Raw genomic sequence first — 46046 nt, 5'->3', positions numbered from 1 at the left:
AGTGACACGCTTTACAGCCAGTTATATTAAATGCTTTTTTCTAGCTGCGAAAGTTGAGTAAATTACTAATAACAGGTGATCTTATTATTGATCATCTGTTATGTTTTTTCCGACAAAAAAGACAGAGAATGATTATCCCGGAGCAACCGTCCGTAAGACTCCCACTTCAAAACAACGAGATACTAAGTTGTTTAAGTGGGAGTAACGGACGCCAGCACCCCGAATGGTTCAACTAACAATCAGTGGGGGAATACCTAAAAACCCCCACTGATTGAAGTTTCACTTTATTAGTCGGTTGATTTCCTTTAGTTATTGATCAATTGATTCCCTTTTAGACTTATATAATTTACCTTTGACAGCGATAGTTTGACTCGTTATAATCAATAAAGTCAGAATAAATTAAAAATTTACAACATTACCGTTTTTACAGCATAGAATAGCAAAAAATACATAGTAGTACGTATTCTTGGTGTTAGGTTTTTTGTAAGTGAAAGGGGAGTTTTTTGATGGAAGATCGTTCACAATGGGGAACAAGGTTAGGTTTCCTTCTTGCAGCGATGGGTTCAGCAATCGGTTTAGGAAACATTTGGCGTTTTCCTGCAACGGCTTATGCAAATGGAGGGGGGGCATTTTTTATCCCATATTTGTTTGCGTTAATAACGGCAGGTATCCCAATGTTAATTATGGAATATACAATTGGACACAAGTACCGTAGTTCTGCTCCACGTTCGTTTAAACGAATTAGCAAGGGTATGGAGTGGCTGGGATGGTGGCAAGTTGCGATCTCTTTTATTATTTCGACTTATTATCCAGTCATTGTTGCTTGGGCAGTAATGTATGCTTACTTTTCAATTGGACAAACATGGGGAAATGATCCAGAAGGATTTTTCGCGGTAGATTTCTTACAAGTTTCGGAAGCCGGAGTATTTGGATCCATGGTACCAACTGTTCTCTATCCTTTATTGGCTATTTGGATTATTGTCTTTATTATTTTATTCCGTGGTGTGAAAAAAGGTATTGAGCTTGCGAATAAAATCTTTATTCCTTTATTAATTCTTAGTTTCTTATTAATTGTTATTCGTGCGGTTACTTTACCAGGAGCGTTAGCGGGATTAGACGCTTTCTTTGCACCAGATTGGTCAACAATTCGAGATGGCTCAGTTTGGGTAGCAGCTTATGGACAAATTTTCTTTAGTCTATCGATTGCGTTTGCAATCATGATTACTTTTTCTTCTTATTTACCAAAAAAATCTGATATTACTAACAATGCGTTTATTACTGGTTTTGCCAATTCATCATTTGAATTGTTAGCAGGTATTGGTGTTTTTGCTGCGTTAGGATTCATGTCTTCTCAAATAGGGGAACCAATCTCTGATGTAGTAAGAAGTGGGGTAGGTTTAGCGTTTATGGTCTTTCCAGCGATTATTAGTGAAATGCCCGCTTCTGGATTCTTTGGTGTATTATTCTTTGGGTCACTTGTTTTAGCTGGTCTGTCCTCTATGGTGTCTATTTCCGAAACGTATATTGCAGGGATTCAGGAGAAATTTAATTTTTCTCGAAGAACGTCTGTAATTATAGGTACTGGGGCAGCAGCTATTCTATCTTTATTTTTTGCGAATCAAGGTGGACTAAATTTATTAGATACAGTTGATTATTTTATAAATAACTATGGTGTTGCTTTAGTAGGATTATTTGAAGTTCTTGCTATCGGCTGGTTTGCTCGGGAATTAAAAGCATTACAATCACATGCGAATGGTGTGTCTGATATTATGATTGGTACTTGGTGGAGGTTTTCTATAGCTGTTATTACCCCGGCAGTATTGGGTTATATGATGTTACAAAATCTTCGTACAGATATGATGAGCAATTATGAAGGATATCCAATGGAATTTCTATTTAATTTTGGTTGGATGGTCGCGTTAGGGGCTATGTTCTTTGGTGCTTTAATGACCATGAAAAAATGGCCGAATGAAAAATAAAGTCAGAAAGGAGTAAATTCGATGTCAGGTCCTGCAATTGTTATGATGATTATCGGTATTTTAATTATATGGGGAGGATTAGCTGTGAGTATTACTCATGCAGTAAAATCTTCAAAATAAGATAAACGGGGAAAACCACCTGGTTCTTTAAAAACAATTAGAAGCTATGTTTGTAAGGCGTTGATGGTGACAAGCTAACCCGTGTCACATCAATAAAAAACGTATGCTTTCCTATCTTATAAAAAAATGCTCCACATCCGTAGCGGGTGTGGAGCATTTTTTCTAATTAACGATTTCTTGATTCTTTCTCCCAAGCACGTAAGGATGGATAAGGATCGTGTGCCCATTCGTTTGTTCCATTGTCTTTGTACATGCCATAATGTAGATGGGGTGGGAATTTTCCCGATGTACCTGGAGGGCCATATCCTGAGGAACCAACCGATCCGATAATATCACCTGGTTGTACTACATCTCCAACGGACAGATCATCAGAAAATCCGTGTAAGTGTGCGTAATAATGATACGTATTATTTATATCACGTATCCCGATTCTCCAGCCACCGTATCTATTCCATCCCTTGATTTCAACCACTCCATATGATGTAGCTCTGACTGGTGTTCCGTAACCCGCAAAAATGTCTGTGCCTTCATGAATTCTTCGACCACCAAAACCTCGTGCATCTCCCCACGTATTTTTATAGCTATAATTATAATTTAAGGGAACGGGGAATTCATGCTCGGTAAGCTCAGTCGTGTTGAATGTGCGATAAACTTTTGCTGTTTGCACGATCGTTTTTACCGTTAAGGATCGTTGGTAATACTCCCATAACGCGATCTTAATATCTGGTTCAGTAATGCCATATTGTCGGATATACATGGCTAATGTATAAAGAGCGTCTTCATCGTTCATTGGATCTGCTTGATTATTTCCGGTACCATCTTGACCAATTCCTTGGAATAATCCAATAATTCGACTGTCTGTTATATGATCAATATTTTCAAGTCCAAACCATAATGAGTCTGGAAAAGTAATCGATGTAATCCTCTCTTCTGACTTTTCTGAAGTGTTTCTTTCATATTGATCGATAGCGGCCAAATAGTACCAAGGCACTTGAGTTAAGGCCTCTGTCTTTTGATATAGTGCCATTCTTTCATCAAATGTTGATGAATCAGCAGCTACTACCAACAATTCTGCAGAAAGAAACAAAAAACAAGTGAGAATGAGAATTGTATAATATCTTTTCACGATGGCGATTCACTCCTAGTGTCCGTGATAATCTTATTGTGTACAAATGAACGGAAATAATAGAAGGTAATGATCACCATATTTTTGTTTCACCACAAGACACTAGTCCTAGACACAACTCCTGTGTTAAAATATAGCTATTCTGAACGAAAGTTAGTTTTTTTAGGAGAAGGAGAAAGTCAAATGATTGAAATAGAAGGACAATGCTATGAAGTAATTGAAGAAGCGAAAGATGGTTTTGATCAAAAAGCTTTTACAGAGCGTTATAGTGATATTTTGGCAAAATATGATTTTATTGTTGGAGATTGGGGCTACGAACAATTGCGTTTAAAAGGCTTTTATGATGATCAAAATACAAAAGCTAGCTTTGATACAAAGGTGAGTACTGTCGATGATTATCTTTACGAGTATTGCAATTTTGGTTGTGCTTATTTTATTGTAAAGCGCATCGATAAGTAAAAAATAGCTGATCATAATGGTTTCCCTTTGATCAGCTATTTCGAACAATTAGTCTAGATCTTCATCATGTGCAACGCTATGCGCTAGCCTGCTTGAAGCGGATGCTGCGATCGCACCAACAATGTCATCTAAAAACGTATGACATTTACCGGTTGATTTATCGTTTAGTTTTTTTAATATGCCGGGTTTTTCTTTGTCTATGTATCCATAGTTGGTGAACCCGATGGAACCATAAACGTTGACGATGGAAAGCGCAACAATTTCATCTACACCATACAAACTTTCATCAGTATCAATAATCTCTTGTAGGGGTGAGCTTAGTTTGTTTTGCTCGGCCAATACATCGAGTTGAATACCAGTAATAACAGCGTTTTGAACTTCACGTTTTCGAAGTACTTTGTCAACATTTGCTATGCAATCTTCCATTTTCAGTTCATCATGATATTGTGCTTGTAAAAAATAGACGAGCTCTCCTATATCTTGTAACGTTACCCCGCGTTCCGTTAACCATTCACGGGCTTTTTTTTCAAGTTCTGTTTTCGGTTGTCTTTCTGTCATGATATCCCATCCAATCCATGTATTTTCACTGTCTTTATAGTATACCCTTTGCCTAAATTTCTCAAACGATTTATCCCGGATCAATCGCCCGTAAGGTCTCCCACTGATTGAAGTTTCACATTATTTTCCTGCTTCTTGATAAGTAATACGAATTATAAGGTTCTAAAAAAGCAAATTTACCCTACTCTAATCCTATGTAAAATATCTTGAGAAATTAAAGCAATGTATTTTTTCAGAAATTTAAGTCAATTAGTGCTTGAATAAGCCGAGATTGAAAGGTATAATGTCCACTATAGATAAACATATGTACTTTTTGAAAATACAGGGGGAGGCGTAAAGATGGATAAAATTCGTGTAGGTTTATGTGGTTTAGGTACAGTAGGGACTGGTGTAGTAAAAGTTTTGGAAAGTCACCAAGAGCAAATTAAACACAAATTAGGGTGTGAGATTGAAATCAATAAAATCCTCGTTAATGATTTAGATAAACCGCGTGATATTGTAATTGATCGAAGCTGGTTAACGAATGATCCAGGTGAGCTTGTTGAAAATGAAGCGATTGATGTAATAATTGAAGTAATGGGTGGTATTGAAGATACCAATCAATTAATGGAACGAGCAATCCAAAATAAAAAACACATTGTAACAGCCAACAAAGATTTGATGGCTGTTCATGGACAGAAATTACTACGTCTAGCAAAGGCAAATCATTGTGATATTCTTTATGATGCTAGTATTGCTGGTGGTATTCCAATCGTTCGTACCTTAGCAGACGGTCTTGCTTCCGATCATATTGAAAAAATCATGGGAATCGTTAATGGTACAACGAATTATATTATGACAAAAATGACGGATGAAGGACTTCCTTTTGATCAAGTCTTGAAAGAAGCACAAGATCTAGGATTTGCGGAGGCTGATCCGACTTCTGATGTCGACGGACTAGATGCTGCGAGAAAAATGACGTTATTAGCGAATTTAGCTTTTAAAATGGAGCTGAATTTAGACGATGTTGATGTTACCGGAATTCGTAATGTCACGCAAGACGATATTAATTTTGCAGAGAGCTTAGGTTATACGATCAAACTAATCGGAATCGCGTCGATGGATAACTCAAAAGCAGAAGTAAGTGTGGAGCCAACATTATTGCCGAAAGACCATCCGCTTGCATTAGTTAAAAATGAATTTAATGCTGTATATGTACACGGTGAGGCTGTAGGAGAAACGATGTTTTACGGACCAGGTGCAGGTAGTTTACCAACTGCAACAGCTGTAGTATCTGATTTAATGGAAGTGGTTCGGAATATTCGTCTAGGCATTAGTGGAAACACGTATATTGATCCACAGTTTGAACGACAGTTAAAGGATTACAATGAAAAATTTTCTCGTCATTTTATTCGTTTAGAAGTAAATGACCAAGCAGGGGCATTCCAAGAAATTACGAATGTTTTCTCTGATCAAGCAGTTAGTTTTGCGAAGATTTTGCAACTACCAGCAGAAAAAGAAGGTACAGCAGAAATCGTTATGGTTACACATAAAATCAGTCAAGAACAGTTATTAAAGAGTTTAGCAGAATTAGAAAAATTAACAGTTGTTATACGGATGATTAGTCATTACCGTGTGGATGGGGAGGAATAAGTATGGCTTGGCAAGGACTATTACAAGAATATAAAGAATATTTACCTGTGGGAGAGAAAACGCCATTAATTAGTTTACATGAGGGAAATACTCCACTAATAAAATTAGAAAATTTATCAAAAAAATATCAAGTCGAGGCATATGCCAAAGTCGAGGGAATTAATCCTACTGGTTCTTTTAAAGATCGTGGTATGGTGATGGCAATGGCAAAAGCGATTGAATCTGGTTCAAAGACAGTTATTTGTGCATCGACTGGTAACACTTCCGCTTCTGCAGCAGCTTTTGCAGCTCGTGCGGGATTACGCTGTATTGTTGTTATTCCTGAAGGTAAAATTGCTCAAGGGAAGTTAGCGCAGGCTGTTATGTATGGTGCAGAGATCTATTCAATTCAAGGAAATTTCGATGATGCATTACGTATCGTTCGAAAATTAGGCGAACACGAGGATATTACGTTAGTAAACTCGGTGAATCCATATCGGATTGAAGGACAGAAGACGGCAGCATTTGAGGTTTGTGATGTGTTAGGAAAAGCACCTGACTACTTATTTATTCCAGTTGGGAATGCAGGGAATATCACTGCGTACTGGAAAGGTTTTAAAGAATATAATGAGCAAAAGCAAACGGGTTTACCCAAAATGATGGGGTATGAAGCAAGTGGTGCAGCAGCAATTGTTCACGATCGTATCTTTGAAAATCCTGAGACTGTCGGTACGGCAATCCGTATTGGTAATCCAGCAAGTTGGAAACAAGCAGTAGCTGCGCGCGAAGAATCGAATGGTACAATCGATGAAATTACAGATGAGCAAATGATTGAGGCTTATCAATGGATGGCAGCAAATGAAGGGATTTTTGCTGAACCAGCATCGAACGCTTCAGTAGCAGGATTATTTAAAGCGTTAGAAGAAGGGAAAGTAGAGAAAGGTGCTCAAGTGGTTTGTGTATTAACCGGTAATGGGTTAAAAGATCCGAACACTGCTATTGAGTATAGCGACGTAAAACCTCGTGTACTACCAAACGATGAAGAAGTAGTGATGAAGGAAATCGTCGGTAGTGTTACGCTATGAGTTGGCAAATTAAAGTTCCAGCAACAACGGCAAATCTAGGGGCTGGCTTTGATTCGATTGGCGTAGCGCTAAATCTTTATTTGATTTTGGATATAAAACAAGCAGATCAATGGGAATTTGTCCCACGATCTGCTTGTCTTGAAGGTATTCCAGAAGATGAATCGAATTTAATTTATCAAATTGCGGATCAAACAGCAAAGCAATTTTCAAACAAATTATTACCAACTTGTCGTGTTGAAATGACAAGCGATATTCCGTTAGCACGTGGATTAGGTAGTAGCGCAACCGCCATTGTAGCAGGCATTGAATTAGCAAACCAACTTCTAAAATTGGAGTTAACCAATCATGATAAATTGCAGTTTGCAACCGAAATTGAGGGACATCCAGATAATGTTGCCCCATCGATTCTCGGTGGATGTGTCATTGGACACTTCGATCAAACACTAGCTTCGATTCGCGTTCCGATTGATGATTTAATTTTTCTTGCTGCGGTTCCGGAATTTGAATTGAAGACATCAGATGCGAGATCTGTATTACCTGCATCATTTGCCTATCCAGAAAGTGTCCAGGCGAGCAGTGTGGCAAATGTTAGTGTCGCTGCAATTTGTCAACAGAACTGGTCGTTGCTTGGAAAAATGATGAAAAAGGATAGGTTTCATCAACCATATCGTAAGGAACTTATTCCGCATTATGATGCGTTAGTTTCCCTCCTTGAAAAGGATGCCTACGGGATCTTTTTAAGTGGAGCGGGTCCGACAATGATTGCATTAACAACACAAGCGAAAGTGGATGAGCATTTAGCTGATTGGAAAGTAAAATTTCCAGAGTTAACGTGGTTACCTCTGGAAGTTGAAAATCATGGAGTAAGGGTAATTCAATAAGCGAAAACACTCAGCAAACTTTTGCTGAGTGTTTTTAATGGGAGTTCTATAAGTTTGTTTCAAGATAAGAAAGTGCGTCGCATGACAAGCGCTTGCTTGTCATCACCACGCCCACCTAATTTTTCTATATCTAAATTATTTCAAAAGGACCGAGTGGTGTTTGCTCGGTTGTAATTAAAATACTTGTTCGATTTCCTGTACACCAGGAACTTCTGCTACAAGTGCGCGTTCGATCCCCGCTTTTAACGTAATGGTTGAGCTAGGACAGTTTCCACACGCTCCCATTAAGCGAAGACGTACGATGCCATCTTCTACTTCTACAAGTTCTACGTCGCCACCGTCGCGTAGTAAGAATGGACGTAATTTATTTAAAACTTCTTGTACTTGTTCTTGCATCATCCATCTGCCCCTTTCTATATTCCTTTTGTTAGTATAACATTTTTTTCGAAAAAATCTAACTAAAGAATTGATGAGATCCGCTATTTTCAATATTTCCCCCAAAGCAAACATCTGTTAGACTCCCACTTTAAAATAATAAGAATGTTGGCATCATGCTTAATAGTTTTCAGTTAGGTCTATTTATACTATAATAAATGAATATGTACGCAAAAATGCATGAATGAAGTGAGTCTGGAGGAGATAATGTTGAGAAGAATTCCTTTTACGAAGATGCATGGGCTTGGTAATAGTTATATTTATATTAATCAGTTTGAAGTAGACATAGATGAAAAAGAACTAACGCAATTAGCAATCGATGTGGCAAATAAAAACACAGGGATTGGTTCAGATGGACTTATTCTAATCCATCCAAGTGATCAAGCACCGTTAGGAATGAGAATTTTCAATAAAGATGGTTCTGAGGGCAAAACTTGTGGTAATGGATTACGATGTGTCGCTAAATATGCGTATGAACACAAATTAGTGGACCAAAGAGTGTTTATGATTGAAACGAAAGCTGGTAATGTTACTGCTGAGGTTCATGGTTCGGAAGATTTTATTACACAGGTAACCGTAGACATGGGGGAACCTATCTTGAATCGATCAAAAATTCCTATGCTTGGTTCTGACGACGGTCAAGTTATTGAGGAGAAATTTGAGGTCGTTGATCATCAGCTAGAACTTACTGCTGTCTCGATGGGAAATCCACATGCGATTTTCTTTGTGCCAGATATAGAGCAAGCTCCATTACAGGAATTAGGTCCTGTAATTACAGATGATCAACGGTTTCCTGAATCGGTTAATGTTGAATTTGTAGAGGCAGTGACTGAAAAAGAGTTGCATTTTCGTGTTTGGGAACGTGGATCTGGAATTACAGAAGCTTGTGGAACGGGTGCTTGTGCTGCAGTTGTTGCTGCAATTTTAACCAATAGAGCTGCACGCGATCAAGAAGTGACTGTTCATTTAAGCGGAGGAGATTTACTGATTCGATGGGCAAATGACGGTCGTGTTTGGATGAGTGGGGCAGCGGATACGATTTGCGATGGTGAATTTATTTGGGATAAGTAGTTTCAAGCTATTTATTTGATACGATAAATAATTGCGAGTATACTTGGTAATAATGAATCGTAAGGAGGAGTTATTGTGGTTTTAACAATTACGGATAATGCGCGTTTACAAATAGAAGAAATGATGAAGGAAGAAGACCAAGAAAATGTACGGTTGCGATTCGGTGTAAAAGGCGGCGGTTGTAGTGGTCTTTCTTATTCGTTAGGTTTTGACTATAGTGTAAATGAAGATGTAGATCTTACAGAAGAAATTAACGGGGTACCTGTTATCATCTCAAAACAAGACATTCCTGTTATTAATGGCACAACGATTGATTTCAAACAAAATATGATGGGTGGCGGATTCACCATTGACAATCCCAATGCGATTGTCTCTTGTGGCTGTGGTTCATCTTTTAAAGCGAAAGAACGAGAAGGTTCACCAGAGAATTGCTAGAAGTGCTAACCCGTTTCAGCCCGATGACAGCTGAAGCGGGTTATTTTGTTATGTGAAAATCAGTTATTTCTAAATAAAGGGAAACTTTAATCGATGGCGGTTCGTTTCCTCTATTGTGTTAGCTTTAAAGGTTGTCATAAAGACCTTTGAAGCTTCAGGTGTTAGTGCCCGTTGCTCCGGGATAACTGATTATAAGAAGGGGATAATACGCTAGAAACGAGTTAATCGTAATTAAATCAAAAGGAGGAGAGTAACTATGAGTGAAAATAAAGAGATGGGTTGGAATTTTGGAAATACGTATATACACTTGCCTGAAACTTTTTATGCTCACGTTAAACCAACCCCTGTTCGTTCCCCACAATTAATTTTGTTTAATGAACGATTAGCTGAAAGTTTGGGGTTGAACTCTCAAATGACCCAGTCAAACAATGCAGTGGAGATATTTGCAGGAAATCACTTACCGCCTAATGCTTCGCCACTTGCTCAAGCTTACGCGGGTCATCAATTCGGACATTTTACTATGTTAGGTGATGGTAGAGCAATATTACTTGGTGAACAGATTACGCCTCAACAAGAGAGGTATGATATACAATTGAAAGGTTCTGGGCGAACTCCTTATTCTCGTGGCGGAGATGGTCGGGCAACCCTAGGGTCAATGATAAGAGAATATATTATTAGTGAGGCGATGCATGGATTGGGCATCCCAACAACAAGAAGTCTTGCAGTTGTTACAACTGGAGAAGATGTATTTCGTGAAACGGCACTTCCTGGTGCGGTGTTGACGAGAGTATCTGCTAGTCATCTTCGTGTTGGAACGTTTGAATACGCGGCTAAGTGGGGGGAGAAAAACGAGTTACAGCAAATTGCTGACTATACAATAGAACGACATTTCCCTCACCTAAAAGAAACAGAAAACAAATACCTTTCCTTACTAAAAGAAGTCATTCATCAGCAGGCAAAGTTAATTGCTAAATGGCAATTGGTTGGTTTTATTCATGGTGTGATGAATACCGATAACATGGCGATCAGTGGAGAGACAATTGATTATGGCCCTTGTGCGTTTATGGATCAATATGCTCCGGATACCGTGTTTAGCTCGATTGATCGCCAAGGTCGCTATGCTTATAAAAATCAACCGGTTATCGGAGGCTGGAATCTTGCCCGATTTGCAGAAGCGTTGTTACCTCTATTGGATCAAAACGAAGAGAAAGCCCTAAAGATGGCACAAGATGCAGTATCTAAATTTCCATCCTTGTATCATACCGCTTGGCTAGCAGGTATGAGAAAGAAATTCGGGCTGTTTAATGAGGAAGACGAAGACGAGTTCTTAATCAAATCTTTCCTTCAATTGATGCAAGAGAATAATGCTGATTTTACCAACACATTTGTTGGTTTAACCGTTGGCGATGATTTTATTTCAGAGAATAGCATTGATTTTTTTCATACTGATGAATGTAAAACATGGACCAAGAAGTGGGAAGAGAGACTTGATCGACAACAGTTATCAAAACAAGAGATTCATCAACGAATGAAACAACATAACCCAGCGGTTATTCCGCGTAATCACCGAGTAGAAGAGGCGATAGAAGCTGCAGTGGAAAAAGAAGATCATAAGGTGATGGAGAACTTACTTCGATCACTATCCAAACCATATGCTTACTTACCTGAGCAAAAGGAATATACGAAATTGCCCCCAGCTACGAATTGTCGTTATCAAACATATTGTGGCACATGATTGCTTCAAGAATAGAGAATGTTAATTGATTAGGTGCTTTCTCAAGAATATACGAGAAGAAAGTACCTTTGTTAATAAAGTGAAACTTCAATCAGTGGGGGTTTTTAGATATGTCCCTGCTGATTGTTAGCCCTAAAGGATGCCGTGAAAGCCTTTGAAGCCTTCAAAGTGCTAGCGTTTGTTACTCCCACTTGAACAACTGTAATTTTCTTGTTGTTTTGAAGTGGGAGTCTTACGGACGGTTGCTACAGGATAAAATGGGATATGGTATCGGCTATTATTCTTAAAAGGTAACAACCCCCAATCAAACCGCTTCAATCGAACATAAACTGCGAAAGAAGTAGTTAACACCTGCCCATATGGATATAAATTTCACTACTGATTTAAAAAAATTTGAAATTCTCAACAATGGATAAGCCAATTAGTTATTTTATTGATTATAAAAGAATAGATTAAATCATCGGTGATGGATCATCCGCTTATCTTTTCACGAAAGAAGGTAGATAAATGCTCTATCCAGCTGTACTTGTAACATCGTATGTTTTCTTTCTTTCTTTAGTCGTTGTTTTATTACGAACATTACTTAATAAAACCTGAATCACAACAAAAACCCTACCTTTTACTTCAGGCAGGGATTTTTCATTTTATAAAAGATAAGAAAGTATAGAATTTTTGGTTCTATGCCGGTGTTTTTAGGTGTTTTATCTTTAAAATAGATGCAACACATATCTCAGAGAGCATGGTGGTTTGCTTTCCCGGTTTTTCTTAAAATTATCATCTAATTTCACTTTAGTTAGCAAAAATACTTATTTGTTTTACTCAAACATACTTGTCGAATGCTTTGGTTGAACCTTAGCATCTGGCTTTAAATAGGCAATCGCATTATTAATAGCAGTTGGTCCTTCACCGAACCCAGTTGCGATTAAGTTGATTTTTCCTGGATAGCTACAAATGTCACCAGCGGCATAGATACCTTCTACCGTCGTTTCCATTTTCGAGTTGACTTCGATGCTGTTTTTATTAATCGATCGCAAAAAGCAAGTGCTTGACTTTACGCGTTGAGGTGAAGAGAGTTTATTTAATGAAATTTATTAATAAAACCTTTACTTTGTAAAATAATGGTATTATAATATATTCATAGGTATTTTTTAGGTTATTTTTTAAGTGATTCCAAAAAAATATAAAAAAGAGTGTTGAGATGAAAATACTTAAACGTATTAAACTATCAATATTGCTATTTGTTTTATTACTATTTGTTGTCCCCTCTAGTATTTTTGCAGCCGGCACGGGTGATGATCCAAAACCAACAAAAAATATTCCTACAACAGAAGATTTAAGGGAACTTGAAAGGAAATCTACTTTAGTTGAAAATCATTTATCAAACCAATATACAATCAGTGCAAATGGAGAAATGAAAACTCTTGGGGTTACAGCCTTTAAACAATCTACAGGATATTGGTGTGGACCTGCAACAGTAAAGCAAGTAATACATTTCTTTAGAAATATTTCTGGCACACAACAATTCTATGCTGATAGGCTAGGAACAACAACAGCAGGTACAGATTTTTCAAAGATACCAGGTGTATTAAATTCCTACCAAACTGAGAATAGATATATTTATCAATCATATAATTCAAATGAATTTTTGTCATGGAGATCAGCCCTAATTTTATCCCGGAGCAACCGTCCGTAAGACTCCCACTTCAAAACAACGAGATACCAAGTTGTTTAAGTGGGAGTAACGGACGCTAGCACCCCGAATGGTTCAACTAACAATCAGTGGGGGAATACCTAAAAACCCCCACTGATTGAAGTTTCACTTTATAAGATAGGAAAATTTTTGTTGATATGCCATGAATTAGGAGTTTTATTTTTAAATAGATGCAAAAGATTTTCTCGTATAACAGTAGGGTCTGATGGTTGCTTTCCCATAAGTAAAACGACAGATAACCATTCATGGTCATCTGTCGTTTTACTTATGGGAAAGTGTCACGCTATAGCGTGACATGACAAGCGTTCGCTTGTCACCATCAGCCCCTTACAAAATATAGCTTCTTATTGTTTTTTAAAAGGACCGAGTGATATTCCCGGTTTTTCTTAAAATTATCATCTAATTTCACTTTTTAGCTAGTATAAATACTTATTTGTTTTACTCAAACATACTTGTCGAATGCTTTGGTTGAACCCTAGCATCTGGCTTTAAATAAGCAATTGCATTATTAATAGCAGTTGGTCCTTCACCGAACCCAGTTGCGATTAAGTTGATTTTTCCTGGATAGCTACAAATGTCACCAGCGGCATAGATACCTTCTACCGTCGTTTCCATTTTCGAGTTGACTTCGATGCTGTTTTTATTAATCTCTAGTCCCCAATTTTTGATTGGACCTAAAGAAGAAATAAAGCCATAATTTACAATTACATCATCGACATCAATTGTTACTTTTCGTTCTCCCTTTACTTCGCTGACTTTTACTTGTTCTATTCCATCTGTACCAAGAAGTGCTTCTGGAACAAAAGGTGTTAAAATATTTACATTAGACTGCTGTAATTTCTCAACAGTGTGCTCATGGGCACGAAAATTTTCCCGACGGTGAATAATTGTTACTTCCTTCGCGATAGGTTCAAGCATTAGAGCCCAATCAACGGCAGAATCTCCGCCACCAAACAAGACAACGCGCTTGTCTTTAAACTGCATCATATTATCGACAAAATAATGAAGGTTACGACTTTCATATGCCTCAGCTTCTTTTAGTCCAAGCTTTCTTGGCTGAAAAGCACCATTTCCTGCTGTTATAATAATCGTTCTTGAATAGTGTTCACCTGTAGTTGTTACAAGTTTAAATGTACCGTCACTTAATCGTTCTACCTCTTCTACCTCTTCATTTAAACAGATACTAGGTTCAAACTTATGTAACTGGTCATGCAAATTATTGATTAAGTCTTGTGCCCGAACTTTAGGAAATCCAGCAATATCATAAATATATTTCTCTGGATATAAAGCACTCAACTGACCACCAATGTGTGGTAAGCTTTCGATAATCTTCACACTAGCCTGTCTTAATCCCCCGTAAAAAGCGGTGAATAACCCAACAGGGCCAGCACCGATGATCGTTACATCATATATCTTTTGTTCTTCCATCCTGTAATCCTCCTAAATCTACATTAACAATGTAATCCATATTCTATCATAAATGATCAGAAAGAAGTAACCTTGGTGCTTTTTGAGTTGAAATATTGTGAAAAACGGTCTAAGATTAAAATATTACAAATTTGTGACTTTTTTAAAAAGGATGGGTGTGATTACTTGAGAAAACCCAAAATTGTAATTCTAGGTGCAGGTTATGCAGGGATAACTACAACTGTAAGACTGCAAAAGAAACTCCATCCAAAAGATGCTGAAATTATTTTGGTGAATAAGCATGACTATCATTATCAAACAACATGGTTGCATAAGAATGCTGTCGGTAAATTAAATAACGAACAGACAAAGTTTTCTCTTCATCAATTGATCGATCAGAAAAAAGTACAATTCATTAAGGATACTGTTCAGTCCATAGACGTTAAAGAGAAGAAAGTTTACGGAAAAGATCAGATCTTTACCTATGATTATCTTGTTGTTGCTTTAGGATCAGAGATTGATACTTATCAAATTCCTGGATTAAAAGAACATGCTTTTTCTATTAACACATTAGTTTCTGCTACGCGATTATCTGCGCATTTAGAAACTGAGTTTCTTCAATTTAGTCAAACAAATCAAGAAACCTTTCCAATTGTTGTCGGAGGTGGTGGTTTTACCGGTGTAGAATTGTTGGGAGAGTTAACGGAGCGCTTGTCTTCTTTATGTGAAAAATACCAGATTGACCCGAAAAAAATAAAATTGCAATGTGTAGAGTCAGAATCTACCGTGTTACCAGAGTTTGATTTAGAACTAGGGGAATATGCGATGCAAAAATTGGAGGCACGCGGTGTTGAATTTAGACTAGGTATCACGATAAAGTCTGTCGCTACCGATCAAATTAAAATCGAACAAGCTGGTTTAATTGAAGATATTCCTGCAAGGATCTTTATTTGGACTGCAGGTGTAAGAGGAAATCGAATTATCGAAGAATCGGATCTTCCTACTAATGAAAGTAAAGTGGAAGTTGATGCTCACTTGACTGCGCCTGGATATCCGAATGTTTTTGTTATTGGTGATGTTGCTAGTGTTCGTGATTCAGAAGGTAAACCATACCTTCCTAATGCCAATATCGCTATGCAAAAAGCTATCATTTGCGCTCGTAATATTGTTGCATTACTAAAAGGAAAACAGGAAATGCAAGATTTCACCTTCCGTAATTTTGGCACGATCGCCTCTTTAGGAAAGAGAGATGCTATCGGTGTTGTCTTTCGCAATAAAAAAATATTTGGTTGGACTGCTTCCTGTTTAAAAACACTAGTGAACTATTTTGTTCTTTATGAAATTGGTGGATTAAAACTTCTCTTCACAAAGCGATGATTTGTAGTGGTAATGTTTAGATAACTAGTATCATGTATAATTCCTAACCATTTTGGAAATGCTGACCCAATAGAAAGGGTTGATAAAAAATGGTTAGGTTAAAACATTGTTGTCGCTTCATTGCCGTCACAGTTCTCTTTGTGTTTGCCTGCTATACCACTTTTACAGCAATTACGAACGTTTCTGCTAATGAAGTGTTTCAGACTGTCATGAGTCTATCAGATGAACAACCGATAGTTGCAGAACCACTAAAACAAGTTTCATTAGTTGAAAAAAATATTACCATGAAGACAATAAAAGAAAATTATTTTTCATTAGAAAAAATAGAAGAACCAAAATCGGAACGAGAGTTAGAACCAGAAGTAGATTTGGTAACCACATTAGAAGCAGAACATATTGAACCAGATATGAAATTAGATGAAGAATCAGAAATAGAATTGAATATAAATCCAGATTCAGAAATAGAACAAGAATTTGAAGAAGTGCTAGAACAGTCAGAACGAGAGGAAGACTCAGAACCACGAATTGAAGATGTGGTTGATTTTTCGGAATATCCAACAGTAACTGTTATTGCAACAGGTTACACAGCTGGTTATGAATCAACAGGGAAAAACCCTGATCATCCAGCTTATGGTATTACTTTTTCTGGAGTGGAAGTTATCCGTGATTTATATTCAACTATTGCTGCCGATCTATCCCTTTATCCACTAGGAACGATTTTTTATATTCCTGGTTATGGGTATGGGGTTGTCGCAGACAAAGGTAGTGCGATCAAAGGCCATAAATTGGATTTGTACTATCCAACAGTTGAAGAGGTCTATGAAAACTGGGGAAAAAGAGAAGTCGAAGTTTACCTGATTGAGCGCGGGTCAGGAGAAATAACGATAGATGCATTAAAAAGGTTGAACGAAACAGAAGCTTTACAAGTGTTTCGTCAGCAAATAGAATAAAGAACAAAACGCAGAGCGCGGTTAATAAAGTAGTTTTGTAACTGGATTGAATCAATGGAGATGAGAGAACGGTAAATTATGACATGACGTTGACTGCTTCGAGAAGTTAACCAAAAATTTCATCCCGCATCAACCGTCCGTAATACCCCCACTTCCAAACAACGGGAATATCAAGTTGTTTAAGTGGGAATAACGGACGCTAGAACCCTGAAGGCTTTAAGAGCCTCTAGGGCTAACAATCAGTGGGGAATGCCTAAAAACTCCCACTGATTGAAGTTTCACTTTCTCCCTTAGTAACTAAAAAAGAGCCTTCGTGAGGCTCTTTTTGCATGTTAGGATAATTATTATAGATAACGATTATCTTTCCTTAAAATAAAGGATAACTAATAAGCGCTAAAACGATCCCTGTTAGTCCACCAAAGAATACTTCAATAGGTTGATGGCCCAATAATTCTTTAAGCTCTTGTTTTTTTTCATATTCCTCTTTTTTAGACCAAACTTTTGCCTCTTCAATAAAATATTGAAAGTCTTTCACCAACATATTTAGTAAAATTGCTTGTTCTCCAGCTTGTCTTCTAATTCCCGTTGCATCGAACATAATAATAATGCTGAAAATACAAGAAGCTGCAAATAACCCAGATGAAAGTCCATGCTCCATCCCAATTGCGGTTGTTACAGCAGCCACTGCCGCTGAGTGACTACTAGGCATTCCACCCGTACTAAAGGCTAACCCTGGCTTGAATTCTTTTGTGGCAATAAAATGGATAGGGACTTTGACCCCTTGTGCAAAAAATATAGCAAATAATGCTACAATTAAAGGGAAGTTTTCAAACAAAGCCAACCTTCATTCATCCTCTCTGTTTGTAACCTACATTAGATGTCAGGCATTGATTTGTGTTCTTTTACCCATTATAGCATAGTATTTGACCGAGTGTAATGTATCCGCATTGGTAAAGAAAGACTCTACACGGTGTGAAAAGCTAAATCGACCTGTCCTTTGAAGTTAATGAGTGTTTAAGCGAATTTGCTTTGGAATTCTATTGACGATCTTACACATGAGAACGGCAGCAATCAATGCAACGAAAATATCTTTAATAAAGAATGGAGTCATACTGATCCAAGTAGTCGAATAGGAGATCGTTAACCCTAACCACGTATTCATCGCAATAAACATATAATGAACACCGATCAAATAGTTGACCAGCACGCCAACAGTTGCAATAAAAAATCCTTTGCTAAGCGTGAATGGAATAAGACGTTCACTTAACCAACCAGTAACATAAGCAACGACAAGAAATGACAATAGAAATCCACCCGTATAGTCAAACAAAACAAATAATCCAGCTTGCATCTGGGCGAAAACAGGTACACCAGCTAATCCAGTCAATAGATAGGCTGTCATAGAAAGTAAGCCTAACTTCTTTCCAAGCATAAGCCCAGCTAAAATGGCAAAAAACGTTTGTAAAGATAACGGAACAGATACTCCGCCAATAGGTATTGCTAAAAACGGAAACCATATAACAATATTTGCCCCAATCGCCATTAAACAAACAAATATTGCTCCATAACTTAGTTGCAATGCAGATATTTTCCCCATATTTCTCCTCCTCATACTTACCTAACCATTGTTAACCATTATTTTTATAGGTTAACAATGGTTAGATGAAAAAGCAAGCATAGCTTGCTTTTTTTGTTTATCCCGAAGCAACCGTCGGCAAGACTCCCATTTCAAAACAACGAGAACACCAAGTTGTTTAAGAGGGAGTAAACGGACGTTAGCACCCCTAAGGCTTCAAGTGCCTTGAGGTCAGCTTTTAGGACTAACAATCAGTGTGAAATACCTAAAAACGCTCACTGATTTAAGTTTCATTTTACTGCTGATTCTAAGGCAACTTCGATCATGTCATTGAAAGTCGTTTGTCTTTCTTCGGCTGTTGTTTCTTCTCCAGTAATAATGTGATCAGACACGGTTAATATGGCCAATGCTTGACGGTTAAATTTAGCAGCTAATGTATATAGGGCTGTTGCTTCCATTTCTACAGCTAATACTTGATATTTAGCAAGCAAGGCAAACAATTCACTTCCGTTATCTCGATAGAAGCTATCACTTGTAAAGACGTTGCCGACACGCAATGCTAATCCTTTGTCGATGCCAGTATCATACGCTTTCTTTAATAGTTCGAAGTTTGCTGTTGGGGCATAGTCAATACCACCAAATACCATGCGGTTCATTTGAGAATCTGATGTTGAACTTTGAGCAAGTATAACGTCTCTTACCTTTACGTCTTTTTGTAAGGCACCACACGTACCGACACGGATTAATTTTTTTACATCATAACTCTGAATCAATTCGTTAACATAAATAGAGATCGAAGGAACCCCCATTCCCGTTCCTTGCACAGAGATTCGCTCTCCTTTGTATGTACCGGTATAACCATACATGCCGCGTACCTCATTATAAAGAACAGGATCGTCAAGAAAAGTTTCTGCAATATATTTTGCTCGTAACGGGTCACCTGGTAATAAAATAGTATCGGCAATTTCCCCTTTTTTTGCACCAATATGAACGCTCATATGTTATAACCTCCTATGTAAACATTTGTACAGATAAATTTATCATAATGAAAAATAGAATACAAATGTTTCTCAACTTATGTGAAATGGAAAAAACTATGAAAACGCTCTAATTATTATCGCTTATCTATTTATTCCGTTAAACATTTCGTATATAATAGGTGTAAGTTAGTTATTTCGCCTACTTTTTTATAATATTATAGGAAAGAAAGTGAAAAAGACTAAATAAATACTGAAAATCAGTCGGGAGGAAATCGGATGAAAGAGCAAAAATTCACCATTACAGATGATACTGGAATTCACGCGCGACCAGCAACATTGTTAGTAAATAAAGCAGGGCAATATGAATCTCATATTGAAATGCACTATAATGGAAAGACTGTTAACTTAAAATCAATTATGGGTGTTATGTCACTAGGTGTGCCAAAAGGTGCAAACATTACCATTACTGCTGAAGGCGCAGATGAAGAACAAGCTATTGCAGGAATTGCTGAATCTATTCGTGAACAATTAGGAGAATAAATAAAAAAAGCTAGAATATTCTAGCTTTTTTTGTTTGAGTATTTTTATCCTGAAAAAACTTCCGTAAGACTTCTGCATCAAAATAACAAGAAAAATCAAAGTTTCTGCGGGAGCAACGTACGCCAGCGCAACAAATGGTCAAGAACGTTATAAAAAAGCTAACAAAAGTATGCCTAAATTCCAGTTAATTTGGTTCACTCACCTTTCATGCAAAATATCGGTTATTAAATATTTACCATTCGTACATACTAAGTTACATATACTTAAAACAACACTTTCCTCTCGGTACCCCTCTCATTGAATGGTGTGATCAACGGAGGTGTAAAGAAGCGAATCGTCCAGAAACGAATCAGTAGAAAACCATCCAGATTGATTTTTGTCACTTTCTTGAAGTAAGTGTCCGAGTTAAGGGCCTTTAGGTCAATCTAGGAAAATCCCCACTGATTGATTGAAGTTTCAATTTATGAAAGGTGTGTAGGTATGCGTAAATATCTTTTTTTTGTTTTTGTTCTATTGTTGTTTAGTGGCTGTGCTACAGAAAATGTATCTCCGCTAACAGTTACTATTTATAATGATGCTAGTGACGCGATCGGAACGGCGGTACTAACAGAAGAAGGTGGAGATGTTACGATAGAATTATCGGTTGAAGGCTTATCTCCAGGTTATCATGGTATCCATATTCATGAATATGGAGCTTGTGATCCTCCTGATTTTGAAACAGCCGGGAGCCACTATAATCCTGAGGATAAAAAACATGGTCTTCTTCATCCGGAAGGTGCTCATATGGGTGATTTACCGAATATTCTCGTAGATGATGATGGTAGTGCAGAAGCGGAGTTAGTTGTTAGAGGTGCAAGTTTAACGGATGGAAAGTATTCTTTATTAGAAGGAGACGGAACATCGATTGTTATTCATGAAGATCCAGATGACGGGTTAAGTCAACCGGCAGGTGATGCGGGAAGAAGAATTGCTTGCGGAAAAATCACACTTTCTAATCAAGAAAATGATGAAGCGGAGGAAGAACCGACCGACCCATCAGAGACCGAAGACGAAGAAGAAGAGGAAGACTAATTATTCCTCTTCTTTACGTTTTTAATCGACGTTCTTCGCTATTGTCTAATGCTTCTAGAATTTTGTTGACTCCTTGTTGCACGTAGCTCGTTGGGCTAGCAATATTTATTCTCATAAAACCTTTGCCCTCGGTTCCGAATGTCATACCATCGTTTAAACCAACTTTAGCTTCTTCTTGCATAAATCGCTTGATTTCATTATGTGTGCGATTCATTCCTCTGCAGTCTAACCAGATTAGATACGTCCCTTCTGGTTTGGTTGCTTTGATTTGTTTGCAATCTTTAAAGGCATCGATAACGAAATCGCGATTCACTGTCAAGAGGTCTAGTAATTCATTTAACCATTCTTTGCCCTCATGATAAGCAGCTTCTAAGGCAGTGATTCCAAGTGTGTTAAGCATATGAAGACCATATTTGTGTAGCATTTGCGTCATTGCTCTTCGCATAGCTTTATTAGGAACGATTGCGTAAGAAATTTGTAATCCTGCTAAATTAAATGTTTTTGTTGGTGACATACATGTAATTGTTCGATTGTTTGTTGATTCGTTTAGCGAACTAATTGGAATATGTTTTGCTTCATCAAAAGTAAGATCTGCATGGATTTCATCAGAAAATAAGAGAACATCATATTGATCGCACAACAAAGCTATTTTTTTTAATTCTTTTTCTGTCCAAACCCGCCCAACTGGATTATGTGGGTTACATAAAATAAATGCTTTTACTCCTTGTCTGAATTTTTCTTCAAGATCTTCAAAGTCCATCGTATAGTAACCATCTTGCTCGATTAAAGAATTGGTCACTAGTTTGCGATCATGGTTGTTAATGACATCATAAAATGGTGGGTAGACAGGCGTTTGGATTAATACTTTATCACCTGGATTGGTTTGTGTTAAAACAGCCATATGTAGTGTGGGGATTACTCCTGGACTATAGATGATCCAATCCGTGTCAATCTCCCAATCATGTTGTGTAGAAAGCCATTGTTGAATAACTTGATTTACGTGTGCATCTGTAAAGGTATAACCAAAAATGGCATGATCAACCCGCTCATGGAGAGCTTGCTTAATTGGGGAAGCAATTGGAAGATCCATATCGGCAACCCACATTGGTTGGATATCCTGTGAACCATATAATTTCTCAACCATATCCCATTTGTAAGATCGTGTCTTTTTACGATTTGGCAAAGCTTCAAACAATGTCATTACATGTGCCCCCTTTGTGCAGTATATTTCTATATTGCTAAGCATTATAACATATCAAAACAGAAAATACAGGGATAATTTTCTGAAGGGATAAACTCTCTTGTTTTACTTGTATACAGATAAGTATGTATGCTAAAATTAATAATTGCGTATAAAAGAAATCGGTAAATCAATCATACGTTAGATCATTTCAAATGATGAGAAAAAATAATAGGAGTTGTTAGCATGTCAGAAAAATTTACAGAAGGTCAAGTGTTAGAAGGAAAAGTTACAGGAGTTCAGCCCTACGGAGCGTTTGTCGCTTTGGATGACAATGTTCAAGGGTTAGTGCATATTTCAGAAGTTACTCATGGTTTTGTAAAAGATATTCACGAATTTATCTCTGTTGGAGACGAAGTGAAAGTAAAAATCTTATCGATTGATGAAGAAAAAAATAAATATTCCTTATCTATTCGTGCTACAGAAGAAGCGCCAAAAGAACAACCAAAAGCAAAACAAAGCCAAAGCCAGCCAAAAGTACAGCAAGAAGAACAAGGTTTCAACACGTTAAAAGATAAATTAAGTGAGTGGCTAAAACAGTCAGAAGAAGATAAAAAATAATGATGAAAAGAGCTCTCGGCATAAAGTCGGAAGCTCTTTTTTGTAAGAATAAGCTGTTTTTAGGTGTTTTATCCTTAAATAGATGCAAAAGATTTTCTAGTATAACAGTAGGGTCTGATGATTGCTTTCCCATAAGCAAAACGACAGATGACCATGAATAGTCATCTGTCGTTTTACTTATGGGATGGGAAAGTGTCACGCTCTAGCGTGACATGACAAGCATTCGCTTGTCACCATCAGCCTCTTACAAATATAGCTTATTATTATTTTTTAAAAAGAACTTCCCCGGTTTTTCTTTATCCCGGTGCAACCGTCCCCGGACGCTAGCGCCCCGAATGGTTCAAAGGCCTTTAGGTCATCATTTAGGGCTAACAATCAGTGGGGGAATACCTAAAAACTCCCCCTGATTGAAGTTTCACTTTATGATTCGGTTTGATAACTACGTGTTTCTTTCGCCTCTGGCTCTGTTTTAAACAGTAAAGATAAACAAACTAAACCACTAATTCCTACTAATATATAGATGATACGGGCAAACATCGCTGATTGATCTCCGCCACCAAATACCGTAGCAACTAAATCAAATTGGAAAAAACCAATTAGCCCCCAGTTTATAGCACCAATGATGATTAACGTTAGTGCAGTTCTATTTAATCCATTCATTGTAAGTCCTCCTTTAATGGTATTTCGTTTATAGTTTAACGCTTTTTCGAAAAATTATACGATACCTTTTTTTGTATTATCAACAGACACCCTATCGCCCTACAAAAAGGAATTTTCTGTTAAAATAAGATAAAGACTATTCTAAATTTTTCTACACATTGATAAATTATTGTGTAACATACTTGATTTACATGGAATGATTCGTTACATTAAGAAAGGAACAATAATTTTCAAATGGAGGTTATCAAAATGACACACATACGTTTTGAGTATGATAAAGCATTGACGTTTTTTGGAGAACATGAATTAGATTATTTAAAAGAACCTGTTAAACTTGCGCACGAAATGATACATAATAAAACAGGTGCGGGGAACGATTTTCTTGGATGGGTTGACCTTCCTGAAAATTATGACAAAGAAGAGTTTGCACGCATCAAAAAATCAGCCGAAAAAATTAAAGCGGATACAGACGTATTACTTGTAATTGGAATCGGTGGTTCTTACTTAGGAGCTCGTGCTGCGATTGAAATGTTAAACCATTCTTTTTATAATATTTTGCCTAAAGATAAGCGAAATACACCACAAGTTATCTTCGTAGGAAACAGTATTAGCTCCACTTATATGCATGACCTTTTTGATTTGTTAGAAGGTAAAGACGTTTCTATCAACGTGATTTCAAAAAGTGGTACTACCACTGAACCCGCTATTGCATTCCGTATTTTCCGTAATTATCTAGAAGAAAAATATGGTGTGGAAGAAGCTAAACAACGTATTTACGCAACAACTGATAAGGAAAAAGGTGCACTAAAAACAGTAGCTAACGAACAAGGTTATGAAAGTTTTATTATTCCTGATGATGTTGGTGGCCGTTATTCTATCCTTACTGCCGTAGGTTTGTTACCAATTGCAGCTAGCGGTGTTGATGTTGATGCAATTATGGAAGGTGCACAAAAAGCGCAGAAAGATCTAAGTGAAGCTGATTTAGAGAAAAATCCTGCTTACCAATATGCAGCGGTTCGTAATGTTCTTTACAATAAAGGAAAAACGATTGAAATGTTGATTAACTACGAACCAGCATTACAATATTTCTCCGAATGGTGGAAACAATTATTCGGTGAAAGTGAAGGAAAAGACTTTAAAGGTATTTATCCATCTTCCGCGAATTTCTCAACTGACCTTCACTCATTAGGTCAATATGTTCAAGAAGGTCGTCGTGATCTCTTTGAAACTGTCCTTCATGTTGAAACACCAAAGCATGATATTACGTTAGAAAAAGCAGATCAAGACTTAGATGGTTTAAATTATCTTGCTGGAGAGACTGTTGATTTTGTTAATCAGAAAGCATATCAAGGAACAATGTTAGCACATACAGATGGTCAAGTGCCTAACCTAATTTTACACTTGCCTAAATTGGATGCATACACATTAGGGTATGTAGTTTATTTCTTTGAGAAAGCATGTGCGATCAGTGGCTATTTATTAGGTGTTAATCCGTTTGACCAACCAGGTGTAGAAGCATATAAGAAAAATATGTTTGCATTACTTGGTAAACCAGGATTTGAAGCAGAAAAAGCAGAACTAGAAAAGAGATTATAAAGTACAAAGCGCTCTAAATTGGAGCGCTTTTTTATTTAGGTCTTTGTATCGTTTGACTTTGTATCCACTGCTTTTATTTTTTTTAGATGATCATCCTCATTGTCACTGTGAAAAGCGCTATTATAACTTAACAATGCAAGCCAATGGTTGGAATGGATAATTTGATCTGATCCGGCGCGTTTGGCATTCATCACTTGTTCTTCAATCAAAATTTCTGTAATTATTTTTATTTTATCGTTGTTGCCACGAAAAGCAATCGTTGTTAAAATACTTGCTTGATCGGCTATTCGCTCTTGTTTGCCCGGGTCAGCTGTTATGATTGCATAGTGTGCTTCAGCGCTATTCGCGTCGATCAATGTTTGATCGGCGGTTGGATCTCCCCGTATGAAATGAATGTCTGGATGATCTTCTGGCAAGCGCTTTAAGGTTTGATCAATCAGAACAATATCTACTTCCGGATGATTTTCTTGAACCAATGCTATGAGATTTTTCGTTCGTTCGTTCCAACCAACAATTATGAGATGTTTTTTGCCACGAAAAGCAATGGTGCCTTTCATTCGTTTTTCCGCATGTTTTACTGTCGCTGCAGAAACGATTGCCATGTAAAAAGTGATTGTACCACCGCCAGCTAAAATGATCGCCATCGCAGTAATTTTACCAGCTACACCTGTGGGTACATAATCACCATACCCTACCGTAGACCCCGTCACAAATGCCCACCAGATGCCTTCAAAGATAGTAGGAAACACTTTTGGTTCTAGTAGGTGAATAAGCACGCCAAACACTAACATTAAGATAGTGATAATCCCAAGTAGTTTTAGGAGCACAGGCAAACGGAAATAAGCTCGGGCAAATCGAGGGAAATGCATATATTTTACTCCTTTGCTAATGAAATAATGATTTGTTTTTAGTATTTACTAAAATTTCTGATATGATGTTATTAGATTATTTGAGGGAGGATATTAAGAATGAAACAAGATTTTTTGTTCGAGTTATTACAAACACCATCACCTTCTAGTATGGAGATGGAAATTCAGAAGAAGTGGATCGATTATGTACAACCTTTTGCTGATGAAATCATAACAGATCATGCAGGAAATGCCATTGGTGTACTGAACAAAGAGGCAGATTTTAAAATATTACTAGCAGGTCATTGTGATGAGATTGGTTTAGTAATTAATCGTATTGATCAAGATGGTTTTTTGTATTTTGATAAAATGGGTGGTGTGAATCCCAAAGCAGCAGTGGGCATGAAAGTTACTGTACTTGGTTACCAAAAAGAAGTAACAGGTGTTATTGGGGTTAATGCACAGCATCATGGTGGAATCAAAGGTGATTTTGATGTAGAAGATCTATTCATTGACTGCGGTGCGAAGTCAAAAGAGGAAATCGAAGCTTTTGTTCAAATAGGTGATTTAGCTGTTTACAAACGGGAACCAGAAATGATGATGGACCGCTACATTGCTGGACGTGGATTAGATAATCGTACTGGTGCATTTATTGTTGCGGAAGTATTGCGTAAGCTAGCAGAGAAGGATCTAAAAGTTGGTGTTTATGCTGCTAGCACGGTGAATGAAGAAACGAACATGGGAGGTGCATACTTTGCTGCTGCGGGTATTGAACCGACGATGGCAATTGCTTGTGATGTCACTTTTGCAACAGATTATCCGAATGTAAACAAAAACAAATATGGCGATGTGAAGTTGGATGGTGGTCCAGTACTAGCAAAAGGAGCGCCAATCAATCGTAAAATCAATCTTTGGTTAGAGCAAGCCGCAAAAAATTTGGACATTCCCGTTCAATACGAATTAACACCAAGAATGACTGGAACAGATGCAGACAAAATGCGTTTAACTGGTCGAGGAGTGCCAGTTAGTTTAGTTTCTCTACCATTACGGTACATGCATTCTCCTGTTGAAACCGTTAGTATTAAGGACTTGGATCAAGAAATTGATTTGTTGGTTGAGTTGATTAGTAATATGACAGGGGAAGAAAACTTAAATCCGTTAGAGGACTAAAAGTGACAATGTAGTGAACTTGTGAAAAAAGTTCATGCGAAATTGTTCACATAGTAAAGAACTTGTCGTATAATAGTAAGTAATTAAATATCGATTCTATCTTCGGGGCAGGGTGTAATTCCCGACCGACGGTAATCAACGTTCAAACGTTGTAAGTCCGTGAACTGCTTTCGTCAAGCGGTTGACCTGGTGCAAATCCGGGACCGACAGTTAAAGTCTGGATGGGAGAAGATAAAGAGTAATTTTGGTATATATTACCGTTATTTCTTGTGCCTATAAATCCTAAAGCCCCTTATCAATGCGCTTTAGGATTTTTTTCTGGTCAAAATAAATTACTCTCCCTTCATCAAAGTAGAATCGATTGAGATGAAGGAGGAAAAGACATGCAAGCAAAATCAAAGCAATCGTCAAATTTATTGAAATTAATCATTTTGTCATTATTCGGAACAATTTCCATGGTGTTATTATTTTTAAACTTCCCATTACCGTTTTTGCCACCTTATTTAAAAGTGGATTTTGGTGAAGTGCCCACCCTGCTAGCTGCATTAATTTTTTCACCTATGGCGGGTGTCATTGTTCAATTGATAAAAAACTTATTGTATTTAATTTTTACCGGAGCTGCTGACCCAGTTGGGGTATTTGCTAACTTTGTAGCAGGAATTACGTTTGTTGTTCCTATTTCAATGATTTACCATAAATATAAAGGGAATAAAAGTCTAATCACCGGTTTAGTATCTGGAACGATTATTATGACAATCGCAATGGGCGTGTTAAACTATTATGTACTTCTCCCTATATATGGTGTGTTCATGGGATGGGAAGAAATGACAAGCACTTTTCTGTTATCGACAATTTTTGTAGGTGTAGTACCATTTAATTTGCTCAAAGGAGTCATTGTCTCTGCTTTATTCGTCCCATTATTCGTAAAATTAAAACCATGGATTGAACAAAAACAAGCAACCATCCGATAAACATTTGAAAAAAAGCTAGCGCTGTTTTTATGGTGCTAGCTTTTTTGTGTGTTAATGCTAATCAAAGTCCTCTGGTATGTACTTTTTCATAGACTGTTTATTTAACGTGTGGTGAATGATTTATCTTCTTCACTTTTACGAAGTTCACGTGAGGATCGATCATCAAAATTACTTTAATATCATCATAAGGCGGGTTTTTGCCGAGGTTGAGGCCAAAGTAGAGCTCTAACCTCGTCGAAACACCGACTTACACCTAGGTTGAGGCCAAAAAAAGAGCTAAAACCTCGTCGAAACGCCGACTTACGCCTAGGTTGAGGCCAAAATGGAGCTCTAACCTCGTCAAGATAGCGGATCTTGCCTAGGTTGGGGTCAAAAAATGGGGCTAACCTCATCAAAATAGCGGATCTTGCCGAGGTTGAGGCCGGAAAATGGGGCTAACCTTGTCAAGATACCCAATCTTGCCTAGGTTCAGGGCAAAAAAATGATACAACCTCATAGGAACGCTCACTTAAACTTAGAATCGCTATCGCACTATTTATACTATACTTGGTGATAAACAAGTATTATTTATCGCGGAGCAACCGTCCGTAAGACTCCTACTTCAAAACAACGAGAATATTAAGTTGTTTAAGTGGGAGTAACGGACCCTAGCACCCCGAATGCTTTAAATGAGTGGAAATAGTTAATTATTTACACAACTTTACATGCAGTTTACTTTTGCTTAATATTTTCTTGGTAAACTTGTATTAGCGTAAGTATAAATTGCTCGTTAATGGAGGTTTGCTAAATGGCTCAATCTATTTTGCTTGTTACAGAAAGAACAGAGGAATGTGATCAATTGCAAAAAGATTTTCACAAACATAGTTATGTGACTTGGGCGACCGATCAATTAGAAAAAGCTCTTCAATATGCAGAATCTTTGCCTTTTTTCGGTATTATCATTGATTTGGATGCCAAAATCGATGGGCTAGAGCTTTGTAAGCGTTTAAGAGCAGCACTTACTTATTGGTTGCCTATTATTTTAATTACTTCTGAGGATGATGAATTTAATAGTATCTTGGGATTAGAACTCGGTGCAGATGATTATGTAATAAAACCTGTTCAAATTAAGCCTTTGATTGCACGTTTTCATGCAATTTTACGCCGTGGAAAGTTATGTTGTAAAAACCAAAAAGAGCTAATTCCTGCAAAAGACTCTCGACTAATTAACGGAGAACTAGTTTTAGACCCTAGTCGTTTTACGCTATATAAAAACGATCAATCCATTACTCTCACCAGAAAAGAATTCGAACTACTACATTATTTTTTCACAAATAAAGGAAGAGCAATTTCACGATCTGAGCTGTTTCAAGCGTTAGAAAGTGATTCAAGAAAACTAGACGCTAGAATTATTGATGTGTTTATTAGTCGAATAAGAAAAAAGATTGCATCACCAAACAAAGGCATCAATTATATAAAAACGGTTAGAAATCTTGGCTATATGATGAATGATTATGATGAAATGACTTCTGAATCCGTACATAATCCCGTAGCTCACCGATATATTTAAAGTGCAGAGGAAACAAAAAATACCACTTGATTAAAGAACAAGAAATCGTATAGTATAAATATACGAACAATTGTTCTTTATTTGTGTTTGAGCAATGACTATAGTTAAACAAATTCTGAAACAGGAGGGGCTTTGAAGTGGATCGTGTTATTTTTTTAGTAGATATGCAGTCTTTTTATGCCTCTATTGAAAAGGTTAGGAATCCTGCTTTTAGGGATAAACCGGTAATTGTTGCTGGTGATCCCGAACAAAGAAGCGGAATTGTTTTGGCTGCTTGTCCGAGTGCTAAACGTGCTGGAGTGAAGACAGCCGAAGCATTATGGCAGGCCCAGGCAAAGTGTCCAGAAGCCGTTATTGTTCGGCCAAGCATGCAACTATATGTGGATGTGTCCTATCAAATCACAAAAATCTTAGAGCAATTTTCCGATCAAGTAGAAGTATATTCGATCGACGAGCAGTTTATTGACGTTACGGGAAGTATTCGCCTTTTCGGTGAGCCTCTTCTTTTGGCTAGAAAGATTCATCAGGCAATTCTAGAAACAACAGGTTTACAAGCGCGGGTAGGTATTGGTCCAAATAAAGTGTTAGCTAAAATGGCTTGTGATGCATTTGCCAAAAAAGAATCATCGGGAATCGCGTTTTTGGATGAAGAAAATATAAAAGAAAAACTATGGCCGCTCCCCATTAAAACTTTGTTCGGTGTTGGTAATCGGATGAATGCTCATTTAATCAAGATGGGGTTGCATACGATTGGGAATTTAGCTAATTATCCAGTGAAAGGGTTGAAAAAAAGGTGGGGGATAAATGGTGAAGTACTGTGGCGAACCGCAAATGGAATCGATCAGAGTCCAGTGGTTCCAGGCACACACCAAAGACAAAAAGCAATCGGCCATCATATGACTTTGCCGCGAGACTATTCTTTTTTTTCTGAAATAAAGGTAGTCTTGTCTGAACTATCAGAGGAAGTGGCTCGTCGTGTACGGCGTAATAATTATTTTGGTCAAACAGTAAGTGTTTATTTGCAAGGGAATAATTTTGAGGTGCGCACGGGATTTTCTAAACAAATCAAACTAGTTACCCCCACCCAACTTGGGAGTGATATTTTTCAAGCTGCATTGACTTTAACCGAAAAAAATTGGGATGGAAACCCTGTTCGTAGTGTAGGGATCACCTTATCTCAGTTGCAAATAGCAGATTCGCAACAACTATCTTTATTTGATGATCCAATCCCGAGAGAGAAGCTTACAAAAGTTTTGGATGATCTCCATGGTAAATATGGGCCGACAGCGGTAATTCGAGCATCGTCTCTGTTTGATGCTGGTCAAGCTTATGTACGGTCAGGGAAAATCGGAGGTCATTCTCGATAAAACGAGGAGGTAGAGTATGAAAAAAACAAAGTTATCGGCTGGATCTAATTTACTTTGGGAGTCCAGTCGAATGATTTTACCTGAGCATAAACAGTTATTGCGAAGGCACGAAAAGGAGCGAGAAGCGAGAGTTCGACCACAATGGGATGAACAACAAATAATGATTTTTTCTGAACAAATCGTAGAGGCAGTGATGACAAAACAACCGGTTACTGTTGAGTTATTTCACCCCTATGAGCAATTATTAATAACAGGAAAAATCACAAAAGTTAATCAACAAGAACAGAAATTTGAACTTACGCACCTTTACGGCAGGGAATGGGTGAAAGTTCAAGATTTAATTAAAATTTCCAAATGAAATACGTGAGCAGGTATAAAGTTAGCTTTTAGGTGTTATATTAGGTTTAAAGGCATAACAGAAAAGGTAATGAGTAACATGATAAGGGAGGGGAGAAAATGAAGCAGTACAAGATCGGGATCATGTTAAGTCTGCTAGCAATAATGATTGCTGGACTGTTAATGTTTTCTTACCAAGATCAAGCAAAACACGGTGCAAAGATAAATAAATTAACAGGAGAAGAGTTAAATAGAAACTCATTTTTGATCAAAGAGAAAAGCATCGAGACAACCTATGTTACTGGCAATGTGTCTGAGGAAATTCCAGAGTTAACGGATTCAGAATTGCAAGAAATTATGGATAGATTTATTGATACACTCGTACAAGATATTGATGATCAATATAAAGTAATTGGAATTTCAACTAAGGCTGAGTTGTATGAATTGTTTACCCCTATTGCAAAAAAGGAAGCGGTTGAGCCTTATATTTCTTTTTATTATCATGAAGAAGAGGATGGCCTTTATATTGTACCGACTGAACTCCCCCCTTGGTTTGTGGCAGGAGTACCATATACTACAGAAATACTGGATGAAAGAACTGTTAAAATTCGTCAAGATAATTATTTGGATATATATGGAAATTATCGTATTGAAATAAAATTGGTTTATGACCAAGGGTGGAAAATCACAAAAATTGACTACCCATCGCCGGAACATGATACAATTGATTCAAACGATATTATTTGAAAGTAGCGATCAAGCAATGAAAATATTTAATGATTATTATAATAATGAAGTGAAATTATCGTTTGCAGATCATCCTTTTACGAAACATCCCAAACATGTGTGGGTGGTTTGTCGTCTAAAGAACCAGTGGTTGTTAACGAAACATAAGGCGAGAGGTATTGAGTTTCCTGGCGGCAAGGTCGAAGAAGGAGAAACTGCTGAGCAGGCTGCTAAACGCGAAGTGAAAGAAGAAACGGGCGGAGAAGTAGAACGTTTAGTTTATCTCGGTCAGTATCACGTAACAGGAAAAGGTGAATCCGTCGTTAAAAATGTTTATTATGCAGAAATAAGCAATTTATTTGATCAAGATACTTATTATGAAACAGAAGGACCTGTTCTTCTAGAGCAATTGCCAGACAACCTACGAACAAAAGAATCCTACAGTTTTATGATGAAAGATGAGGTGCTACCAAATAGTTTAAAGAAAATTCAACAGCTATTAAAAAGTCAGGTATTCTAAATGAAATTAGAAACACCTGACTTTTTTGTTTTTTTAAAAAAGTTTCACTAGTAGAGAACAAAACATGAAGAATGCACGCAAATCTCAAAAGATGCACGCAAATCCCGAAGAATGCACGCAAATCTCAAAAGATGCACGTAAATCCTGAAGAATGCACGCAAATCCCAAAAGATGCACGTAAATTCTGAAGAATGCACGTAAATCCCAAAAGATGCACGTAAATCCCGAAGAGTGCACGTAAATTTCAAAAGATGCACGTAAATCCCGAAGAATGCACGCAAATCTCAAAAGATGCACGTAAATTCTGAAGAATGCACGCAAATCTCAAAAGATGCACGTGAATCCCGAAGAATGCACGTGAATTTCAAAAGATGCACGCAAATCCCGTAATCGCGTTCTCTAAATTAAATTTAAAGTTTTTTAATTAGCCATTTCTCAAGTTTAGCAACGGTTTGATACATTAGGGCAGCAAAAATGGCGATTAAAACTAAACTATAGAGTACAAGTGTGAAATTAAATACTTGGAATCCATAGACAATTAAGTAGCCAAGCCCATTGGAAGCAACTAAAAATTCACCAACGATAACCCCGACCCATGCTAACCCAACATTAACTTTAAAAGTCGAGATCATCGTGGGTAAGGAAGCAGGAAAAATTACTGTTTTAAACCCTTCCCACTTTGTAGCACCAAAGATATTCAGGACCTTTATATAGTTGGGGTCTACGGATCGAAACCCATTGTAAACCACTAGTGCCGTAACGATCACACAAATAATTGCTCCGAGTGTGATGATGGATATATATCCAGTTCCTAGAGCGACAATAATGATTGGTCCAAGCGCCACTTTTGGTAGTGCATTAAAGATAACAAGGTATGGATCAATAATGTCAGAGAATTTTTTGGAGTACCATAGCAAGAATGCTAGAAAAATCCCACTGATCGTTCCAATTAAAAAACCAGCAATTGTTTCTAAGAGCGTGATACGCAAATGAAACCATAAGGAGCCATTTAAAAGATTTTCGGATAATAATTTGGAAACTCTAGTAGGCGAACTAAAAATCAATGGATCGATCCACCCCAATCGGCTACTAATTTCCCAAAGAAAAAAGAAACTGATAAAAATGAACAATTGCCAATAACGGGTGTTACGGCGATCACGCTTTAACTGATTAACATGCTCTTGAAATAACTGCTCACCGGTTTTTGCTTTTTGCTTCAAGTTGATTCAACTCCTCCCAAATCCGATCGAATAGTTCGTGATATTTTTCATGCCTTCTTGCTTCGAAAGGTGACAAATTTCGAACTTCCTCTGGCACTTCGAAATGTTGATGGATTTGACCTGGATTTGCTTTCATTACATAAATTTCATCACTCATTGCCACCGCTTCGCCAATGTCATGTGTTACAAGAATAGACGTCTTGTTATATTCCTTTAATAATGCAGAGACAAAGTCTTCGAGCTTTAGTTTTGTTTGAAAATCAAGAGCTGAAAAAGGTTCATCAAGTAACAGTAAGGAAGGGTTGGTCATTAAGGTGCGTGCGAGAGCAGCTCGTTGACGCATCCCTCCTGATAGACTATTCGGGCTTGCGTCACTGACAGATCCTAATCCTACTTCCTCTAATAATTCTTTTGCCTTTTCAATAGATTTATCGGTAAGCTCCCCTTGGATTTTTGGACCTGTTAAAGTATTTTGTAAGATTGTTTTCCAGGGGAACAAATAATCTTGTTGCAACATATAACCAATCGATGTAATTTTTTTATTAATCTCTTGTTGCTGAAGTAGCACAGTTCCTTCTGAAGGCTTAAGGATACCAGCGATAATGGAGAGCAATGTTGTTTTTCCACAACCGCTGGGGCCGAGTAGAGCAGTGAATTTTCCTTTTTCAATAGACAAGGAAACATCTTTTAAGGCATTTGTATAATTATTTTGATTGAAATAATAGTGTGATATTTGCTGGATATTTAAATAACTCAAATAAATAACCCCCTTATTCGTTAATAACTGTTTCAGCTATCTCTGTATTAACGATCGACTCGTAAGGAATATCAGCTGGTAATTCGCCAGCTTCATCCATAATAGCTTTAAGTTGCTCCCACGTATCTTCTTCTAATAATGGATCTTCAGCATAAGAGTTTTGTGCTTGGTAACGATCGATAGATGAGACTAATAATGAAATGTCTGAATCTGCAAAATAAGGCTTCACAATATCAGCAATTTCCTCAGGAGATGCTGTTTGGATAAATTGTTGGGCGCGATATATAGCACGAGTGAATTTGGTCGCAGTTTCTTCATTTTCATTTAAATAGCTGTCACTTGCCATATATACAGTGTAAGGTACGTTCCCGGATTGTTCACCGAAAGATGCAACAATATGTCCGACTCCATCTTCTACAAACTGACTCGCTATCGGTTCAAACAGTTGAACAAAGTCACCCGTACCAGAGACGAAAGAACTAGCAATATTTGCAAAATCGATATTTTGGATTAAATGAAGATCTTCTTGTGGATCAATCCCGTTTTCTTTTAAAACAAACTCTCCGACCATTTGTGGCATTCCACCAACACGTTGGCCAAGAAAATCACTACCTATTAAATCATCAAAACTAAAATCCTCAATTGGCTCGCGTGAAACAAGAAAGGTACCATCTGTTTGAGTTAGTTGTGCAAAGTTAATGATCGGATTATCTGCCCCTTGTGCAGCAACATAAATAGATGTTTCAGATCCTACTAAACCAATATCAGATGCGCCAGATAACAGAGAAATCATCACATTGTCACCACCCGGGATGGTTTGAAGTTCAACATCAAGACCTTCTTCTTCAAAGTAACCTAATTCTAGAGCAACATATTGTGGAGCATAGAAAATACTTCGAGTCACCTCGGCTAATTTTACATTTGTTAACTCGTCATCATCAGAACAACCACTTAAGAAGGCGATAAGAAGTAACGGGAAAAGTAAATAGGTACATTTTTTCATTATAAAATCCCCTTTGATCAGTTATTTTTTTCTTTCTTCACTGTATGCTGATGGAATCAAATATGTGCGAATACCTATAGAAGAACCAAATAGATCTTTTGACGATATAATATCTATGCCAAACGTTTCATCCATTAGCTCTAGTGATAGAAAGAGGGATTTAAAGTCTCTGATTGAAGTTTCACTTTATTGATTGTGGTTTAGGGGGGATTCCCCTTTGGTTTTTAGTGAAAATCATGAAATTTTGAACTGCTGGTGTTAGCCAACGTTCGACCTGTGCCAACAAGCAAAGAATAGTTATTTCTTGATTGAACGATAATACATGGTATAGTAGAAACTAAACAATGTCGAAGAAAGAAAAAAGATTGTTGACAAGTAACAGCCGTTTCGTTACGATAACATTCGAAACGCAATTCAAGAGTAGTTGTTGAACGCTGCCCGGTTAGCTATTGGACGATAATAACAACGGTTTTTTCGTATTTTAATTTTTGTTATCCTAGCTAGTAAAGGAACACTACAATAGAATAATTTGATTAGTAATTATGGAAGGGAGATTTGACAGAATGGCTGCAAATCGTCGATTATTTACTTCAGAATCTGTGACAGAAGGGCATCCTGATAAAATAAGTGATCAAATATCAGATGCAATTCTAGATGCGATTCTAACAAAAGATCCGCTCGCTCGAGTGGCATGTGAAACAACAGTAACAACAGGTTTAGTATTGGTGGCTGGGGAGATAACCACATCTACTTATGTTGATATTCCTAAGATTGTTCGTAAAACGATTAAGAATATTGGATATACAAGAGCCAAATATGGTTTTGATTTTGAAACTTGTGCTGTTTTGACCGCGATTGATGAACAATCACCGGACATTGCAGGCGGTGTTAATGAGGCACTAGAGTCTAGAGAAGGAACCATGTCTGATGACGAGGTAGAGGCAATTGGTGCAGGGGATCAGGGGCTTATGTTTGGTTATGCAAATAATGAGACACCTGAACTCATGCCATTACCGATTGCGCTTGCACATAGAATAGCAAAGCGCCTTGCGGATGTTCGAAAAGATCAGACCCTAGATTACTTACGACCAGATGGTAAGACACAAGTAACTGTCGAATATGATGAGAATAATAAACCAATTCGTGTAGATACGATTGTTATCTCTACGCAACATCATGCGGAGGTGACATTAGAGCAGATTCAAGCAGATCTAAAAGAACATGTCATTAATGTTGTTGTACCAGCAGATTTATTAGATGAAGAAACGAAATACTTCATTAATCCTTCTGGGCGTTTTGTTATAGGAGGACCACAAGGGGATGCCGGTTTAACTGGACGTAAGATCATTGTGGATACGTATGGTGGTTATGCTCGTCATGGTGGGGGAGCATTTAGTGGGAAAGATGCAACAAAAGTGGATCGTTCTGCTGCGTATGCGGCTCGTTATGTAGCGAAAAATATTGTAGCTGCAGGTCTTGCAGAAGCGTGTGAAGTTCAGCTAGCCTATGCAATAGGAGTAGCGGAGCCAGTATCGATTTCCATCAATACTTTTGATCAAGGCGAAGTGAGTGAAGAAACTTTAGTAGCAGCAGTTCGAACTTTATTTGACTTGAGACCAGCTGGTATTATAAAAATGCTTGATTTACGTAAACCAATTTATCAACAAACAGCAGCTTATGGGCATTTTGGCCGGACAGATGTGGTATTTCCTTGGGAAAGAACGGATAAAGCGGAAGAGATTTTAGCGTATGTGAAAACAAAATAATTTGTATAACAAAAACACTATTTAAGATAGATTGTCGAAGCTGATTCGGCAGTCTATTTTTTTTGTATAATAACTCCGTAACTTGGTAACTTTTTCATTTTTAAAACGACACTTGATTATCAGATGTTTTATGGTGCAAACATTCGGAGTACCCCTACCTCTAATGTGAAGTAAAGAACAAAATAATGAAGGGGTGGAGAATGATTTCACTAATGAAATGGATATCACTTTATTCGAGGAAGAAGGAGATGTTATGTGTGGTTTTATCGGAATGCTTCGTCATGATATGCACGAACTAATTGAAAGAGAAAAAGAATCTTTTAGGGAAACAAACCAGCTTATCAAGCATCGTGGTCCAGATGCTGAGGGATATGTTCATGATGACTACGTTTCCTTTGGTTTTAGCCGATTAAGTATTATTGACTTAGAAAATGGAAATCAGCCATTTATTTCTCAAGATAATCATTATTGGCTAGTGTTTAATGGGGAGATATATAACTATGTTGAACTTCGGGAGAAATTGATTAATCGAGGATATTCTTTCGAGACAGATTCAGATACAGAAGTAGTGCTTGCCATGTTTATAACATACAAAGAAGAAGCTTTTCAATATTTTCGTGGTATGTTTGCTATGTTAATCTGGGATCGTGAAGAAAAAGTGTTATACGGTGCTCGTGATCCGTTTGGCATAAAACCATTATATTATCAAAATACAGATCAAGGAATGTACTTTGCATCGGAGCAAAAAAGCCTTTTGCACGGGAAAGAGATGGAACTTGATCATGAAGCGTTGCAACAGTACTTTAGTTTTCAATACGTTCCGGAACCGTCAACGATGTATAAGCATATCCAAAAAGTAGAACCAGGTCACTATTTTATCAAAAAGCCAAAAGAAGAGATTGCTTTTCATCGATTTTGGAAAGCGAATTTTCAATCTGTCCATCGTTCGAGAGTAGAATGGATCGAGCGGATTCAGGACGTACTAAGTGACTCTGTGGGGATTCACATGCGAAGTGATGTTCCAGTCGGATCCTTTTTGTCTGGGGGAATTGATTCTTCTATTATCGTTGCTTTGGCAAAGCAAGTGAATCCAAACATTAAAACATTTTCTGTCGGTTTTGAAAGGGAAGGATTTTCCGAGGTTGATGTTGCAAAACAAACAGCTGATGCGTTAGGTGTTGAAAATCATTCTTATATCATCACTCCAGAAGAATATGTGAATCATTTGCCAAGAATAATTTGGCACATGGACGACCCGTTAGCTGATCCTGCCTGCGTTCCATTATATTTTGTTGCGCGTGAAGCACGAAAACAAGTGAAAGTTGTTTTATCAGGAGAAGGAGCAGATGAGCTATTTGGTGGATATAATATTTATCGTGAACCAAGAGCACTTCGAGTATTTAACTATCTTCCTGCATGGTTAAACAAAATGCTGAACAAACTAGCGAAAGTTTTCCCCGAAGGTATGAAAGGGAAGAGTTATCTAGAAAGAGGAACGACTCCCCTAATGGAACGCTATATTGGCAACGCGAAAATGTTTGATAACGCGGAAACGAATGATTTTTACAAAAAGTATAATGATCAAAGGCGTTATCAACAAATCACATCGAGATTTTATCAAGAAGCGGAGGAGTTAGATCCTGTTGATCAAATGCAATATATTGATATCCATACTTGGTTACGGGGGGATATTTTGCTCAAGGCTGATCGAATGACTATGGCGCATGGTTTAGAATTGCGTGTCCCATTTTTAGATAAAGAAGTATTTCAAGTAGCTAGTGGTTTGCCGGTTGATTTAAAAATTGCAAATGGCACAACGAAGAAAATTTTACGGGAAGCGGCAAAAGGAATTGTGCCAGACCATGTATTAGATCGAAAAAAATTAGGTTTTCCAGTTCCGATCCGTCACTGGTTGAAAAACGAATTATATGATTGGACAAAACAATTGATCAATGATAGTGAAACAGATGATTTAATAGATAAAACCTATTTATTGCAACTTTTAGAAGCGCATTGTCACGGTAAGGGAGACTATAGTCGGAAAATTTGGACCGTCGTTGTCTTTATGCTGTGGCATCAAGTTTTTGTAGAAGAGAAACATTTCTTAGGGTTAGCGCAAGGGAAAGAAAAGGAATTGGCACGAGGTTGATGTTACAATAGAAAGTAGTTAACATGAGGTTAACGAATCTTTACAGGAATGAGGTTATAAAATGCAAGATCAAGTTCGTCAATCAGCTCCTCGACTCATGCGTTTTGTTTTCAAAAACATTTTCCCTCAGGTTACAACTGAGTTAACGTATTGGAAGCGAAGAGCTCAAGAAATTCCAAACGAAGAGTTAAGAGAACAAGCACTTGCAAGTATTAATACAAAGAAGTTTCATTGCCAAGGTGGCAGTGTTTATAGTGTTTTGGCGGGAGAAAATTGGAAGGAAGCCATTCGTTTTATCGTGGCATACCAAACAATCAGTGATTATTTGGATAATCTATGCGACCGAAGTACATCACTTGATCCAACCGATTTTCGTATGCTACATCAATCAATGGAAGATGCGTTGTCACCAGAACGAGAAGTGCAAAATTATTATTGCTATCGAGAGGATCAAGACGATGGTGGATATTTAGAGGAATTAGTGAAGACGTGTCAAGAAAGCTTAAAAAGTTATGCTGAATATCCACGTATTCGAGAATATCTCGTTCAATTGGAGAATCGTTATAGTGATTTGCAAGTGCATAAACATGTGGAAGAACAAGATCGGATTCCCCGTTTGAAAAAATGGTACCAATCTCACAAAGATGACTTCCCAACGTTAACGTGGTACGAGTTTTCAGCAGCTAGTGGTTCTACTTTAGGTATCTTTTGTTTCGTATCTTATATGATGGATGGGAAAATGACAGCAGAATTAGCAGACCAGATTTTCTCGGGGTATTTTCCTTATATGCAGGGGTTACATATTTTGCTTGATTATTATATTGATCAAGAAGAAGACCTAATGGAAGGTGACTTGAATTTCTGTAGTTACTATGAAAACGAACAAATCATGAAAGAGCGACTTTTACACTTTGTAGAGCAAACGAATAAGCATGTAAAGCAGTTGCCAGATCATTATTTTCATGAAATGGTGCATAATGGTTTAGTAGCTCTTTATTTAGCCGACCCAAAAGTTAAGACTTTAGAAGGCGGGAAAAAGATTCGCAAGTGTTTGATAAAAGCAAGTGGGAAAAGAGCGGCATTTTTTCATTACAACATCCGCATGTATTATCGATTTAAAGACAAACCGATTGAAGCCTGAACTAGGCATTCAATCGGTTTGTTTTTTGGATAGCCAAGATGAATGGTGGATTGTTTTTTTGGTTAATAAAACCGTATTGAAGCACTTGGAAATATTTTTGGTCATAATGATGCAGGTGTTCTAACAGAGCGTTTTTCTCTGTCTGCCCTCCGTCATGACCATAATATACGACGCAAACGATGATCCCACTAGGTTTTAGAACTTTCGTTAATTTATCAATTGCAGTGATGGTGTTTTCTGGAATCGTAATTACTTGTTTATCACTACCTGGTAAATAACCCAGGTTAAAAATTGCGGCGGCTACTTTTCCTTGTTCTTCTGTTGCGATATACTGCTCTACATGTTGATGACCGTCGTGAATCAGTTGGACGTTGGTAACTTTTGCGTCCATTAATTTTTGTTTCGTGTTGTTTATCGCTTGTTCTTGAATATCAAAAGCATATACTTTTCCTGTTGGTCCAGTTACTTCACTGAGAAAGACCGTATCATTTCCATTGCCACACGTAGCATCAATAACAGTTTCACCTGGTTTAATTGCTTGTTGCATTAACTCATGCGCATAAGGAAGAACACGTTTTAACATGACAATACCTTTGGAAGTTGGTTGTATTTTTTTCCTTGATAGCTGTCTTGTTTTTTTAATTCAGCATCAATGGCATTCAACACTTCCCACTTACTCATACTCCACATGGGACCGATCAACAATTCAGGTGGCCCATCACCAGTTATGCGGTGAATGATCATGTCTTGAGGGAGAACTTCAAGTTGATCCACAACTAATTGGATGTACTCATCACGTGTTAGGAATTTCAATAATCCTTTTTCGTATTGTTTCACCATTGGCGTCCCCTTTAATAGATGCATCATATGAATCTTTATCCCTTGCACATCCATCTCACTAACGGCTTTAGCTGTATCTAGCATCATTTGATAATCTTCACCAGGTAAACCGTTGATAATATGCGTGCAGACATTAATGTTATGTTTTCTTAATTTAGCAACACCTTCTAAATAACATTCCATGTCATGAGCGCGATTCACTAAATCAGACGTTTCTTGATGCATCGTTTGAAGTCCTAGTTCAACCCATAGATAGGTTCGTTCATTTAGTTCAGCTAAATAGTCAACCACATCATCCGGTAAACAGTCCGGTCGTGTTCCGATTGATAGTCCGATCACTCCATCTTGTTTCAGAATTTTTTCGTATTTTTCTCGCAACTCAGCTACTGGTGCATGTGTGTTCGTGTATGCTTGAAAGTAGCCCATATACTTTGCGTTTGGCCATTTTTGATGCATTTTTTCTTTTACTTCAAAAAATTGTGTTTCTAGATCATCTGCTCGATCACCAGCAAAGTCGCCACTACCGGCTGCAGAACAGAACGTACACCCTCCATGAGCAACCGTGCCATCACGGTTTGGACAATCAAAACCACCGTCTAAAGCAACTTTAAAGATTTTTTCTCCAAAGATATTTTTTAAATGATAGTTCCATGAATGATAACGTTTATGGTCAAATGAATAAGGAAATGGATTTTGCAATGTGAGAACTCCTTCTATTACTTTCTTGGCTAAAATCTCTAGATCGCGTCTGTTGAGAAGTCAATAAACGACTCTCTTATAAACCCTATAGAACTGTTAGTTTAAAACAGCAGCAGAAAATAACATGATAGATACTACTTGTTGCGTTACTGATTTCAACATTTTCTAAACAATTAAGCCTCCAATTATTCTAACATAAATGAATAAAAAAAGAAGGATAGTATAGACAGAGTAAAATCATCTTAAATTTCCACTAGGTAAATAAGTGTTCCTTTCTTAAAAATGCACTTGAAAAATTTGGTGAATAAAAAGAGAGTAGTTCAAGTAGACTAAGGAGCGTAGTGTACGCTTTCCTTACAAGATGACCCGGATGAATAAAGTGAAACTTCAATCAGTGGGGGTTTTTAGTTATTCCCCCACTGATTGTTAGACCTAAAGGCCCATGAACCATTCGGGGTGCTAGCGTCCGTTGCTCCGGGATAAACTAACCATGAAATCCCGTTTTTTATTGATAACTTTATGGACATACTAGATAAGGTTGAATAAGACTTGACAAAGTGAACTCCTTTCCTTACAATACCATTACAATAAGAAGGAACGACAATGAGAAGGACTAGTAGTAAAGCATGCAAGATTAAAGAGAGATAACGGTGCTGAAAGTTATCCTTGTATCTTTACGAACTCACCTTTGATGTTGCAGTAATGAAAAGAAGTAGTTACTGCCGTACTCTGCGTTAAAGAGTCAAAGGGAACGTTGTTATTTAACGTTAATCTTGGGTGGTACCGCGGGAATTGAACTCTCGTCCCAGTTTTGGGATGAGGGTTTTTTGTATACTTTTAGAACAAACGTTCTGTTGTTGTTTGTTTTTTCGGGATAAAATACATAGGAGGCTCAATTAGAAATGGCGTTTAATCACAAACAAATAGAGAAGAAGTGGCGGGAAAATTGGCTAGAAAACAAAGTGTTTAAAACAAATACAAAAACGGATAAGGAAAAGTTTTATGCGCTAGATATGTTTCCGTATCCATCAGGTGCTGGTTTGCACGTTGGACACCCAGAAGGATACACGGCAACAGATATTCTATCAAGAATGAAACGGATGCAAGGATATGAAGTATTGCATCCGATGGGGTGGGATGCCTTTGGTTTACCAGCAGAACAATATGCATTAGATACAGGAAATGATCCAGCTGAATTCACACAAAAAAATATCGATACGTTTCGTCGCCAAATTCAAGAATTAGGATTTTCCTATGATTGGGATCGTGAATTAAATACAACAGATCCGAATTATTATAAATGGACACAATGGATCTTTTTGAAATTGTATGAAAAAGGATTAGCGTATGTAGATGAAGTAGCTGTTAACTGGTGTCCGGCTCTAGGGACAGTGTTAGCAAATGAGGAAGTTATTGATGGTCTAAGCGAACGTGGTGGACATCCGGTTGAACGTAAACCAATGAAACAATGGATGTTAAAAATTACAGCATATGCGGATCGTTTACTAGAAGATTTAGAAGAGCTCGATTGGCCGGAAAGCATTAAGGATATGCAACGTAATTGGATTGGTCGTTCAGAAGGAGCAGAAGTTATCTTTGGAATCGCTAATTATGATGAATCCTTTGATGTTTTTACTACGAGACCTGATACGTTATTTGGCGCAACTTATGCTGTCCTAGCACCAGAACACCCATTAGTAGATAAGATAGTTACCGATGATCAGAAAGAAGCCGTTGTCGCATATATCAATCAAGTGAAATCAAAGAGCGATTTAGAAAGAACGGATTTAGCAAAAGATAAAACGGGTGTATTTACAGGTGCTTATGCCGTTAACCCGATTAACGGCAAGGAAATACCGATTTGGATTGCAGATTATGTTTTGATGACTTATGGTTCAGGAGCAATTATGGCTGTTCCGGCACATGATGAACGAGATTATGAGTTTGCGAAAAAATTCAACCTTGAAATCATTCCAGTGATAGAAGGTACAGATGTAGAAAAAGAGGCGTATACAGGTGATGGAAACCATATTAATTCAGACTTTTTAAATGGTTTGAATAAAGAGCAAGGAATTAAAGCTGCTATTGAATGGTTAGTAGCAAACGAAAAAGGAGAAAAGAAAGTTACCTATCGCTTGCGAGACTGGTTGTTTAGTCGTCAACGTTATTGGGGAGAGCCTATTCCTATTATTCATTGGGAAGATGGAACAACGACTGGTGTTCCTGAATCAGAATTGCCACTTGTTCTACCGAAAACGACAGAAATAAAACCGTCGGGAACTGGTGAATCTCCACTAGCAAATATTGCTGACTGGGTAAATGTTGTCGATCCAGAGACTGGTAAAAAAGGGCGACGTGAAACAAACACCATGCCACAATGGGCGGGAAGTTGCTGGTATTTCTTGCGTTTTATTGATCCTGATAATAGTGAAAAATTAGCTGATTTGGAAGATTTACAAAAATGGTTACCAGTAGATGTTTACATTGGTGGAGCAGAACATGCGGTTCTTCACTTATTGTATGCTCGTTTCTGGCATAAATTCCTTTATGATATCGGAGTAGTTCCAACGAAAGAACCGTTCATGAAGTTATATAATCAAGGAATGATTCTTGGAGAAAATAATGAAAAGATGAGTAAATCTAAAGGAAATGTAGTTAACCCGGATGAAATCATCGAAAGCCACGGAGCAGATACATTGCGTTTGTATGAAATGTTTATGGGCCCACTAGATGCTTCGATCGCTTGGTCTGAAAATGGTTTAGATGGTGCTCGTCGATTTTTAGATCGAGTGTGGCGTTTACTCGTGTCAACAGAAACGAATGAACTTACCTCGAAAGTAGTTGATCACGCTACTGATGATACATTAGAAAAAGTTTATCACGAAACAGTGAAACGAGTAACCGAGAACTTTGAAGATCTTCGTTTTAATACAGGAATTTCACAGATGATGGTCTTTATCAACGAAGCATATAAAGCGACTGAAATATCGCGAGAGTATGCAGAAGGCTTTGTTAAGATGTTATCCCCAGTTGCACCACATTTAGCGGAAGAGTTATGGAGTAAGCTAGGTAATAATGTAACAATTAGCTATCAAAGCTGGCCAACGTTTGATGAAGAAAAGTTAGTAGAAGACGAAGTGGAAATTGTAATTCAAATTCTAGGAAAAGTTCGTGCCAAACTGCGTGTTGCAAAAAACGCTACAAAAGAGGACCTAGAAGAAAAAGCTCTTAATAATGAAACAATTCAAGAATGGTTAGCAGGAAAAACAATTAGAAAGGTCATTGTTGTTCCGGGGAAATTAGTTAACATAGTTGCGAACTAAAAGGAATACAGCAAAAAAAGAATCTGATTTGATCAGATTCTTTTTTTGTATAGAGATATTACATTGTTGGTTATTTTTTATCAAAAATAGGCGAGAAAATCATAATAAGAAGGATTGAATGGGAGTGTAATGATTTAGAATCTCATGACTTCGAATGTTTAGGTTAGTTATGAGAAAAATACTTAACTCATGATGTTCATCTTTTTTGAGTGTTGTAGATGAAAAAGTGATGTAGAAATAGTTCTTGACTTTTCATTAGACATCCTGTAATATTGCTTTCACTGTCACTAAACAAATAAATCTTGTTTATCCGAGAAATTCTTTCTATGGTTGACAGGCTGTAAAAAGAATGGTAAACTGTTATTAGTGTCGAACTTTGACATTTGATCTTTGAAAACTGAACAAAACAACCAGTATGTTAAGTAATACAAAGTAAGAAAAAAGCTAGTGCTTTTATTGAGTAAAGAATTACTCTTCATTTTATTGAGAGTTTGATC

At 37.4% G+C, this 46046-nt stretch carries 42 protein-coding genes, 1 pseudogene, 1 riboswitch and 1 other annotated feature; of the genes and pseudogenes, 27 read left to right on the top strand and 16 right to left on the bottom strand.

Features of this window, described 5'->3' with window-relative positions; all coding sequences use genetic code 11:
* Positions 1-506 precede the first annotated feature (506 nt).
* Together OWO01_RS13765 and OWO01_RS13760 are read left to right on the top strand one after the other, a co-directional pair.
* Complete coding sequence (locus tag OWO01_RS13765; protein ID WP_268781040.1) at positions 507-1979, top strand: sodium-dependent transporter; 1473 nt, start codon at positions 507-509, stop codon at positions 1977-1979.
* 21 nt (positions 1980-2000) lie between these two features.
* Positions 2001-2099 carry a methionine/alanine import family NSS transporter small subunit gene (locus tag OWO01_RS13760; RefSeq protein ID WP_268781039.1) on the top strand — a complete coding sequence of 33 codons (99 nt, stop codon included), beginning with the start codon at positions 2001-2003 and terminating at the stop codon, positions 2097-2099.
* A gap of 166 nt (positions 2100-2265) precedes the next feature.
* Here OWO01_RS13760 and OWO01_RS13755 read toward each other — a convergent pair whose 3' ends face one another.
* Positions 2266-3225, bottom strand: coding sequence for a M23 family metallopeptidase (locus tag OWO01_RS13755; RefSeq protein ID WP_336284284.1), 960 nt, complete (start codon positions 3223-3225; stop codon positions 2266-2268).
* Between the two features lie 183 nt (positions 3226-3408).
* On the opposite strand from OWO01_RS13755, the gene OWO01_RS13750 reads away from it, so the two are divergent.
* The gene (locus tag OWO01_RS13750; protein ID WP_268781038.1) at positions 3409-3684 is read left to right on the top strand and encodes a YutD family protein; all 276 of its coding nucleotides are present in this window, start codon (positions 3409-3411) and stop codon (positions 3682-3684) included.
* Between the two features lie 48 nt (positions 3685-3732).
* Here the strand turns inward: OWO01_RS13750 and OWO01_RS13745 are convergent, their stop codons facing one another.
* Positions 3733-4242 (bottom strand): phosphatidylglycerophosphatase A family protein, encoded by a 510-nt coding sequence (locus OWO01_RS13745; protein WP_268781037.1) that lies wholly within the window; start codon positions 4240-4242, stop codon positions 3733-3735.
* A 339-nt stretch (positions 4243-4581) separates the two neighbouring features.
* On the opposite strand from OWO01_RS13745, the gene OWO01_RS13740 reads away from it, so the two are divergent.
* The 3 genes from OWO01_RS13740 to thrB are packed head-to-tail and all read left to right on the top strand — an operon-like array spanning position 4582 to position 7819.
* Positions 4582-5874, top strand: a complete 1293-nt coding sequence (locus OWO01_RS13740; protein WP_268781036.1) for a homoserine dehydrogenase — start codon at positions 4582-4584, stop codon at positions 5872-5874.
* A 2-nt stretch (positions 5875-5876) separates the two neighbouring features.
* On the top strand, positions 5877-6938 hold the full coding sequence (gene thrC / locus OWO01_RS13735; protein ID WP_268781035.1) for a threonine synthase: 1062 nt from the start codon (positions 5877-5879) through the stop codon (positions 6936-6938).
* On the top strand, positions 6935-7819 hold the full coding sequence (thrB, locus tag OWO01_RS13730) for a homoserine kinase (RefSeq protein WP_268781034.1): 885 nt from the start codon (positions 6935-6937) through the stop codon (positions 7817-7819). Before thrC ends, thrB begins: the two co-directional genes overlap by 4 nt.
* Positions 7820-7993: 174 nt before the next feature.
* Here the strand turns inward: thrB and OWO01_RS13725 are convergent, their stop codons facing one another.
* Entirely contained in the window at positions 7994-8215 is a 222-nt protein-coding gene (locus OWO01_RS13725) for a NifU family protein (protein ID WP_268781033.1), read from the bottom strand.
* Between the two features lie 246 nt (positions 8216-8461).
* Here OWO01_RS13725 and dapF point away from each other — a divergent pair, with 246 nt between their 5' ends.
* The 3 genes from dapF (at position 8462) to OWO01_RS13710 (ending at position 11495) form a co-directional block, all read left to right on the top strand.
* Entirely contained in the window at positions 8462-9325 is an 864-nt protein-coding gene (gene dapF / locus OWO01_RS13720) for a diaminopimelate epimerase (protein ID WP_336284283.1), read from the top strand.
* Between the two features lie 75 nt (positions 9326-9400).
* Entirely contained in the window at positions 9401-9760 is a 360-nt protein-coding gene (locus tag OWO01_RS13715; RefSeq protein WP_268781032.1) for a HesB/IscA family protein, read from the top strand.
* Between the two features lie 256 nt (positions 9761-10016).
* Positions 10017-11495 (top strand): protein adenylyltransferase SelO, encoded by a 1479-nt coding sequence (locus tag OWO01_RS13710; protein ID WP_268781031.1) that lies wholly within the window; start codon positions 10017-10019, stop codon positions 11493-11495.
* Between the two features lie 815 nt (positions 11496-12310).
* Here the strand turns inward: OWO01_RS13710 and OWO01_RS13705 are convergent.
* Positions 12311-12520: pseudogene (locus tag OWO01_RS13705) on the bottom strand (FAD-dependent oxidoreductase); the annotation flags it as partial.
* 173 nt (positions 12521-12693) lie between these two features.
* Here OWO01_RS13705 and OWO01_RS13700 point away from each other — a divergent pair.
* Positions 12694-13188: a hypothetical protein gene (locus OWO01_RS13700; protein ID WP_268781030.1), complete on the top strand. Its 495-nt coding sequence runs from the start codon at positions 12694-12696 to the stop codon at positions 13186-13188.
* A gap of 456 nt (positions 13189-13644) precedes the next feature.
* Here OWO01_RS13700 and OWO01_RS13695 read toward each other — a convergent pair whose 3' ends face one another.
* Positions 13645-14634, bottom strand: a complete 990-nt coding sequence (locus tag OWO01_RS13695) for an NAD(P)/FAD-dependent oxidoreductase (RefSeq protein WP_268781029.1) — start codon at positions 14632-14634, stop codon at positions 13645-13647.
* Positions 14635-14799: 165 nt separating this feature from the next.
* On the opposite strand from OWO01_RS13695, the gene OWO01_RS13690 reads away from it, so the two are divergent.
* Positions 14800-15990, top strand: coding sequence for an NAD(P)/FAD-dependent oxidoreductase (locus OWO01_RS13690; protein WP_268781028.1), 1191 nt, complete (start codon positions 14800-14802; stop codon positions 15988-15990).
* An 89-nt stretch (positions 15991-16079) separates the two neighbouring features.
* Positions 16080-16940: a 3D domain-containing protein gene (locus tag OWO01_RS13685; protein WP_268781027.1), complete on the top strand. Its 861-nt coding sequence runs from the start codon at positions 16080-16082 to the stop codon at positions 16938-16940.
* 367 nt (positions 16941-17307) lie between these two features.
* Here the strand turns inward: OWO01_RS13685 and OWO01_RS13680 are convergent, their stop codons facing one another.
* The 3 genes from OWO01_RS13680 to deoD form a co-directional block, all read right to left on the bottom strand.
* Entirely contained in the window at positions 17308-17781 is a 474-nt protein-coding gene (locus OWO01_RS13680) for a divergent PAP2 family protein (RefSeq protein WP_268781026.1), read from the bottom strand.
* 162 nt (positions 17782-17943) lie between these two features.
* Positions 17944-18537, bottom strand: a complete 594-nt coding sequence (locus tag OWO01_RS13675; RefSeq protein WP_268781025.1) for a biotin transporter BioY — start codon at positions 18535-18537, stop codon at positions 17944-17946.
* Positions 18538-18806: 269 nt separating this feature from the next.
* Positions 18807-19514, bottom strand: a complete 708-nt coding sequence (gene deoD / locus OWO01_RS13670) for a purine-nucleoside phosphorylase (protein ID WP_268781024.1) — start codon at positions 19512-19514, stop codon at positions 18807-18809.
* 258 nt (positions 19515-19772) lie between these two features.
* Between deoD and OWO01_RS13665 the strand changes: the two genes are divergently transcribed.
* Both OWO01_RS13665 and OWO01_RS13660 read left to right on the top strand, forming a co-directional pair.
* The gene (locus OWO01_RS13665) at positions 19773-20036 is read left to right on the top strand and encodes a phosphocarrier protein HPr (protein WP_268781023.1); all 264 of its coding nucleotides are present in this window, start codon (positions 19773-19775) and stop codon (positions 20034-20036) included.
* A 480-nt stretch (positions 20037-20516) separates the two neighbouring features.
* Positions 20517-21107, top strand: coding sequence for a superoxide dismutase family protein (locus OWO01_RS13660; protein ID WP_268781022.1), 591 nt, complete (start codon positions 20517-20519; stop codon positions 21105-21107).
* Positions 21108-21120: 13 nt separating this feature from the next.
* Here OWO01_RS13660 and OWO01_RS13655 read toward each other — a convergent pair whose 3' ends face one another.
* Positions 21121-22308: a MalY/PatB family protein gene (locus tag OWO01_RS13655; RefSeq protein ID WP_268781021.1), complete on the bottom strand. Its 1188-nt coding sequence runs from the start codon at positions 22306-22308 to the stop codon at positions 21121-21123.
* Positions 22309-22533: 225 nt separating this feature from the next.
* Here OWO01_RS13655 and yugI point away from each other — a divergent pair, with 225 nt between their 5' ends.
* Positions 22534-22908 (top strand): S1 domain-containing post-transcriptional regulator GSP13, encoded by a 375-nt coding sequence (gene yugI / locus OWO01_RS13650; protein ID WP_268781020.1) that lies wholly within the window; start codon positions 22534-22536, stop codon positions 22906-22908.
* A gap of 420 nt (positions 22909-23328) precedes the next feature.
* Here the strand turns inward: yugI and OWO01_RS13645 are convergent, their stop codons facing one another.
* On the bottom strand, positions 23329-23568 hold the full coding sequence (locus OWO01_RS13645; protein WP_268781019.1) for a DUF378 domain-containing protein: 240 nt from the start codon (positions 23566-23568) through the stop codon (positions 23329-23331).
* A 249-nt stretch (positions 23569-23817) separates the two neighbouring features.
* Here OWO01_RS13645 and OWO01_RS13640 point away from each other — a divergent pair, with 249 nt between their 5' ends.
* Positions 23818-25164: a glucose-6-phosphate isomerase gene (locus OWO01_RS13640; RefSeq protein WP_268781018.1), complete on the top strand. Its 1347-nt coding sequence runs from the start codon at positions 23818-23820 to the stop codon at positions 25162-25164.
* Positions 25165-25199: 35 nt separating this feature from the next.
* On the opposite strand, the gene OWO01_RS13635 is transcribed toward OWO01_RS13640, so the two are convergent.
* The gene (locus OWO01_RS13635) at positions 25200-26033 is read right to left on the bottom strand and encodes a potassium channel family protein (protein WP_268781017.1); all 834 of its coding nucleotides are present in this window, start codon (positions 26031-26033) and stop codon (positions 25200-25202) included.
* Between the two features lie 99 nt (positions 26034-26132).
* Between OWO01_RS13635 and OWO01_RS13630 the strand changes: the two genes are divergently transcribed.
* The 7 genes from OWO01_RS13630 to ytkD all read left to right on the top strand — a co-directional run bounded on the left by OWO01_RS13630 (position 26133) and on the right by ytkD (position 32651).
* Positions 26133-27182: a M20/M25/M40 family metallo-hydrolase gene (locus tag OWO01_RS13630; protein ID WP_272506140.1), complete on the top strand. Its 1050-nt coding sequence runs from the start codon at positions 26133-26135 to the stop codon at positions 27180-27182.
* Positions 27183-27276: 94 nt separating this feature from the next.
* Positions 27277-27419, top strand: a riboswitch (FMN riboswitch).
* 146 nt (positions 27420-27565) lie between these two features.
* The gene (locus OWO01_RS13625; RefSeq protein WP_268781016.1) at positions 27566-28153 is read left to right on the top strand and encodes an ECF transporter S component; all 588 of its coding nucleotides are present in this window, start codon (positions 27566-27568) and stop codon (positions 28151-28153) included.
* Positions 28154-28940: 787 nt separating this feature from the next.
* Entirely contained in the window at positions 28941-29702 is a 762-nt protein-coding gene (locus OWO01_RS13620; protein ID WP_268781015.1) for a response regulator transcription factor, read from the top strand.
* Between the two features lie 137 nt (positions 29703-29839).
* Positions 29840-31069: a DNA polymerase IV gene (locus OWO01_RS13615; protein WP_268781014.1), complete on the top strand. Its 1230-nt coding sequence runs from the start codon at positions 29840-29842 to the stop codon at positions 31067-31069.
* Between the two features lie 16 nt (positions 31070-31085).
* Positions 31086-31427 (top strand): YolD-like family protein, encoded by a 342-nt coding sequence (locus tag OWO01_RS13610; RefSeq protein ID WP_268781013.1) that lies wholly within the window; start codon positions 31086-31088, stop codon positions 31425-31427.
* A gap of 98 nt (positions 31428-31525) precedes the next feature.
* Positions 31526-32152, top strand: coding sequence for a hypothetical protein (locus OWO01_RS13605; RefSeq protein WP_268781012.1), 627 nt, complete (start codon positions 31526-31528; stop codon positions 32150-32152).
* 16 nt (positions 32153-32168) lie between these two features.
* The gene (gene ytkD / locus OWO01_RS13600) at positions 32169-32651 is read left to right on the top strand and encodes an RNA deprotection pyrophosphohydrolase (protein WP_268781011.1); all 483 of its coding nucleotides are present in this window, start codon (positions 32169-32171) and stop codon (positions 32649-32651) included.
* Positions 32652-33061: 410 nt separating this feature from the next.
* Here the strand turns inward: ytkD and OWO01_RS13595 are convergent, their stop codons facing one another.
* The 3 genes from OWO01_RS13595 to OWO01_RS13585 are packed head-to-tail and all read right to left on the bottom strand — an operon-like array spanning position 33062 to position 35631.
* Positions 33062-33871, bottom strand: coding sequence for an ABC transporter permease (locus tag OWO01_RS13595; protein WP_268781010.1), 810 nt, complete (start codon positions 33869-33871; stop codon positions 33062-33064).
* Positions 33846-34628 carry an ABC transporter ATP-binding protein gene (locus OWO01_RS13590; protein WP_268781009.1) on the bottom strand — a complete coding sequence of 261 codons (783 nt, stop codon included), beginning with the start codon at positions 34626-34628 and terminating at the stop codon, positions 33846-33848. Before OWO01_RS13590 ends, OWO01_RS13595 begins: the two co-directional genes overlap by 26 nt.
* A 13-nt stretch (positions 34629-34641) precedes the next feature.
* Positions 34642-35631, bottom strand: coding sequence for an ABC transporter substrate-binding protein (locus OWO01_RS13585; RefSeq protein WP_268781008.1), 990 nt, complete (start codon positions 35629-35631; stop codon positions 34642-34644).
* Between the two features lie 563 nt (positions 35632-36194).
* Here OWO01_RS13585 and metK point away from each other — a divergent pair.
* From metK to OWO01_RS13570, 3 genes are all read left to right on the top strand, one after another.
* A complete protein-coding gene (gene metK, locus OWO01_RS13580) occupies positions 36195-37397 on the top strand; it encodes a methionine adenosyltransferase (RefSeq protein ID WP_268781007.1) in 1203 nt (400 codons plus the stop codon).
* Positions 37398-37650: 253 nt separating this feature from the next.
* Complete coding sequence (gene asnB, locus OWO01_RS13575) at positions 37651-39546, top strand: asparagine synthase (glutamine-hydrolyzing) (RefSeq protein WP_268781006.1); 1896 nt, start codon at positions 37651-37653, stop codon at positions 39544-39546.
* Positions 39547-39607: 61 nt separating this feature from the next.
* Positions 39608-40687 carry a tetraprenyl-beta-curcumene synthase family protein gene (locus OWO01_RS13570; protein WP_268781005.1) on the top strand — a complete coding sequence of 360 codons (1080 nt, stop codon included), beginning with the start codon at positions 39608-39610 and terminating at the stop codon, positions 40685-40687.
* Between the two features lies 1 nt (position 40688).
* On the opposite strand, the gene mnmM is transcribed toward OWO01_RS13570, so the two are convergent.
* Both mnmM and mnmL read right to left on the bottom strand, forming a co-directional pair.
* Entirely contained in the window at positions 40689-41270 is a 582-nt protein-coding gene (gene mnmM / locus OWO01_RS13565; protein ID WP_268781004.1) for a tRNA 5-(aminomethyl)-2-thiouridylate-methyltransferase MnmM, read from the bottom strand.
* Positions 41264-42226, bottom strand: a complete 963-nt coding sequence (gene mnmL, locus OWO01_RS13560) for a tRNA modification radical SAM protein MnmL/YtqA (RefSeq protein WP_268781003.1) — start codon at positions 42224-42226, stop codon at positions 41264-41266. The genes mnmM and mnmL overlap by 7 nt, the downstream gene beginning before the upstream one ends.
* Positions 42227-42820: 594 nt before the next feature.
* Positions 42821-43037, top strand: a binding site (T-box leader).
* A 91-nt stretch (positions 43038-43128) separates the two neighbouring features.
* On the opposite strand from mnmL, the gene leuS reads away from it, so the two are divergent.
* Positions 43129-45549 (top strand): leucine--tRNA ligase, encoded by a 2421-nt coding sequence (leuS, locus tag OWO01_RS13555; protein ID WP_268781002.1) that lies wholly within the window; start codon positions 43129-43131, stop codon positions 45547-45549.
* Positions 45550-46046 lie beyond the last annotated feature (497 nt).

Source organism: Natronobacillus azotifigens (genome assembly GCF_026805325.1).
In the GTDB taxonomy this organism is placed as follows: Bacteria; Bacillota; Bacilli; order Bacillales; family Amphibacillaceae; genus Natronobacillus; species Natronobacillus azotifigens.
The sequence above is the reverse complement of the archived record's forward strand: the minus strand, read 5'-3'. Positions and strand labels throughout refer to the sequence as shown.

Bases quoted from the DNA above. Each gene is read 5' to 3' on its own strand.
- thrC (WP_268781035.1), top strand. From the start codon at position 5,877: ATGGCTTGGCAAGGACTATTACAAGAATATAAAGAATATTTACCTGTG.
- dapF (WP_336284283.1), top strand. From the start codon at position 8,462: ATGTTGAGAAGAATTCCTTTTACGAAGATGCATGGGCTTGGTAATAGT.
- yugI (WP_268781020.1), top strand. From the start codon at position 22,534: ATGTCAGAAAAATTTACAGAAGGTCAAGTGTTAGAAGGAAAAGTTACA.
- leuS (WP_268781002.1), top strand. From the start codon at position 43,129: ATGGCGTTTAATCACAAACAAATAGAGAAGAAGTGGCGGGAAAATTGG.
- OWO01_RS13625 (WP_268781016.1), top strand. From the start codon at position 27,566: ATGCAAGCAAAATCAAAGCAATCGTCAAATTTATTGAAATTAATCATT.
- OWO01_RS13665 (WP_268781023.1), top strand. From the start codon at position 19,773: ATGAAAGAGCAAAAATTCACCATTACAGATGATACTGGAATTCACGCG.
- OWO01_RS13660 (WP_268781022.1), top strand. From the start codon at position 20,517: ATGCGTAAATATCTTTTTTTTGTTTTTGTTCTATTGTTGTTTAGTGGC.
- mnmM (WP_268781004.1), bottom strand. From the start codon at position 41,270: ATGTTAAAACGTGTTCTTCCTTATGCGCATGAGTTAATGCAACAAGCA.
- OWO01_RS13700 (WP_268781030.1), top strand. From the start codon at position 12,694: ATGAAAATACTTAAACGTATTAAACTATCAATATTGCTATTTGTTTTA.
- OWO01_RS13610 (WP_268781013.1), top strand. From the start codon at position 31,086: ATGAAAAAAACAAAGTTATCGGCTGGATCTAATTTACTTTGGGAGTCC.
- OWO01_RS13605 (WP_268781012.1), top strand. From the start codon at position 31,526: ATGAAGCAGTACAAGATCGGGATCATGTTAAGTCTGCTAGCAATAATG.
- OWO01_RS13630 (WP_272506140.1), top strand. From the start codon at position 26,133: ATGAAACAAGATTTTTTGTTCGAGTTATTACAAACACCATCACCTTCT.
- ytkD (WP_268781011.1), top strand. From the start codon at position 32,169: ATGAAAATATTTAATGATTATTATAATAATGAAGTGAAATTATCGTTT.
- OWO01_RS13620 (WP_268781015.1), top strand. From the start codon at position 28,941: ATGGCTCAATCTATTTTGCTTGTTACAGAAAGAACAGAGGAATGTGAT.
- deoD (WP_268781024.1), bottom strand. From the start codon at position 19,514: ATGAGCGTTCATATTGGTGCAAAAAAAGGGGAAATTGCCGATACTATT.
- OWO01_RS13710 (WP_268781031.1), top strand. From the start codon at position 10,017: ATGAGTGAAAATAAAGAGATGGGTTGGAATTTTGGAAATACGTATATA.
- OWO01_RS13570 (WP_268781005.1), top strand. From the start codon at position 39,608: ATGCAAGATCAAGTTCGTCAATCAGCTCCTCGACTCATGCGTTTTGTT.
- thrB (WP_268781034.1), top strand. From the start codon at position 6,935: ATGAGTTGGCAAATTAAAGTTCCAGCAACAACGGCAAATCTAGGGGCT.
- OWO01_RS13750 (WP_268781038.1), top strand. From the start codon at position 3,409: ATGATTGAAATAGAAGGACAATGCTATGAAGTAATTGAAGAAGCGAAA.
- OWO01_RS13725 (WP_268781033.1), bottom strand. From the start codon at position 8,215: ATGCAAGAACAAGTACAAGAAGTTTTAAATAAATTACGTCCATTCTTA.
- OWO01_RS13640 (WP_268781018.1), top strand. From the start codon at position 23,818: ATGACACACATACGTTTTGAGTATGATAAAGCATTGACGTTTTTTGGA.
- OWO01_RS13635 (WP_268781017.1), bottom strand. From the start codon at position 26,033: ATGCATTTCCCTCGATTTGCCCGAGCTTATTTCCGTTTGCCTGTGCTC.
- metK (WP_268781007.1), top strand. From the start codon at position 36,195: ATGGCTGCAAATCGTCGATTATTTACTTCAGAATCTGTGACAGAAGGG.
- asnB (WP_268781006.1), top strand. From the start codon at position 37,651: ATGTGTGGTTTTATCGGAATGCTTCGTCATGATATGCACGAACTAATT.
- OWO01_RS13745 (WP_268781037.1), bottom strand. From the start codon at position 4,242: ATGACAGAAAGACAACCGAAAACAGAACTTGAAAAAAAAGCCCGTGAA.
- OWO01_RS13655 (WP_268781021.1), bottom strand. From the start codon at position 22,308: ATGACATTGTTTGAAGCTTTGCCAAATCGTAAAAAGACACGATCTTAC.
- OWO01_RS13645 (WP_268781019.1), bottom strand. From the start codon at position 23,568: ATGAATGGATTAAATAGAACTGCACTAACGTTAATCATCATTGGTGCT.
- OWO01_RS13685 (WP_268781027.1), top strand. From the start codon at position 16,080: ATGGTTAGGTTAAAACATTGTTGTCGCTTCATTGCCGTCACAGTTCTC.
- OWO01_RS13675 (WP_268781025.1), bottom strand. From the start codon at position 18,537: ATGGGGAAAATATCTGCATTGCAACTAAGTTATGGAGCAATATTTGTT.
- OWO01_RS13765 (WP_268781040.1), top strand. From the start codon at position 507: ATGGAAGATCGTTCACAATGGGGAACAAGGTTAGGTTTCCTTCTTGCA.
- OWO01_RS13740 (WP_268781036.1), top strand. From the start codon at position 4,582: ATGGATAAAATTCGTGTAGGTTTATGTGGTTTAGGTACAGTAGGGACT.
- OWO01_RS13695 (WP_268781029.1), bottom strand. From the start codon at position 14,634: ATGGAAGAACAAAAGATATATGATGTAACGATCATCGGTGCTGGCCCT.
- OWO01_RS13585 (WP_268781008.1), bottom strand. From the start codon at position 35,631: ATGAAAAAATGTACCTATTTACTTTTCCCGTTACTTCTTATCGCCTTC.
- OWO01_RS13760 (WP_268781039.1), top strand. From the start codon at position 2,001: ATGTCAGGTCCTGCAATTGTTATGATGATTATCGGTATTTTAATTATA.